The 57,671-nt window shown below is 47.3% G+C and carries 15 protein-coding genes and 1 CRISPR repeat array (1 of these 16 running past the window's edge); of the genes, 3 read left to right on the top strand and 12 right to left on the bottom strand.

Going from position 1 to position 57,671, the window contains the following annotated elements; translation table 11 throughout:
• Together IQ209_RS18215 and IQ209_RS18210 are read right to left on the bottom strand one after the other, a co-directional pair.
• A protein-coding gene (locus IQ209_RS18215; protein ID WP_228005720.1) for a non-ribosomal peptide synthetase crosses the window boundary here: on the bottom strand, positions 1-5,895 show its 5' portion. It extends 5,823 nt beyond the left edge of the window; only the first 5,895 of its 11,718 coding nucleotides appear in the window; it begins with the start codon at positions 5,893-5,895; the stop codon falls past the left edge of the window.
• A 9-nt stretch (positions 5,896-5,904) separates the two neighbouring features.
• Entirely contained in the window at positions 5,905-18,099 is a 12,195-nt protein-coding gene (locus IQ209_RS18210) for a non-ribosomal peptide synthetase (protein ID WP_228005719.1), read from the bottom strand.
• Positions 18,100-19,099: 1,000 nt separating this feature from the next.
• Between IQ209_RS18210 and IQ209_RS04315 the strand changes: the two genes are divergently transcribed.
• Both IQ209_RS04315 and IQ209_RS04310 read left to right on the top strand, forming a co-directional pair.
• The gene (locus IQ209_RS04315; protein WP_193849331.1) at positions 19,100-19,432 is read left to right on the top strand and encodes a multidrug efflux SMR transporter; all 333 of its coding nucleotides are present in this window, start codon (positions 19,100-19,102) and stop codon (positions 19,430-19,432) included.
• A gap of 36 nt (positions 19,433-19,468) precedes the next feature.
• Positions 19,469-19,747, top strand: a complete 279-nt coding sequence (locus IQ209_RS04310; protein WP_193849329.1) for a DUF333 domain-containing protein — start codon at positions 19,469-19,471, stop codon at positions 19,745-19,747.
• A gap of 58 nt (positions 19,748-19,805) precedes the next feature.
• Here IQ209_RS04310 and IQ209_RS18650 read toward each other — a convergent pair whose 3' ends face one another.
• Genes IQ209_RS18650 through IQ209_RS04265 form a run of 9 tightly spaced genes read right to left on the bottom strand, consistent with a single transcriptional unit; the run spans position 19,806 to position 49,382 of the window.
• Positions 19,806-22,733, bottom strand: coding sequence for a salicylate synthase (locus IQ209_RS18650; RefSeq protein WP_339378905.1), 2,928 nt, complete (start codon positions 22,731-22,733; stop codon positions 19,806-19,808).
• Positions 22,734-22,768: 35 nt separating this feature from the next.
• Positions 22,769-23,545 carry an alpha/beta fold hydrolase gene (locus IQ209_RS04300; RefSeq protein WP_193849455.1) on the bottom strand — a complete coding sequence of 259 codons (777 nt, stop codon included), beginning with the start codon at positions 23,543-23,545 and terminating at the stop codon, positions 22,769-22,771.
• A gap of 26 nt (positions 23,546-23,571) precedes the next feature.
• Positions 23,572-24,669, bottom strand: a complete 1,098-nt coding sequence (locus IQ209_RS04295) for a Gfo/Idh/MocA family oxidoreductase (protein ID WP_193849325.1) — start codon at positions 24,667-24,669, stop codon at positions 23,572-23,574.
• Positions 24,666-36,455: a non-ribosomal peptide synthetase/type I polyketide synthase gene (locus IQ209_RS04290; protein ID WP_193849323.1), complete on the bottom strand. Its 11,790-nt coding sequence runs from the start codon at positions 36,453-36,455 to the stop codon at positions 24,666-24,668. The genes IQ209_RS04295 and IQ209_RS04290 overlap by 4 nt, the downstream gene beginning before the upstream one ends.
• Entirely contained in the window at positions 36,452-42,562 is a 6,111-nt protein-coding gene (locus IQ209_RS04285; protein ID WP_193849321.1) for a non-ribosomal peptide synthetase, read from the bottom strand. Before IQ209_RS04285 ends, IQ209_RS04290 begins: the two co-directional genes overlap by 4 nt.
• Before the next feature lie 47 nt (positions 42,563-42,609).
• Positions 42,610-44,382, bottom strand: coding sequence for an ABC transporter ATP-binding protein (locus IQ209_RS04280; RefSeq protein ID WP_193849319.1), 1,773 nt, complete (start codon positions 44,380-44,382; stop codon positions 42,610-42,612).
• Between the two features lie 2 nt (positions 44,383-44,384).
• Complete coding sequence (locus IQ209_RS04275) at positions 44,385-46,169, bottom strand: ABC transporter ATP-binding protein (protein ID WP_193849317.1); 1,785 nt, start codon at positions 46,167-46,169, stop codon at positions 44,385-44,387.
• Positions 46,159-47,418: an MFS transporter gene (locus IQ209_RS04270; protein WP_193849315.1), complete on the bottom strand. Its 1,260-nt coding sequence runs from the start codon at positions 47,416-47,418 to the stop codon at positions 46,159-46,161. Before IQ209_RS04270 ends, IQ209_RS04275 begins: the two co-directional genes overlap by 11 nt.
• Positions 47,415-49,382, bottom strand: coding sequence for a TonB-dependent receptor (locus IQ209_RS04265; protein ID WP_193849313.1), 1,968 nt, complete (start codon positions 49,380-49,382; stop codon positions 47,415-47,417). Before IQ209_RS04265 ends, IQ209_RS04270 begins: the two co-directional genes overlap by 4 nt.
• A 320-nt stretch (positions 49,383-49,702) precedes the next feature.
• Between IQ209_RS04265 and IQ209_RS04260 the strand changes: the two genes are divergently transcribed.
• Positions 49,703-50,683, top strand: coding sequence for a helix-turn-helix domain-containing protein (locus IQ209_RS04260; protein ID WP_193849311.1), 981 nt, complete (start codon positions 49,703-49,705; stop codon positions 50,681-50,683).
• 68 nt (positions 50,684-50,751) lie between these two features.
• Positions 50,752-56,717: direct repeats of the CRISPR family, unit length 29 nt; unit sequence CGGTTTATCCCCGTGCTTACGGGGAACAC.
• 215 nt (positions 56,718-56,932) lie between these two features.
• Here IQ209_RS04260 and dsbB read toward each other — a convergent pair.
• Entirely contained in the window at positions 56,933-57,451 is a 519-nt protein-coding gene (dsbB, locus tag IQ209_RS04255; protein WP_193849309.1) for a disulfide bond formation protein DsbB, read from the bottom strand.
• Positions 57,452-57,671: the final 220 nt, after the last annotated feature.

Here is a 57,671-nt window from a genome sequence, read left to right as displayed (position 1 = left end):
CAAGCGCTGTGCTTGTTTGTCGGTCAGCCAATCTTCACCATAACCCAATTTAACCGTAAGACAGTTATTCTGCTCATAGGCCATTAACGACACCGGATAGTCCACTTTTTCGATGGCCTGGCGGAATATCAGGGTATTCTCAATACCTCCTTCATTTTCGTTTGCCACGGGGATGGGGTAGTTTTCAAAGACAAACAGGCTATGGAATAACCGTTCTCCGTCGGATTGCAAACTGGCAAGTGAGACGGCACTGTGGCTGTTGAGTGCAGCGATATCTTTCTGTATAGCTTGTAAAACACTAATAACCCTATGGGTATTATCCCACTGCACCATTAATGGCAACGTATTAATATACAGGCCGACGCTGGATTCAATACCGTCTACCGGTATATCGCGTCCGGATACGGTGGTGCCGACAATAGTCTGCTCATCTCCAGTGTAACTGTGCAGTAATTTATGCCAGGCAAATTGCAAGACTACGTTCAGGGTAATGCCTTGTTCACGACACATTTTCTTAAGTTGTTGATATACGTTTTCCTGGACGGAAATAGTTTGCCTCGCGGGTTTTTCAATCGCTCTTATCAGGTTTAAATCAACGTGATGACTTAACAGAGCAGAAAGATTGTTGGTTCCCTGAAATTGTGCTTTGCGCTTCTCCCAATAGATTTCAGATCCGGCTTTGTGTTCCAGATAATATTGCTGGGTTGCCAGATAGGCTTTATCTGCCACTATTTGGGGAACGCGTTTTTGTGCGAGTTGGTTGTAATATTCATGCACATTTTGCAATAAAATGGGGTTACTCCAACCGTCAGTAATACTGTGGTGTTGTGTGATCAGCACCGTTACCCGTTGTTCACGCTGTTTAATTAAGGTAAAGCGGATTAAACCGGGCTGACGTAAATCAAAGGGTAAGGTGCGATCATGTTGTTGGATCGCTTTAATTGCCCTGACTTTCTCTTCTGACGGTAAGTGACTGATATCTTTGGTAATAAAATTTGTCGAATCAAGGCTTGCCCCGTCAGTCACAATCTGCAAAACCTCTTCTTCCCAATTAAATGCTGTTCTGAGGATGGGAAAGCGCAGTGAGGTTAGAACCCAGGCCTGTTGGTAGGCGGCAAGGTCGAGTTGAGTGTGATAATCCAATAGCAGTTGCACGCGATAAGCATCATCCTGTGGTTGAGCCAGATGATGATAAATAAACCCCTGCTGCAAGCTGGTTGCGGGGTACAGTGCTTCAATTTGATATGTCTGTTGAAGATGACGCAAAAGTTTGATTGAGATCCCTTCAATACCGTAGTCACTGGGCGTTTTTATTCCGCCCAATTGAGCCTGTTTTTGACCCGCGGTGATAACAGAATTAAGTGCCTGCTCAAAGGCTGTGATAAATTTCTGTGTCTGAGTTTGTGATAAGGACGAACTGAGACTAAATTGCAACCTGCCCGTTTGAATTAAGCCATTAATATTCAATAACAAATGACTATGGTTATCATCTGCCACGACGGTTCCACAGTCGTCGCTGATCAGTGACCAGTTTTGTTCAGTTCCTGTGCCTAACTGCCCGAGATAATTGAAGCCAATTATCGGTAAATCTTCCGACAGATATCCGGCCTGACGTAATGCGCCATAACCGATACCTTTGTTTGGCACGGCACGCAGCATCTCTTTTGTGTGAATAATCGTCTCAGCAATATTGTCCTGCATTACCAGACGAACAGGATAGGTGGTTGTAAACCAGCCGACGGTTTCTGAAACATCCAGTGTGTTATCAATCGCTTCCCGTCCATGACCTTCAAGCATAATGTGGTTAACTGGATGTGAGAAAATAGTCTGTAATGCTAATGTGAGGGCGCTAAGCAATAAGTCGTTAATTTCGGTATGGTAACCGGCATTGGCTTCACGTAGCAGAATGTCGGTTAATTCGGCGGAAACACTCAACCTGTGTTGGCTCATTTCATGCGAAGCAGAGTAGACATGGTTTTCAGCCATGGCTTGCTGCCAATAGAGAATTTCCTGTTGATGGTGCTCTGCATAGCGATGGACTGCATTAACCCATTGCCGATAGCTACTGGTTTTCGCTGGCAGCGTTTCGCCTTGCAGCAATCTGCGCATATCTTCCGCAATAATTCGCCAGGACACGACATCAATAATCAGATGATGAAAGGCGAAGAATACGCGGGCGCTGCCATCGGAATATCCGGTCAGATGAGCGGCTTGCCACAAAGGGCCAGTGCAATAATTGAAGCCACTTTGCCATTGGGTCAGTTGTTGTTGATCCAATTCATTAAAATCACAATGCGGTAATGTGGGCAACCAGGGGGGAATTCCTGTGGGATAACACTGGCGATAACCCTGTTCGGTATTAATAAAATGAGCGCGTAGCATATCATGCCGCTCAGTCAGTGCGATTAACGTCTGTTCAATAGCAGCATGACTGATATTGCCTGGCAGACGGATCATAAATGCCTGATTCCAATGATGCGGGCTTGATAAATTCCAGTTGAAAAAATCTTGCTGGATAGGCAATAGACCAAATTCCCCATTCAATAATCCCTGTTCAGCCACTACAGATACATGGGATGAAGTTTGTGTCAGCAGTTGCGCTAACCGCTCTACCGTTGGTGCTTCAAAGATCGATTTGACTTGCAGGGAAAAGCCAGCCCGTCGCAGCCTGGAAACCAGTTTGATGCTGATTATGGAATCGCCACCAACACGGAAAAAATTGTCTTCAATGCCAATTCTCTCCAGCCCTAACACTTCCCGCCAAATGGCACACAACTGGGTTTCTAAGTCATTACGGGGCGCTATATAACTGTCGCGGTTTTCCCATTTCGGCTCTGGCAGGGCGCGGCGATCCAGCTTGCCGTTGAGGGTTAAAGGTATGGATTCAATGCGGGTAAAGTTGGCAGGCAGCATATAGTTTGGCAAGCGGGTAGAAAGATATCTAATCAGGGTGTCATCGGATAGCGTGCTATCTGTGACCAAGTACGTGATCAGTACCTTATTTCCTTTATGCTCGCGATCAATGACCACTGCCTGTTTTATCTGTGGGTGTGAGGTCAGGGCACTTTCGATTTCCCCCAGTTCAATGCGATAGCCGCGAATTTTAACCTGAAAATCATTGCGCCCCAGATATTCCAGCTCCCCATTCGGTAGCCAGCGAACTAAGTCGCCGGTTTTGTACAGGTGGGTATAGCCGTTGGCTTTGTCTTCTGGGGTGGCAAAGGGATTTGGCACGAAACGTTCGGCAGTGAGTTCTGGATGATTTAAATAACCGCGTGCTAATCCGGCACCGCCGATGTATAACTCGCCTGATGCACCGATGGGGGACAGGTTGTCCTGTTTGTCAAAAACATACAGACGAACGTTATTAACTGCTTTACCAATATTGCTGGCAATGTCTCCATGTTGATAGCGCTTTCCAGTCGCACAAACGGTGATTTCGGTCGGACCGTACGCATTCACTACATCACAGTGATGGCTGAAATAATCAAGAAAATTTAAGGACGGTGATTCACCGGCCGTCACTAATAACTGTAAGGAAGATAACTTAGTACCAACTAATAATTTCAATATAGCCGGGGGTAAGGTAACGATTTCAATACCTTCGCGTTGGATCAGTTGTGCAACGGCCGGTGCATTGCGTTCTGTTTCGCTGCACAGATAGACCGTCAGGCCATGCAGTAAACTGAGAAACAGTTCGGAAACCGAGGCATCAAAGACATAGGCCGCAAACATTAAGGCTTTTTTTCGCTTTGTGATATCAAACAGTTCTGCCTGTGCCGCCACCAGATGAGCCACATTTTTATGCTCAATCATGACGCCTTTAGGCTGTCCTGTGGTGCCTGATGTATAGATGATATAGGCCAAATCAGTAGGTTTATTGACCGGAACCAAATTTTCCACGGACTGATCCCTGATGATTGTTTGGTCATCTGCCGCTATCGATATCGGTGATCCCGCGAGTGTTGCCAGATGTCGTTTTTGGGTGAGTACGCACAGGCTTCCGGTATCTTGCAGAATAAACTGCACCCGTTCCGGGGGATATTCGGGGGATATAGGCACATAAGCGCCGCCGGCTTTCAGCACTGCTAAGATACTAATCACCATTTCCAGACTGCGGTCAAGGTAGAGGGCGATGGGGGTGTCTGCTTGCAAAGGGGCATCATTGTACTGCTGAAAACGTTCACGAATAACACGGGCTAACTGATTGGCCCGTTGATTTAATTGCCGGTAGGTTAGGATTTCCCCTTCAAATACCAGTGCCACATTATCCGGTGTCTTTTCAGCCTGTACTTCAAAGCGTTGCTGTAAGGTTTTATCTTGCGGGTAAGGCGCATCAGTCTGATTCCAGGTGTGCAGTAGGGTATGACGCTCTTCTTCACTAAGGAACAAGATAGAAGTATGAAGCTGGTGTGGATCACAGGCTACAGCGTGTAGAATACGTTCAAGCTGATAAAGTAAGCGTTGCGCTTGTTTATCTGTCAGCCAGTCTTCACCGTAGCCTAACTTGACGATCAGGCTGTTATCCTGTTCATAAGCCTTCAGCGATACCGGATAATCCACTTTTTCGAAAACCTGACGGAATGTCAGGGTGTTTTCAATGCCGTCCTCGTTTTCGTTCGCTACAGGCTCAGGGTAGTTTTCAAAAACCAGCAGGCTGTGGAATAACCGTTTCCCATCGGATTGTAAGCCGGCAAGCGATATCGCACTGTGGCTGTTGAGTGCGGCGATATCCTGTTGTATCTCTTGCAATATAGCAGCTACGCTGTCAGCCTGGTTCCATTGCACTGTTAACGGTAACGTATTGATATACAAGCCGACACTAGACTCAACACCCTTTACCGGTACATCGCGTCCGGATACAGTAGTACCGACAATGGTCTGTTCATCTCCGGTGTAACTGTGCAGTAATTTATGCCAGGCAAATTGCAGTACCACATTCAGGGTAACACCTTGCATTCGGCACATATCCTTAAGTTGCGTATAGGCGTCTCCTCGCACAATAAGCGCTTGTTCGGCTGGCTTTTCAACGGTTTTTATCAGCGTTAAATCAACATGCTGACTTAGCAGCGCAGAAAGATCGTTGGCTCCCTGAAAGTGAGTTTTGCGCTGCGCCCAATAGGCTTCTGTTTCAACTTTATGATCCAGATGATATTGCTGGGTTGCCAGATAAGCCTGTTCTACGTCAACCTGCGGTACTTGTCGCTTTATCAGTTGATTGTAATATTCATGTACAGCCTGTAATAAAATCGAGTTACTCCAGCCATCGGCAATACAGTGATGTTGGGTGATCAGCACGGTTACCCATTGTTCATTTTGCTTGATGAAAGTGAAGCGGATTAATCCGGGCTGGCTTAAATCAAAAGGCAAGGTACGGTCATGTTGTTGGATTGCTTCAATCGCCTTGTTTCGCTCTGTTTCTGGTAATTGGCTGATATCTTTACTCTTGAAATTCGCTGAATTGATACTGGCACCCGCAGTGATAATCTGCAAAATTTCCCCTTCCCAATCAAATGCGGTTCTGAGGATAGGGAAACGCAGGGAGGCCAGCGACCAGGCTTGTTGATAGGCGGTAAAGTCGATATTGGTGTGATAATCCAACAGCAATTGCATGCGATAGGCATCATCCTGTGGTTGAGTCAGATGATGATAAATAAACCCCTGTTGTAAACTGGTGGCAGGAAATATCACTTCAATGCCATTAAAGGTAAAACGTTTGAAATCCTCTTCGGAGAAAATGTTCTCTTCATGTAAGAAAGTTAATATGTTTTCCCTTTTCTTCTTAACCTTATCAATAAGCTGGACAGGGGGTGTTTCCCCTGTAAATGCCAGTTTTAATTTATTCTCATAAGCCCATATCGATACATGATTTTTTTTAAGTTCTTTAAATAGCATCAACATTTTTTACACGTCCAAGATGGTTTTCTTTTCTGGATAGAGAGGTGAATTTTCGTTATCCACATAGTCAAAACGATGAGTAAGCTGGTTGAGCTGCTCAATTGAAACGCCTTTAATTCCGTAATCGCTGGGCGTTTTTATTCCTCCCGCATGGGCCTGTTTTTGACTTTCGCTGATAACACTATTGAGTGCTTGCTCAAATGCCGTGATAAATACCGCTGTCTGAGCGTGTGGCAAGCGGGAGTCCACACTAAATTGCAGTTTTCCCGTCTGAACTGCGCCATTGATATTCAGCAATAAAGCGTTGTGATCCCCGCTGGCTATCACTGCGCCACAATTATCGCTACTCAGTGACCAGTCTTGATGGCAACTTCCGCCTAACTGACCGAGATAATTGAAGCTGATAGCTGGTAAATCTCCTGACAAATAGCCAGCCTGACGTAACGCACCATAGCCAATACCTTTGTTTGGTACGGCGCGAAGCATCTCTTTGATGTGAATAATGGTTTCTGCAATAGTGGTCTGCATTGCCAGCCTGACGGGATATTGTGTTGTAAACCAGCCGACGGTTTCAGCAATATCTAGCGTGTTATCGATGGTTTCACGCCCATGTCCTTCCAGAACGATGTAGTTTACTGATCGGGAGAAAGTCCCCTGTAATGCCAAGGTTAGGGCACTCAATAATAAGTCGTTAATTTCAGTGGAATAACCGGCGTTGGCTTCATGCAGCAGGATATCAGTCATCTCGGCAGAGATGTTTAATTGGTGATAAGTGGTTTTATCCAGTGCAGGATATAAGTCGTTGTCTGTTATGACTTGTTGCCAGTAGGACACTTCATCTTGATGCTGTTGAGCATAATGATGGACTGCGGCCACCCACTGCCGATAACTGCTGGTTTTCGGTGGTAAGGTCATGCCTTGCAATAACAAACGCATATCCTCTGTAATAATGCGCCAGGAGACAGCGTCAATGATCAGATGGTGGAATGCGAAGAATAATCGGGCGCTGCCATTGGCGTATCCGGTCAGATGAGCGGCTTGCCATAAGGGGCCGTTACTGTAATCAAATCCACTTTGCCATTGGGTGAGTTGTTGGTGTAATTCCGTTTCTGTAAGTTCACTGATATTACAGTGCTGTAATGCAGACAACCAGGGTGGCATTTCCGGCGAATAGCACTGACGGTAGCCGTTTTCAGTATATATAAAATGGACACGTAATATGTCGTGCCGCTCAGTCAGTGCGATCAGCGCCTGTTCAATAGCAGTATGACTGATATTGCCTGGCAGTCGGATCATAAATGCCTGATTCCAATGGTGTGGATTTGGCAGATTGAGGTCAAAGAAACTTTGCTGGATAGGCAATAAATCAAACTCTCCGCTTAGTAACCCTTGTTCAGCACTGGCTTTTACTGTGTGTGATATCAGTGTTGGCAGTTGAGCTAATCGAGCCACCGTTGGTGCTTCAAATATTGATTTGACCTGGAGATAAAAGCCCGCCTGACGCAGTTTGGAAACTAGCTGGATACTGACAATGGAGTCGCCGCCGATACGGAAGAAGTTATCTTCAATGCCAATTCTCTCCAGCCCCAACACCTCTTGCCAGATGGCACACAACTGAGTTTCTAAGGCATTACGGGGCGCTATATAGTTGTCACTATTGCCCCATACCGGTGTTGGCAGGGCGCGGCGATCCAGCTTGCCGTTGAGGGTTAAGGGTATGGATTCGATACGGGTAAAGTTGGCGGGCAGCATATAGTCTGGCAAGCGGGTGGAAATATACCGAACCAAGGTATCATCGGGCAGCACACCATCGGTGACCAGATACGCCACCAGTATTTGATCCCCTTTGTGCTTATGGTCGATCACCACCGCCTGTTTGACCTGTGGGTGTGAAGTCAGGGCGTTTTCGATTTCCCCTAATTCGATACGGTAGCCCCGGATCTTAACCTGAAAATCATTACGCCCCAGATATTCCAGCTCCCCGTTCGGCCGCCAGCGGACTAAGTCGCCGGTTTTGTACAAACGGGTATAGCCACAGGCTTTATCTGCTTCTGACGCAAACGGGTTCTCAACAAAACGTTCAGCGGTGAGTTCAGGCCGGTTTAAATACCCCCGTGCCAGTCCGGCACCGCCAATATATAACTCACCCGACACACCGATAGGGGACAAGTTGTTGTGACTATCAAGGACGTAAAGACGGACATTATTGATGGATTTACCAATATTGTTGGCGATTTCCCCGGATTGGTAGTGCTTGCCGCTGGCACAAACGGTCACTTCGGTGGGGCCGTACGCATTCAGTACCTCGCAGTGATGACTGAAATAGTCAAGAAAATCTAAAGACGGGGCTTCTCCCGCGGTTACCAATAACTGTAAAGAGGGTAACTCAGTGCCAATTAACACTTTTAATATGGCTGGGGGTAAGGTGGCTAATTCAATGCCTTCACGCTGGATCAGTTGTGCAATGGCCGGCGCATTGCGCTCTGTTTCGCTGCACAGGTAAACCGTCAGGCCATGCAGTAAACTGACAAACAGTTCAGAAACCGAGGCATCAAAGACATAAGCCGCAAACATTAAGGCTTTTTTTCGCCTGGTGATATCAAACAGTGCTGCCTGTGCTGACACCAGATGGGCCACATTTTTATGTTCAATCATGACGCCTTTAGGCTGCCCCGTGGTGCCTGAGGTGTAGATGATATAGGCCAAATCGTCTGGGTTATTGACAGGTGCCAGATTTTCCACGGGCTGGCTTATCGTGATGGTTTGGTCATCTGCCGCTATCCGAATTGGCGGTTCCGCCCGTGCCTGAGCATATTCCGCCAGTGCTGTCAGATAGCGTTGCTGGGTGAGGAGGCACGGGCTTTGGGTATCTTGCAGAATAAACTGTACCCGCTCTGGTGGATATGCCGGGGAAATCGGTACATACGCGCCACCGGCTTTGAGCACTGCCAGAATACTGATGACCATCTCCAGACTGCGGTCAAGATAGAGGGCGATGGGGGTGTCTGCTGGAAGGGGAACATTCTTATGTTGCTGGTAACGCTCACGAATAACACCGGCTAACTGATTGGCCCGTTGGTTTAACTGCCGGTAGGTCAGGGTTTCCCCTTCAAATACCAGCGCTATATTATCCGGCGTCTTTTCTGCCTGTACTTCAAAGAGCTGCTGCAAGGTTTTCTCTTGCGGGTAAGGGGCGTCAGTCTGGTTCCAGGTGTGCAGCAGGGTATGGCGCTCCGGGGCCGACAGGATATCAATCCCCGCCAGCGATTGTTGCGGGTCTGTCACGAAGGCGGCCAGCACCCGTTGGTAGATAGCGGCCAGCCGTGCCATGGTGGTGTCGTTAAACAGGCTGACCGCGTAATTCAGGTTGCCTGTAATAGCGGGTTGTCCCTCGGACAGAAACAGGCTCAGGTCAAACTTGGCGGGGCTGTACAGGGATTCATCTAATGTCACCGGCTGAAACGGCAGTCTGGCTTCATCTGGCCGGTGTTCCCCAACACGGTGTAAGCCAAACATAACCTGAAAAATCGGATGACGGGCGGGGTCACGTTCAATTGCCAGAGCGTCAAGCAGTTGTTCAAACGGCATGTCCTGATGCGCTTTGGCATCGGCCAGTAATTGATGGGTTTGTTTAATCAGGGTGGCTACGCTGTCTGTCAGCACAAGCTGTGCCCGCAAGACCAGAGAGTTGACAAACATCCCTACTAGCGTTTGGGTCTGGGCGTGGTGTCGGTTATCAGTTGGTGTGCCCAGTACGATATCGTTTTGGCCGGATAGTTTTGCCAGCGTGACATAAAAGCCACTGAGCAGCACGGTATACAGGGTGGTTTCCTGATTTTTTGCCAGCATTCTGAGCTGGTCAGAGAGGGGGGCATCCAGCGTAAAATTGAAGTCCCGTCCCTGATAACTGACCTGAGCGGGTCTGGGGGCGTCTGTTGGCAAGGCCAGGGTTTCGTAGTGGGCTAAGGTCTGTCGCCAGTAAGCGAGCTGGCGTTCACGCACATCGCCCTGTAAATATTCCCGCTGCCAGGCGGCATAATCGCCATAGGTGATATCCAGAACGGGCAACCGGCTGTCACGGCCGGCTAACAAGGCTGGGTAAATCTCGGCCAGTTCACGCATAAAAATGTCGATGGCCCAGCCATCAATGGCGATATGGTGCCATAACATCAGGAAGTAATGCTTATCGGCCAGGGCATAGTGACAGAGGCGCAGACCGGGTTCGGTGGTCAAATCAAATGGCGTGGCTGTCTCAGTGCGTATGGTATCCAGAAGCGTGTCAATACCATCACAGGGCGCGACTGACCGGATAACCAACGGCCTGTCCAGTACCTGCTGGTAATGCTGTCCACCATCATAATGGGGGTATACCGTTCTTATCACGGCATGGCGCTGCGCTAATCGGTTAATGGCGGTTTCTAACACGGGCAGACAGGCGGCATTATCCAGTTGCACCAGACAGGGGATATGGTAGGCATCGGTGCCCTGTTCAAACTGCTCGATAAACAGCATTCGCTCCTGAGCAAACGATAAGGGGTAGTGCGCCAATTCGCGGTGAGGAATAACCGTGTTGGCGGGTTGCCCCATCTGGTTCGTCAGGCTGGCAATGGTTTTGCGTTCAAAGAGTTGTGTCAGTGAAACCTCAAGCCCAAGGGTTTGGTGAATCGCTGCCGTCAGCTTAATCGCAGTCAGGGAATTACCACCAATGCGGAAGAAGTTATCTTCAATCCCAATTTTCTCTAGCCCCAATACCTCCTGCCAGATAGCGCATAACTGAGTTTCTAAGGCATTACGGGGCGCAATATAGTTGTCACTATTACCCCATACCGGTGTTGGCAGGGCACGGCGGTCCAGTTTACCGTTGAGGGTTAAGGGTATGAATTCAATACGGGTAAAACTGGCCGGCAGCATATAGTCTGGCAGGCGAAGAGAAAGGTGTGTCATTAGGGCATCATCCGATACCTCACCCGCCGTGACCAGATACGCTACCAGTACTTGATTGCCTTGATGCTTATAGTCAGTCACCACCGCCTGTTTAACTTGTGGATGGGTGGCAAGGGCCGTTTCAATTTCTCCCAATTCGATACGGTAGCCCCGGATCTTAACCTGAAAATCATTGCGCCCCAGATATTCCAGCTCCCCGTTCGGCAGCCAGCGGACTAAGTCACCGGTTTTGTACAAACGGGTATAGCCACGGGCTTTATCTGCTGCTGACGCAAACGGATTCTCAACAAAACGTTCAGCGGTGAGTTCAGGCCGATTTAAATACCCCCGTGCCAGTCCGGCACCGCCGATATATAACTCCCCCGTCGCACCGATAGGGGACAAGTTACCGTGACTATCAAGCACGTAAAGACGGGCGTTATTGATGGCTTGACCAATATTGCGGGCAATCTCCCCGGATTGGTAGTGCTTGCCACTGGCACAAACGGTCACTTCGGTGGGGCCGTAAGCATTCAGTACCCCGCTGTGATGGCTGAAATAGTCAAGAAAATCTAAGGACGGGGCTTCTCCCGCTGTCACCAAGAGCTGTAAGGAAGGGAATGCCGTGCCGACTAATACTTTCAGTATGGCGGGCGGTAAGGTGGCTAATTCAATGCTTTCTCGTTGAATCAGTTGTGCAACGGCCGGTGCATTGCGCTCTGTTTCGCTGCACAGATAGACCGTCAGGCCATGCAGTAAACTGACAAACAGTTCGGAAACCGAGGCATCAAAGACATAAGCTGCAAACATTAAGGCTTTTTTGTGCTTTGTGATATCAAACAGTGCTGCCTGCGCCGCCACCATATGAGCCACATTTTTATGTTCGATCATGACGCCTTTAGGCTGCCCTGTGGTGCCTGAGGTGTAGATGATATAGGCCAGGTCGGTAGGTTTATTGACTATAGCCAGATTTTCTACGGGCTGGTTTATGGTGATGGTCCGGTCATCTGACGCTATCCGTATCGGCGGCGCTGCCCGTGCCTGAGTATATTCCGCCAGTGCTGTCAGATAGTGTTGCTGGGTGAGGATACAGGGGCTTTGGGTATCTTGCAGAATAAACTGCACCCGCTCTGGCGGATATGCCGGGGAGATCGGTACATACGCACCACCGGCTTTCAGTACCGCCAGAATACTGATGACCATCTCCAGACTGCGGTCAAGATAGAGGGCGATGGGGGTGTCTGCGGGCAGAGGGGCATTTTTATGTTGCTGATAATGTTCACGAATAACCCAGGCTAACTGATTTGCCCGTTGATTTAACTGCCGGTAAGTTAGGGTTTCCCCTTCAAACACCAGTGCCACATTATCTGGCGTTTTTTCTGCCTGTACTTCAAAGCGTTGCTGTAAGGTTTTATCTTGTGGGTAAGGGGCATCGGTCTGGTTCCAGGTGTGCAGTAAGGTATAACGCTCTGCTTCACTGAGAAACAAGATGGCGGTATGAAGCTGGTGTGGATCACCGGCCACAGCGTGTAGAATGCGTTCAAACTGATGCAACAAGCGCTGTGCTTGTTTGTCGGTCAGCCAGTCTTCACCATAACTCAATTTAACCGTAAGACAGTTATTCTGTTCATAGGCCATCAGTGATAATGGATAATCGGTTTTTTCGATGGCCTGGCGGAATATCAGGGTATTTTCAACACCCGTCTCATTTTCGCTTGCCACGGGGACGGGGTAGTTTTCAAAGACAAACAGGCTATGGAATAACCGTTCTCCGTCGGATTGCAAACTGGCAAGTGAGACAGCACTGTGGCTGTTGAGTATGGCGATATCTTTCTGTATAGCTTGTAAGATACTAATAACACTTCGGTTATTATCCCACTGCACCATCAATGGCAAGGTATTAATATACAGGCCGACACTGGACTCAATGCCGTCTACTGGTACATCGCGCCCGGATACGGTGGTGCCAACAATAGTCTGTTTATCCCCGGTGTAACTGTGCAGTAATTTATGCCAGGCAAATTGCAATACCACATTCAGGGTAATACCTTGTGTCCGGCACATATCCTTAAGCTGCGCATAATCGCTCCCCTGCACAGTGAGTGCCTGTTCAGCCGGTTTTTCGATGGTTTTTATCTGCGTCAAGTTAACATGACGATTTAACAGGTTTGACAGATCATTAGTTGCCTGGAAATGTGTTTTACGTTCCGCCCAATACATCTCAGATTCGGCCAGATGTTCCAGATAGTATTGCTGGGTTGCCAGATAAGCTTTCTCCACTACGATCTGAGGCATCTGCCCTTGCACCAGCATGTCGTAATACCCGTGCACAGTCTGCAATAAAATCGGACCACTCCAGCCATCAGTAATCGTGTGGTGTTGGGAGATCAGCACCGTTACCCGTTGTTCACGCTGTTTAATTAGGGTAAAGCGGATTAAACCAGGCTGACGTAAATTAAAAGGCAGAGTACGGTCATGTTGTTGAATTGTTTCAATCGCCTTGTTTCGTTCTTCTGCGGGTAATTGGCTGATATCTTTGATCTTGAAGTTCGCCGAATTAATACTGGCACCCGTGGTTACAATCTGCAAAATTTCCCCTTCCCAATTAAATGCCGTTCTGAGGATGGGAAAGCGCAGTGAAGCCAGCGACCAGGCTTGCTGATAGGCGGCAAGGTTGAGTTGGGTGTGATAATCCAGCAACAATTGCACACGATAGGCATCATCTTGTGGTTGAGCCAGATGATGATAAATAAATCCTTGCTGCAAGCTGGTGGCGGGATACAGGGTTTCCATCTGATAGTTTTGTTGCAAGTGCTTTAAGCGTTCGATTGAAACCGCTTTAAATTCGTAATCACTGGGTGTTTTCACACTACCCAATTGGGCCTGTTTTTGGCCGGCGGCGATGACACTATTGAGTGCTTGCTCAAAGGCTGTGATAAATATGTGTGTTTGGGCTGACGGTAAACGAGACAATACACTGAATTGCAGTTTTCCTGCCTGAACTGCGCCATTGATATCTAGCAGTAAATGGCTCATGTTTTCGCGGGCGATCATTGCACCACAGTCTTCATCGGTCAGCGCCCAATCCTGATGGTTTTCACCTCCTAATTGACCAAGGTAGTTAAAACTGATGGCTGGTAAATCCTCTGACAAGTATCCAACCTGACGTAGCGCCCCATAACCGATACCTTTGTTTGGCACGGCACGCAGCATCTCTTTCGTGTGAATAATCGTCTCAGCAATATTGCCCTGCGTTATCAGACGAACAGGGTAGGTAGTTGTAAACCAGCCCACAGTTTCGGCGATATCCACAGCACTGTCGATAGCTTCCCGCCCATGCCCCTCAAGAGTAATGAAGTTTACCGCACGGGAGAACGTTGTCTGCAATGCCAGTGTGAGAGCACTAAGCAGCAAGTCGTTAATTTCCGTGTGATAACCTAGATTAGTCTCATGTAGCAGAGTGTTCGTCAGTTCAGTTGATAAGCTCAGTTGATGCGTGTTGCGTTCTCCCATCAGCGGGTAAGTTTTTTCACCCGCCATGACTCCCTGCCAGTAGGGCACTTCATCTTGATGCTGTATGGCATAGTGATAGACAGCAGCAACCCATTGTCGGTAGCTGCTGGTCTTTGGTGGTAGCGCTGTTCCCTGTAGTAGCAGGCGTATATCTTCCGCAATAATCCGCCAGGACACGACATCAATAATCAAGTGATGAAATGCGAAGAATAAGCGGGCGCTGCCATCGGCATATCCGGTCAGATGGGCGGCTTGCCACAAAGGGCCCGTACAATAATTAAAGCCACTTTGCCATTGTGTCAGCTGTTGATGATTTAATTCATTGAAATCACAATGCTGTAATGTGGGTAACCAGGGCGGTATTTCTGCGGAGTAGCACTGACGATAACCCTGTTCAGTTTTAACAAAATGGACGCGTAACATATCATGTCGCTCAGTCAGTGCGATCAGCGCCTGTTCAATAGCTGCGTGACTGATATTGCCTGGCAGCCGGATCATAAATGCCTGATTCCAATGGTGCGGGCATGGCAAGTTCAGATTGAAGAAATCCTGTTGGATAGGCAATAAACCAAATTCTCCATGCAATAATCCCTGTTCAGCCACTACAGATACATGGGATGAAATTTGCGTCAGCAATTGCGCCAACCGCGCTACCGTTGGTGCTTCAAAAATCGATTTGGCTTGCAGGGAGAAACCGATTTGCCGCAGTTTGGAGACTAACTGGATGCTGACAATCGAGTCGCCACCGATACGGAAGAAATTATCCTCAATACCGATCCGTTCTAATCCTAAGACATCTTGCCAGAGCACACACAATTGGGTTTCCAACTCAGTGCGTGGCGCTATATAACGCTCCCAATCTTCCCATACCGGCGCTGGCAAAGCATGGCGGTCGAGCTTGCCGTTGATAGTCAAGGGGATGGCATCAATGCGGGTAAAACTGGCGGGTGTCATATATTCCGGCAGGTGGGTTGAGAGATGCGCTATCAAAGTGTCATTGGCCAAGGCTTCGTCTGTGACCAGATAAGCTGCCAGTGCTTTGTGGCCTGCATGATCTCGGTCGATCACCACTGCCTGTTTTACTTGCGGATGAGAGGATAAGGTAGTTTCGATTTCACCCAATTCAATGCGGTAACCACGAATTTTGACCTGAAAATCATGGCGTCCCAGATATTCCAGGTTACCGTCCGGCAGCCAGCGCACCCGATCACCGGTTTTGTACAAACGAGTATAACCACGGGCTTTGTCTTCATCTGTGGCAAACGGATTTTCCACAAAACGCTCAGCAGTCAGATCTGGACGATTACGATATCCCCGCGCCAGCCCAGCACCGCCGATATACAACTCTCCAGGGGCGCCAATGGGAGAGAGTTTGCCGTTATGATTAAGGACATACAGGCGGGTGTTGTTATGAGCCTTGCCAATCGGAATAATGCCACCAATCTCATTGGTTACCTCAAAGTGAGTGACATCATTTGTCGTTTCTGTGGGGCCATAGAGGTTAATTAAAGTGCTTGAATGACTATTTATAAATCTAAACGCGTTGACATGGGACATCGTCAGCGTTTCCCCGCCACATAGAACGTAACGGATAGTGCGGGGTAACTGATGCCCTAAGTCCCGTACTGTCTGGCAGAAAGCGCCTAACATGGACGGGACAAATTGCACCACCGTTACGCCAGTTTTCTCTATCAGTTGATACAAGTCCTCTGGCTGTTTATGGGTATCCGGTGAGGGCAGTACGATAGTGCCACCAAAACAGTTAGCTGCAATTAACTCCCAGACTGAAGCATCAAAGGTATAAGGGATTTGTTGCAGGACCTTATCCGAGGCACTTAATGGGTATTGGGATTGCATCCAACATAAGTGATTGATGACGTTTTGATGGGTTAACTCAACGCCTTTCGGCTGTCCGGTCGTCCCGGAAGTGTAGATAATGTAGGCCAAATCAGAACTTTTGTTCACTGGCACTAAATTTTCTACCGACTGGCCTTGGGTGACTGTACGGTCATCTGCGGCTATCAGCGTCGGCTGAATTGGCAAAGCGTAAGTATACTGTTCCAGTGTTGTCAGATAGCGTTGTTGGGTGAGTACACATGGGCTTCCGGTGTCTTCCAGAATAAACTGAACTCGTTCCGGTGGATATTCAGGGGAGATCGGTACATAAGCGCCACCGGCTTTCAGTACCGCCAGGATACTGACTACCATTTCCAGACTGCGATCGAGGTAGAGAGCGATAGGGGTATCTGCTTGCATCGGTGTATTGCATTGCCGCCGGATGACAACGGCGAGCTGGTTTGCCTGTTCGTTGAGTTGACGATAGGTCAGGGTTTTCTCTTCAAACACCAGCGCCACGTTATTCGGTGTTCTTTCTGTCTGTGCCTCGAACAGTTGTTGTAAAATTTTATCCTGCGGGTAGGATGCATCAGTTTGGTTCCAACTGTGCAGCAGGGTATGACGCTCCTGTTCTAATAAAATAGGTAATTCATGGACGAATAAAGAAGGGGTATTAAGCAAAGCAGTCAATAAGTTCTGCAATCGCGTAAGTATTTGTTTTACATCTTGCTCACTAAAATATTCCCGTAAATAATCTATCGCTATTGTTAGTCCTTGATCATATCCAAAGTCTTGCAAGCGAAAAACGATAGGATCAGTGTTAAATCCCCCATCTACAATATAATGCTGCGCCTGGTTGATTTCAGATGCTGATTCTGAAAGCCTTTCATAGAATATAAATATATTAGGTAAAGCAATGCCATGGTTATTAGCCATGCGAATCAAGTGAGAACGGGGGAATTGGCTGTGGTGATAACTCTCTTTTAGCGCTAATTCCATTAGCTTAATCTGTTCAATGGCACTGATTGTGTGAGAAACATGGCAATGTACCGGATAAATATTGGTTTGCATCCCTACGACATATTTCTCTGATTTTGTCCTTCTGCCATGAGTGATGGTATTAAATGTTAATTCCTGTTGCCCTGTTAGTTCTGACATCATAATGATGACTAAGCTCGAAAAGACAGCAAGAAGGTTCGTTTTATTTTTTTCACAAAAAGCAAGCAAATCAGCTTTAATTGAAAACGGTAATGCCAACATATCGTTACGGAAACCCCTATTTTGATAACAAGGGATTAATTGATGTATATCGTTTTTTGTTAAAAAATCATACCAGTATTTTTTGTCTTTTTCGTAACAGGAGGAAGTTAGATATTTTTTTGCTTTTTCTATCGTATTTAAATATTGTGGAATTTCTGCTAACCAGGTGGTTGAAGTTCTATTTTTCAGGCATGCATATAACTTATGGGTATATTCATGGAGCCGGAATAAACCAACCCCATCAATCATAATATGATGGAACTTAGTGAAGAAGTAATATTTCTCGTTGGTAATACGAAGCAATGCGGCTTGGAATAAGGACTCATTTGGAAATTTAATGGGAATATCTATCTGTTGCTGCATCCAAATTTTTGCTTTTTTTTCAGGATCAGGCTGCATTGTAAAATCATGGAGTATGACTAATTCAGTATCACTTTGATTCTGAATATATTGGGTTGCTTCATTATCCGAATTAACGGATATGCGTAACCTCAACATATCAACATGTTGGTATAGTAATAGCCAGGCTTGTTGCAAGATGACTATATCAACTTCACCTTCCATCAAGGTATACCAGCCCAGGTTGTGTAATGGGTTGTTTTCGTGAAAGGTTTGCTCATAAAACACATCCTCTTGAGCGGGATGAAGGTTATACAAGTTCGAATTCAACGAACCTTCAAGTGTTCTCATAGTCAATTATACGAATGCATTCCGTTTACAAGTTATTTGTCATTCATGATACAAATGAATAGATTTCAGTGCTTGCCTAACCTTAATTTATTTATGTTTTGGCATTAACATAATTTATTACGTTATATCTGATTTTTTATGATTTTTAACATCAGGTTATTATTTTATTTAATAGGTATTAGCATGAACTATCATGGTATCACTACAGCTAATCTCGCAATCTTTCAGCATTCCCCCTCATTTGAAATAGTTAATATTGTTTGTCCAAGGTTTAAAATTTATTTTTTGTCTATTTAAGTGTATATCTTCGTCACTTATCCTGTTTCGCGCAGTTTGTTTTTATTCTCGAGAATAGTCATTATTTTCACCTATTATTCCATGATCATGATTTTATAGTCGTAGTTCTTCAGGTTTCAATAGTGATAGTCATTTGTATTTAAGTCTATAATATTTTTATTTGTTGTGATTATATTTTTTAATTGCCTATGGATATAATGTGATCTAGTTTGGTTTCTTTATGGTTACCTGTCGGTATTTAACTTGCTGTTATAGTGTTTTTTAGCGCAAAAAATAATTCACTGTTCTTTTCTATATTGAAGTGAATAATTTCTTCGGGTCATTTTCATGATAAATTATTTAAGGTAGTTCTTATAGGTAAAAATAATATTGATGCATATATACCCATCCAACTTCAAGATGCGTGTTATATTTCCCCGTGTGGCGGGGAAATATAAGGCCTCGCTTCGTCTTGCGGATTGCAACTTGAAGTTTATTGAGTATAGATAGATTAATGGAATAATCATTTTTATTTTATTGCATAATTTTCTGCCAAATTTATACTTGATTTTTTTCTTCATTATTATTCTTTTCATAAAGAAAAAACACTTCATTTCGTTAAGGTATTGTATTTTAAGTTATGGTAGATTAAGCAGTTTTTTTGAAATTTGATCTGTCTTATAACTTTGTCTTGGTGAGCAATATGAATGTATGGGGTTATTTGTTTATCGCGATTTTGTCTGAAGTGATAGCGACAACAATGTTAAAAATGGCCGATGGCTTCACTCGCTTAGTGCCATCTGTTGTTGTGGTGATGGGATATTGCTTATCATTTTGGGCGTTATCACAAGTTGTAAAAGTGATGCCTTTGGGGATTGCTTATGCTGTTTGGTCTTGCCTTGGTATAGTTTTAGTCTCTATTGCGGGTATATTTTTATACCAGCAAAAATTGGATTTACCGGCAATTATCGGTATTCTTCTTATTATTGTCGGTGTTTTAGTCATCAATTTGTTTTCTAAAAGTACAGGTCATTGATCTATACCCTGTTCAGATAGTTAAACTGGAGAAAATATGTTGTTAAAGCGGGGAATTATCCTTGTCAGGTTGTTGCTGGTAGGCGCTATATTAGCAGGTTGCAGCGGGCATCAATCAAGCCAGTACAAACATTATCAATCTTCTGATCTGGGTATTTATCTGAGTAAAGATGCCAGTGAAAGTTGCTCTGATGCAGGGGGAATGCCGGCATTAACCAAGCAATTGAATGGTCATCAAGTTCCTGTTTGCCAGTTGGCGAATGGTCGTCGTTGTAATGAACAGGCGTTGTTGGATGGTGGGTGTACATCCTTTTAATTTAGGGAAAACCAGATATCACTCTGGTTTTCCCCGGAAGTATTATCCCAATAAACGTTTAGTCTTCTTTGGCGGAATAAGGACGAACATATTTCATAATGCACTCAAGTTTTTCACAGGTTTCCTGCCATTCTCTTTCTGGTCTTGAATCTCTGACCAAACCAGCACCAGCCTGAAGCCAACAGCGTTCTTTATGCTGGTAGAGGGAGCGTAATACCAATGCGGCATCCAGTTTACCTGCACTATCCAAGAGCATGACACAACCACTATAAAGCTGGCGAGGTTCACCTTCATAACGAGAAATGGCTTGTAAAGCCGGTTTTTTCGGTATCCCTGAAGCAGTGACTGCCGGGAATAAGGCAATAAAGGCATCCCAGCGGTTTTTGTCTGTGTGTAGCAACCCTTTTACTCGTGATGCCAAATGTTGTACCGAACCACGTTCACGAATAGCCATAAATTCTGATACACAAAGCGTTTCTGGCTGACAAATCGAGGCTAATTCTTCTAAGGCAAGTTTGACCGAAACAGCGTGTTCGGAAATTTCTTTCGGATCAGAAAGTAAATCGGCTCGCAGTTTTTGATCTTGCTCCTTGTCATGTGTTAATGCTCTGGTGCCAGCCAACGGTTGGGTATTAACCCAACCCGAACTATCTGCCTCAACGACGGTTTCTGGACTGAAACCGTAAGCAGTGAAATCTCCATCACGTAAGAAGAAAGAGCGGGCGGGGGTGTTAGCCCGACGGCCCAGCCAGTAACTGTGTGTAACATCAATATTTGTACCAAGATCAACCCGGCGTGACAGGATCACTTTTTGGTAGTGATCTGCGGCAATATCCTTAACTGCATTGGCAACGTTGTCTTGATAATGTTTTGTCGCGTCTGCTGTGTTGATAATGTCCATCTCTTTTGTCTGTGGGAAAGCCGGAGTGCCTAATTGATCAGCGCGTTTGACTTTCTCACTCAATAGGGATATTTGCGCTTCTTCCAGTGTTCGTATCAGCACCTGTCCTTGAGTTATGCGTAATTCATGTTGTGGAATGGTAATTTTTATTAATGCTTCATTTTGTTGTTCTAATGATGGTTCTAATGGTAAGCCATACGTCATATGGGAAAACTCAAATAATGTTCTGCCATAAGCACGCCAGTCTTTAATCGGAAGCGCGTTGAGCGCTTGCTCAAGTTTTTGGCTGAGTGTGTTGATATCGTATGGATGACAATTACCTTGTGAATCAATCAATTGTCCCGATGCATCTGCACTTATGGTTGCAGCACAGCCTATTCCCAATGACCATTCACCTTTCATTTCATAGAGCGTATAAGGTTGGGCATCATTATCGGTAAGCAAGTGGGTAACCAGATCTAACGGTGTGCTGGTAATAGCAATAGTGTGTTCATGATATTGTTGCATCAGGCGGTTATTTTCTGCTTTTTCTGTATTTTCTGCTTGCGCCATTTGTACTAACTGGCGTTTGTTGATTTTTCCTACCGCGGTTAATGGCCAGTACGCCACAAATAACCATTGGTCAGGGATTTTATGACGCTGAACGCCTTTCTGATGCAAGAATGCTTGCATTTGTGCGGGATCGGGTTGGTTGACACTCTTTGGCAGGCAAGCACAAATGCGTTCACCCAATAGTTCATCTGGGACAGCGATAACAACGACGTCATCAATATCTGGGTGTTGCAGCAGCAATGTTTCAACTTCTAGCGTTGAAATTTTTTCACCGCTGCGGTTGATCTGTTCTTTAATCCGTCCCTCAACGATCAGGTTGCCATCTGGTCTGATGCGGACCAAATCGCCTGTGCGGTAGAAGCCATCCGTGGTAAAAGCGACGGTATTGTGCTGTTCAGCACGGTAATACCCTGTAATGGTGTAAGGACCGCGTGTAATCAGTTCACCGACTTCCCCAGATGCAACGGGTTGCAGATTGTTATCAACAAGTTTGATCTCATCTTCTTCTGACAATGGGCGCCCTTGGGTGTTAATGATAACCTCATAAGGATCGTCTAATCGGGTATAGCAAAGTAACCCTTCCGCTGTACCAAAGACTTGTTGTAAAGGGCCAAGGCGTGCCATAACTTGTGCTGCCAGTTCCGGTGTGAGTCTGCCACCACCCACTTGTAAGCAGCGCAGGGATGAAAGGTCGCTTTGTTCCCAGTCTCGCGCTTGTTCCCAGAGCCGCGCAAGAGCCGGAACTAATGCTAAGTGTGTTACCTTATGCTCTTCGATCAATGGCATAGCTTCATCACAACTCGCTGTATCACTGAGGAGTACACATCCTCCCTGAGAAAGCGTGCCCAGAATACCGGGGCTGCCTAACGTGAAGTTATGTGCAACAGGCAATACCGCTAAATAAACGCTTTCAGTATTGATTGCGCACAGACGGGCGGAGAGCACAAAATCATAGGTATAGGCATCGTGAGTACGTGGGATTAGCTTTGGTGTACCTGTTGTTCCGCCAGAAAGCAGAAGTACGGCGATATCACCATAACTTGGGCCAATAATATTGAGCGGTTCATTTTCAATGGCGGTGAATGGGATAAATTCTTCTGCCTCTCCATCAACGATAATATGTTGCAGTTCGGGGCAAGATGCGGCAACTTCCCGTGCCATTTCCCGATAATCAAAGCCGTGGATACAATCAGGGATAATATAAGCCACCGGACGTGCAATCTGGCAAAGCGCATGAACATCATGTGCCCGTTGGGTAGGCATTAATAATACTGGATGAGCACCTAGCCTAAACAGAGCAAAACAGGTGACAACAAAGGAGATACGGTTAGGCAGTTGTACCATAACGTTATCACCACGGCGTATTCCACGATGATACAAACCGCTCGCCAGCCTTTCCGCAGATTGATGGAGTTCATGGTAAGTGAGCCGCTGTTCTTGGTAGATTAGCGCTGTTTTATTCCCCCAGATACTGGACCATCCGGCAAGCTGTTGATCCAGGGTCTTGCCATTCCAAAGATAATTTGGCGTCATCGTCAGTGTGTTCTCTGGGATAGAAAAAGGTGCCATTATGCGAACTCCTTTGAATAAACATATTGCATAAATTGGGTAACGTGAAGAATAAAATTCTGTGGTTTTTGCGTAATGTAAAAATGATCGCCGGCAATCTCTTGGCAGCAATCCGTAAGATTTTGTTTGTCACTGGCAAGCCAATGGTGCCACTGCTGAACTTCCAGAGCAGAAGCTTCTTTGTCCTCAGTGCCATAAAGCAACAATGTGGGGGTTTGTAGTTTTACTGAATCCAGCTGAATAGCGTGGTAATAGTGTTCTGTAGCAAAAAAATCAGCCCGTAACATGGGTAAGAACAGGGCAAGTAGTTCAGGATCTTCCCGTAAAATCGGGCTGCAACCGCCAATATCAATCAGTTGTTCAATGAATTCATGATCAGGCAATCCACTCAGTTGGCGGCGGGATTGAAGATGAGGCGCATGACATCCCGAAAGTACCAATGCCTTGGGGGCACAGTGATGTTGTTCAAGGTATCGGCAGGTTTCAAATGCGACTTGCGCTCCCATGCTATGGCCGACCAGTATCAGGTTTTCTCTCTGTGCGGGAGTCAATGCTCTGATCACATCAGAAAGCGACTGAGCCAATGGCGTAATGCGGGTAACAGCATGTTCATTCATACGGCTGTCACGTCCGGGATAAATCACCAGTGAAACCGCAATATCGGAATCTTCCAATGTGGACCAATTCCGAAATGCACTGGTACTGCCCCCGGCAAAGGGGCAGATGAGCAGCGTATATTTAGGTTTGCTATGCGTCGTCAGGCATGGACGGATCATCGGATGGACAGGAAGTTTCCACGTCATCAGTTTTCTTCCTTAATTAGCATCAATTGGGTTGGATCAATCCAGACGGGTGGCTGTAGCTCCTGAGTAACCGGTTCTCCCATCATGCGTAAAATTTGTTGCCACAAGCCTGCCAGCCGCAATTGGTAGTCGTAGCGAAAAGCAGGGGGGCAGAGTGCCCCATTCAATACTGAATTCAAGGTATTGAGGAGGCGTGCCACACCTTCGGCACCATCACATTCAAATGCAGTCATCCAATTTTGCGTTGCCGGACAAAGAATTTGTGATGTTGTCTGGTGCAGATAAGCGCCTTCCGGCTGGCCGGCATGCAGGTAAAGACTCTGTCCATTATTCAGATGGTTTGGTGCATGAAGAACCGGTGTCCAGATAACCGGCCCATAGCTGGCTTCCTGCGTCAGATAACCGGCCGACCAAATTAGCGTCATTTTATGCATGACCAGGTTGTGCATATCGGGATCTCTGGGGTCCAGATAGGATTGAACATCTAACGTTATTGTGGTTCCCGCTATGCTAAGTTCAAAGCGATGAAATACGTTACTCCGTTGACCTACATAAGCTATCTCAATCTGTTCCGGGCAATGACAGCCCTGTAACAACAGATCAAGGGCGGAAAAGAGTAACTGGCGGCTGGTTGTCAGATAGCCACTGACCGGACGTTGCTGTGATAATTGATCGATTTGATGAGCCGCATGTAACCAACTTCTGCCAGCCTGGCATTGGCTGTAAAAGCTGTTTACCCAAAACATAGCATTATACTGGTTAGCTGTTGATTGGTGTCTTTTGATCGCTTCTGCATCAAGAGGATGTTCCTGAATGACCGAAATGCCCCGTGCCAATAACGCCTGAGTTAATTGGTCGCCTTTGCCACCAATAACTTCTGCGCGAATGACCACACAGGCAATATCGATATCATCCGGTAATTCATCCAATGAGCGGAATACGGTCACATTGAAATCGCGGGCAAGTTGCTGTGAACGAGGGCTTCCTTGCGCCAAGATCCCGGCCAGTTCCAGACCTGGCTGGGGCTGTAGAAACGCATTAAGATACAGTTCACCAAATTTTGAACCGACAATCAGAACCCGCCGTGGCTTTATCATATGTTCTCCTTAACAGGCTCAACAGTTGGGACTGAACTCAGGATGTTTTTCAGACACGCAACCAGAGAGCCGACATGTTTGTGGAATAGGCTGTAATGATCACCATCAAGCAGTGTCACATTGACTGGCCCGAAAGCCTGCCAACCAAGATCAGTTGAGGTGATGGTTGTTGAATCGAGGTAATCCATAAAATCAGGCAATGCCTGCTTTGCCCGGATAAGGCTGAAAGGTTGTGAAGTTTGTGGTGGACAATAGTCAAGCAATGCCCGCAGATTATGCTGCCAGATGGCGTAAAGCTCAGCCAGTGAGTTATCCATCTGTGCAGATTGCGGTAAGGCTTGGTGCAATGCTTGCAGGAAGGTTTCCGTGTTTGCTGTGATAGCGCTGTTATCCAGCTCCAGCCCAGGGAATTGTCCCTGCAAATCGAGCAGGAAATGACGATGGCAGAGCACATTATCTAGCGTTAAATCCGTGCGCACATTCGGCGCGAAACTATCAATCAGGATGCAATGGGAAACACTTTCACCGGCAGCACGTAATTGATGGGCTATTTCATAAGCCACTAATCCACCGAAAGACCAACCCGCCAGTGCATAAGGTCCTTTAGGCTGGAATTTACGGATTTGACTGATGTAATCCGTGGCCAGCGCAACGACAGAAGGTTTATCGGTATTCATGCTTTCTGGCGCAAATGCCAGGCCAATCATGCGTTGGACGTCAAAATTGGCAGCCAAATGACGGTATCCTAACAGGTGCCCACCAATTGGATGGACGATAAACAAGGTAGCGTCTTCTAAGGTGGAGTGTTCTAAGGTGGATCGTTCTAAGGTAGATCGTGCAATGTTCCCCTTGTTCAATATCACGCCCTGACACGTATTTTTTGGTTGATGCTCAATAAATTCCGCCAGTGAATGTACGGTATCGTAAGTTTGCAACAGGCTGAGGGGGTATTGGCGATTAAATGTCTGATTGATTCGCACCATTAACCGTACTGCTGCCAGAGAATCCCCACCAAGAGTAAAGAAACTTTCATGTACGTTAATATCTTGTTGCTCTAACACGGTCCCCCAAAGGTTTAATACCGTTTGTCCTGTCGCGCTGAGAGTCACTGATGGTGCTGAGTCACTTTCTTGCACTTTTTCAACCAGAGTCATTAATGTACGTCTGTCGATTTTACCGTTGTCGGATACGGGTATCGTATCGAGAATGATAAAGCGCTGTGGACACATCCAAACTGGCAAGGTTTGCTGCAACCAGTGCGGCAGTATCGGTAACAGTTCGGCAGATACTGGCGCAGTATCGGTTAAACGTAAGCCGGCGACGAGCTGCAATGCACCGTTTGATGTCGTATGCGCAAAGACTATCGCTTGTTGTATGTCAGGGTGTTCACATAAGCGATACTCGATTTCGCCCAGTTCAATCCGGTAACCCCGAATTTTAATCTGGTGATCATTGCGTCCCAGAAATTCGATATTACCGTCTGGCCGCCAGCGACCTAAATCACCGGTACGGTAGAGCCGCTCACCTGTTTGGGGATGAATGATAAAAGCTTGTTGCGTTTTTTCTGTATCATTCCAATAACCCAAGGCAAGTCCACGTCCACCAATATAAAGCTCGCCGGTTACCCAGACCGGACAAGGTGATAATGCTGAATTAAGCACATAGAAAGTCTGATTAGCCAAAGGCTTGCCATAGGGAATGCTGCTCCAATGAGGCTCGACGTGTGCGATAGGATAAGCAATAGACCATATTGATGCTTCGGTTGCGCCGCCCAAACTGAGCAGGTTAAGCGCAGGGTGAAGGGCAGACAATTTTGCCGGCAAATGGGTGGGTATCCAGTCACCACTCATCAATATCCAACGCAGGCTATTTAGAGAATGAGAATAGCTTCGGGCATATTCCTCAAGCAGTTGCACAAATGCCGGCACGGAATTCCAAACAGTGACCGATTCTTGTTGTAACCATGTCAGCAGTTTGTCAGGTTGTTTAGTGTCTCCAGGAGCAGGAATAACCAGTTTTGCCCCACGGCTTAATGTGCCAAAGAGGTCATAAACGGAAAGATCGAAGGTTAACTCTGATATTGCCAATACGCTATCGTGCTCATTGAGTGCAATGCGTTGATTAATATCCAGGATCGTGTTGACAGCACCCTGATGATCTATCATTACGCCCTTTGGTTTTCCGGTCGAGCCGGAAGTGAAGATGACATAAGCCAAATCTTCGGGGTGTACAGCTAAACGTTGTGCTTCGGTGGCAGGTAAGTGATTGAGCCATGTTTCATCCAGAGAGATGACGTGGGTATGCTCAGGCCAATTCAGCTGTTGAGCAAACTTAGGTTGCGTCAGTACAGTATCAACTTTCCCTGATGCCAATAGCTGATGGATCCGCTGTTGCGGATAACTGGCATCAATAGGCAGATAAGCCCGTCCTGCGAATAAAATTGCAAGAACGGCGACAACCTGTTCCCAGCCTTTTTTCATGACCACACCAATCAGGGATGAAGCCTGATTTTCCTGCGCTTGCAGATGGGCTGCCAGTGTCAGGCTTTGTGACCACAAAGTGCGATAGTCAATCTGACGAGAGGTATCGACCACAGCAGTACGTTGTGGGTAACGATTGACTGCCTGTTCAATGAGCGAGCAGAGCGTGTGTGATGGAAACACGTTTTTTGTCGCATTACTGTTCTGGCACAAAGCGCGATCACTTGCTGGCAGCCAGTCAGGAAGCGGGCTATTCCATGAGTAATCCGGTTCGAGCAAGGCAGTGATACACGCTTGATAATGGGCAAACATGTTTTCCGCAACTTGAGGCTGGAACAGTTGTGGCAAGATCGCCCATTGTATGGTGACACCACCTTCTGTGCCGGAAATTAACATACAGTCGAGATAAACATGCGGCGTTTGCGCACCAAAGAGATTGAGTGTTCCCAACCCTGCTGGTCCTTTACCCGCTGTGCCGGTTGTATCGTTGAATACAATTGGCATACCTGCGTTGAGGTTGTGGCGGTGTTGGTTTTTCTCCCTGAGTACCCGTTGCCCGTCAAACAGCGCGTGTTGAAGATCGGCCAGCCATTGCCGCTGTATCCGGCTTACAGCCTCACTGAACCCTGTGATATTACGCAGATCCACTTCCAGCAATGATGTGGTAGACAGATTGCCGACTAACATATCGCAATGCTGAGGCATTAACAGGCGGTTACCATGCAGGACATTGATTGTAAAATGCTCGTTGCTGCTCCATACGGATAAAACATGGGTAAATAGCGTCAGCATCACTTGTGACGGTGATACGCGGTATTCTGCTGCACGCTGTTGCAAACACTGCCATTGTTGTGGGCTGATATGTCCGGTCAGGCACTGTTGATTGAGTTGCTGTGACTGGTGATCTTGTAGTGGTAACACTGGAGCATCCGGCAACGAAGGTAAGCGATCAAGCCAGTATTGCCGGCTTTGTTGCCAGGTTTCTCCGGTTTCTTCATTCTCCAGTGCCTGAATATAGTCGCCAATTGTTGCTGCTGGTGGCGCTGGCTGCCAGTCAGGTTCCTGATACCAATGGTGTAAATCGCGCAGGATTAACGCCAGGCTTTTACCATCCGCAACCAACAGGTCAATGGTCAAATGCAATAAATATGCCTGATCATCGGTATGGTACAGGGTTAAATCAAACAGCGGCCAGTTGTCGCTGGGAACACCTTGAGTACGTAGCGTGTCGCGGGCATGATGCAGTTGCGCTTCGCGTTCATTTGGCATCATGGCACGGCAATCAATAACGGTTGGTGTATAGCGGGGCACTTGCGGCAAAATACGATATTGCCCATCCTTCACATAGCCGCGTAATTGCGCATGATGGTTTATCACACGGTTCCAGGCGGCGGTGAAACGAGGCAGGTCAAGCCCGTTGATAGCCAGTTCAGCATAGAAATGCGCGATACCGTTACCAAATTGGAACAGTTGGCTCTCTCCCAGCCAATAAGCGTATTGCAGTGCGGTCAGTGGCAAAATTTGCTCAGATACAGGTTCAGTTTGCTGCGATATCGCAAGTGTCTCTGAACGGGGTTCAGTTACCCGCAGAGTACGGCAAAATTCACTCAACTTAGGGTGTTCGAATAGCTGTTGCAGATTGGCTTGTTCGTAACCCTGACGACGTAGTTGCACGACCATTCGGGTGGCAATCAGGCTGTCACCGCCACTTTGGAAAAAGTCACTGTGGCGCTGTATTGACTGAGGCAGTAGTGAACGCCAGAGCGTAATGACGTGTTGTTCAATCTCATGAAGCTGATCATCTTCTGTGTCTGGTTGTCCGGTTTCCGCGATTAACGGTTGTACCATGCTCTCTTTCGCTGTCACTATCAACGGCAATTGCTCTTGCTGTTGAATATGCAATGAGTAAGGCAAGGTAGAAAATTGGGTGGTTATTTCACTGATATTAAGCCGTGCTTGTTGTTCAGCTCGTGCCAGGATCAGTTGTTGGTGCAGTTCTGGCCCGTTTTGACCCGGCCATTCCAATGAAACCCGATAACCGGACTGCGTCAGGCAGTTACGCCAACCCGCAAGTTCCATCAATGCACTATTACCATGATCATCACCGCGATCATCAACCCAGGCGTTAATCCCTTCAATAAATCCGACACTGGTGAGTTGCATGGCGCTTTCGCGTTTGGTTGATTCAATAATTAGCAACCATCCACCGGCCTTCAATAATCGGGAGAGGCGTCGCAGGGTATTTCTCAGATGGAGCGCGTCATGTAATACGTTAACCGCCATAATCAGATCATAACCGGATGCTGGGTGCTGGCTAAAATCAATACGCTGATTAATATCAAACAGGGCAAATTTTACCGTTTCGCCGTAGTGATTGAGTAACTGGCGGGCATCATCCAGGAATAGGGGTGAAACATCAGTGAAGTGGTAGTTTTGAATGGCGTGTGCATTGTGTGCCAGTACCTTCTCTGAGGTTGCCCCGGTTCCTGCTCCGACTTCCAGTACAGTGAAATGTTCGGATGTCTGGCTCAATTGCCGGACAATTTCAGCGGCAGCCTGGTTCAGGCAACGTAATGCGGGGTTCTCACTGTAGAGGCTGGCGGTGATTTGTTTATCGGCGAACAGCAGTTCCAATGCATTGCCACGTCCGGCAAGCAGGCTGTCATGTTGTTCGATGCAGGTTGCTATATATCGGCTGATGGTTTGACACCACACTGCGTCATCCAGTTTTGCTGTAGGGGCCGGAACATGGCTAAGTGGTTGCAGACAACGGTATCCGTCAGCGATTTTTTCAATAAATCCCTGGCTATTGAACAATGCCAGCCATTGAGTCAGCAGGCGTTGATACTGTGGTGCCAGTTGTAAGCGTTGTTCAATCTCTTCACGAGAGTGATATTGTTGTACCGCAGTGAATAAGTTATGGCGCAGTAAAGTTTGGCTCAGGCCAAATAATGCTTGTTGTTCAATATGTTGCCAGGAGCGTTCAAACGCGTGTTGTTCTGCCAACGTCGGTAGCGGTAAGGTATCGGTGTTGATAACCCGTGGTTCTGGCAGTGGTAATGGCAAATGATCTTCTGCAACCAACCACAGGTTGTAACCTTGAGTATCGTCCTGACGTGGCTGAATTTCTGCCAACCGTATTTCAGGCTGAGCACGCAGATAGTGTTCGGCTTGGCGCAATTCAGGATGTTGCGGCCAGAAGTCATAACGCGTATGACCAGACGGTGGCGTATGCAGGTCATCATACGCCATGTGTTCAGGCTGGCGGCAAATTTGCGCTAACAGTGCATGATAAGCGGCAAACAGCGACTCAATAACACCCGCCTCTAGCACATCATCCATGCAATACCAGTTAAACAGCAGATCACCATCGACTTCCATGACCTGATGATCTAACCAGACTTGTGGCGTCTGGCTCAGAACAAAGACCGGGTCACCCAGTAATTGAGTGATGGATTGTTTGATAGCGACACCTTCTTGTGCCATCCCTAACATACTGGTGAAAACGACCGGTGTCAGCGGCTGCCTATTTTGGGTTTCACCATTTTGTTGGCGGCCAAGTTCCCGTAATACTTCAACACCATTGACATGATTATGGCTCAACCGTTGCCAGAGCAAAGCTTGGGTTTTTTCCATGCTGGCTCGTAGGGACATTGTCTTGCGTAAATCAAAATCCATCAACATCACCGAGGTAAAATCACCAATCAGCTCTTGCACCTCTGGATGGAAAGGTTGCCGGTTAAAGAATGTCAGGTTGAGCGTAAACAGCGGATGACGGCTGTACCATTCAAGGGTATGGGCAAACAGCGTCAGCAGACCCGCAGAAGGGGTGACTCCCCATTTTTTCCAGCTTTGTTTAAGACGTTGCCAGTCAGATTGTGCCAATCGACCTTCATAAGTTGTGAATTGTGGTTGGCTACGTTGAGGCAATTGTGGCGCTAACGGTAATCGTGGCGCCGGTGGCAATGAAAGCAGTTGTTCCTGCCAGTATGCCCATGATGCCCGCCACGCTTTACTTTCACGTTGCGCTTGTTCTGCCATCACATAATCGCGGAAAGTAAATGCTTGTGGAGCCAGAGATTGTTGATGATAAGCGAGTTGTAGATCATCCATCATGATCCTGAAACTCTGTACATCAAACTGCAACAGATCCAGGTTCATATGTAAGCGACAACGTTCATTCGGTAGCAGTGATACAGAGACATCAAACAGTGGCCACTGTTCTGCCGGTGGTACTTGGTAGGAGAGAATATGGCGACGCTGGGCTAACACCTGTTCGCAGGCGGTATCATCCAGTGTACGCAAATCAGCCTGAGACAGAACATACCACGGCGTTTCTGGCAAGATCCTTTGTTGCCCGTCTTCATCGACTATCATGCGCAACATGCCATGACGCTGAATCAACGCATTCCATGCCTGTTCAAAACGCAAAATATCAAAGCTATCCAGTGCCAGATCCCATTCAAATAAGACGTGACAAGCAACACCCCCAAAATCAATGGCCTGTGTACGACCAATCCAGTAGGCGTGCTGAATGGGGGTCAGAGGAAAGGGGGCGTGGCGCTGGGCGCTGTCAACAATAACCGCTGGCTGGGAAGAGATGACCGGCTGTTCAGGCAGGGCATCGCCAATGAGCGTATTAAGCCCCGCCAGTGTCATATTTTGGTAAGCCAAACCAGCGGTCAACCTAAAGCCAAATTGCTGGTGGATCGCCGCGTTTAACTCCAGGAATAGCAGGGAATCCAAACCGAATTGCAATAAATCTTGTTGTGGCTCTAAATGTTCAATCTGTTCCAGACGTAATAATGTTGCAACACGCTGACGCAGCCAGTTAAGCCGTTGTTCATTGTCCTGATACAACGTGTTATCGGCAGAAAGTGACGAGGTCGTATCGGAAACGTCAGCCTGTAAGCGCCGCAAAATATCAGGGTGATGTTCATCTAACCGCATTGCCAGATAGCAAGCTGATGAAGTATGCAAAGATTGGTTGAGATGCCAGATACCTTCATTTGTGCTGAACGGTAACATGCCATCTTGCGCCAGTTTTTCTACCAACCGTCGGTCGCTGGCCATACCAATGCCACCCCAAACGCCCCAAACCAACGTTTTAACCATCAATTGATTTGGTGCTGTCAGCGCTAAAGATTCCAGACAAGCGTTGGCGATTGCATAAGCACCTTGTCCTTGGGCACCTAGCATTGATGCAGCAGATGCGTGCAACAGCAGGTACTGTGCATGATGTTGTTGGAGTGCAGTTTGCAGTGCCGATGCGCTGTGAGCTTTGACGGATAATATTTGTGACAGGTGTTGACGCTCAAGTTTTGCCAGCGGGGTGTGGTCAGCAATGCCTGCGGCATGGATCGCGCCAGCAATACGATCTTCTTGTGCCAGAGTTTGCACCGCATTTAGCAAGGCTGACGTATCAGTGACATCAAGGTTAACCCAACGTATTTCACATTCGTTATTCAATGACAATTCTTGCACAAAATCATCCCAATCCGCCTGTTTGCGGCGGGCAAACACGGCAATCTTGCGTGCGCCCTGGGCCAGCAACCAACGGATGGAAATGCGACCGATACCGCCCATTCCACCCGTAATAATGTGCCAACCCTGATGAGGAATGGATATCGGCTGCGGTGATAACGGTAGTGACTGGCGTTGTAAAACAGGCACAGCGATTTGGTTTCCACGTACTCGCAGCCAGCGATTGTGCACTTGATGGCCTTCATCCAGATAGCCAAGTGCGAATGACAAAGCGTCAGCGTCGTTGGCATCAGCGATATCAATCGCCTGAATGCGACGATGGGGGTATTCTTCAACGGCAACACGCAGCAAGGCCCAAATAGCATATTGGGCGGGATTGATATCCTCTTTTAACAAGGTGGATTCTGGTTGAGCGCAGCAGGTTATAACGGTTAACGATGCTGTTTCGTCGCGTTTTAGTTCATTAATAACCTGATCACATAATTCTGCAACATCGTTGCCTGCGAGCAGTAATAACGTATTGCCACTTTCAGGTTGTAACTGAATACCCGCCTGACGCCAATGATTTATCGTCTCGCTATTTGCTGTTGAAGAGCGAAGCGTATAGGGCGTTGAAGATTTCTGTCTATCCGCGGTGTTTATTGGGTGCCAATGCAAGACATAGTGAGTATCAGGGCATGGTTGGGGGGCAGGAAGCCAGGCTTTTGCCATCGTTTGGGATGCCACTGATTGACGAGGCAGATCAGCACGATCACTTAACAGAGCGAATAGACGCTCACCAGCATAAATCAGTGCCGGGAAAGACGCGAATAAACGCGCCTCCAATAACCGGCGTCTGGCATAAGGCAAAGCACGGTAAGGACGATATATTTTACTTGCCGCTGGAACGGAAATTTCCTGGTAATAGCCTTGCTGTACACAGTGGGTTAATAGCTGCTCCAGCAACGGACGCCAGCAGGGTTGTAGCCGTCCAGCCCGAATGGTGTCGATGGCACTGAAACCTTGTTCAGCGTCACGCCCATGGCACTGATATATCAATGCATCGGTATACAACGCCCGCAATATTGCTGCATCAGGGCTTTGCTCAATGGCAGGATCAAGCAGGGAATTGACATCAAGCTCAATAGGGCTATTGGCTAAAGATGGTCTGGTTTTATTGGCAGGTAATTCGGTTGCAGAGAAGCTGTAATGCTGCTCATCAAATGGATAGAGTGGCGCATGGCATTTTACTCCGGTAAATGGGAAAAGATGCGACCAGTCAAGATGCGCACCGGCACAGTAAAGCTGCATAAGTGCCGTTTGTTGAGTTGCCTCTGAGGAGCGTTGACGATATGCACTCGCAATCCAGGTTTCCTGCGGCAGGCTGACACGTCGTCCGATCCCTGTTAGTTGTGCATCAGCCCCAAATTCCATGAACAGTGCAACACCTTGCTGGCGGGCGAACTCGATGGCCTGGTGATAACGTACCGTGTGGCGCATATGGTTACACCAGTAATCTGGTGAGCCTAATTGCTCATCACTTGCCAGATTAGCTGTCAAGGTAGAAATGAGCGGAATTTCTCCCGATGCAGGTTGTAACCGACTGCAATACAGGGAAAAGTCTGCCAGAACAGGATCAAGCATGGCTGAATGTGCGGCACAGGCAACATTAAGCCGTTGGCAGCGGATCTGCTGCTGTTCCAGACGTTGTGCCAGAAGCTCAATTTCTGTCTCAGTACCGGCCCAAACCCAGTGTTGTGGGCCATTGCAAACCGCCAGATCCAAAGATAATGAATCAGTAACAGGACAAATATCTTCTTCGTTGGCAAAGACTGCCAGCATTGCTCCTCCTTGGGAGCAGTTTTGCATCAGTTTGCCGCGAGCGGCGACCAGCGGCATGATTTGTTCAGGCGTAAAAATGCCGGCAACAACGGCAGCTGCGAATTCACCAACGGAATGCCCCAGTACATAATCCGGTTTGAGCCCAAGTGCATGCCAATGGGCTGCCAACGCAATTTGATGTGCCACAATAGCCGGTTGTGCATATTCGGTAGTCGCTAATGCAGCATCATGCTCGCCGAACATAACGGCTTTTAATGGCAGCGCTAACTCGCAAGCACAGGCCGCACAGCAACGATCTAACATGGCGGAGAAAACCGGAGAGCTGGCATACATGGCTTTTCCCATGCCAGGCCATTGGCATCCCTGACCGCTGAATTGCCACAGTTGCTTGTTTTCACTCTTAGCTTGCCCGCTAAAAATGTTCGGTGTTGGCATATTGCCTGCGAAAGCGGATAAGTTGGCCGCATTTTTCTCTATATCGTGTGGCGATATTGTCAGCGCTAAACGCCAGGGCAGTGAAATATCGCGCCCTTGTAATGCAGTCCAGGCCAGATCGGCATAACGTTCCGGGGTACTATTGAGCGCGGTCGCGTAGCGTTGTGCCAATTGACGCAATGAAGATTCAGAAGCCGCGGAGAGCAGCAACGGCGCTGTTGGTGAATGATTGATACGGCGACGGTGTAATTCTGTTGGTAATGATTGCACCACAATATGACAGTTGGTGCCGCCAATACCGAATGAAGAAACGCCGGCGGTACGCAATTCTTGTGTCCAATGTTGCCCTTGTGTTGCTAGCTTGAATGGGCTTTCTTGCAACCGTAATGCCGGATTGGGTTGCTGTACATTGAGCGTTGGAGGAATGTAACCATGCCAGACGGACAGAACCGCTTTGATCAAACTGGCAATACCTGCGGCAGTATCGAGATGGCCGATGTTGCTTTTCACGGAGCCAAGGTAACAAGGCGGTACTGATCCACTGCGGTCAGAGAATACCGTGCGTAATGCATCAACTTCTATGGGATCACCAAGGGGTGTTCCTGTGCCATGCGCTTCAATCATGCCGATGTCATCAATGCCGACATCAGCCAGTTGTAATGCTTCGCTAATCACACGGCGTTGGCCATTCACTGAAGGTGCAGTAAAGCCTACTTTTTCGTTGCCATCGTTATTAATAGCACTGCCACGCAACACGGCCATGATGGGATCGCCGTCGCGTAAGGCATCACTCAGACGTTTCAATGCAACAACACCAACACCATTGCCGCCGTAGGTGCCATTTGCCTGGCTATCAAAAGGGCGACAATGCCCGTCAGGTGAGAAGATCATCCCTGGTTGATACAAGTAACCACTTTCTTGTGGGAAAGAAACCGCCACACCCCCGGCCAGAGCCATGTCACACTCACCGGAACGCAGGTTCTCGCAAGCCATATGTACGGCAACCAGTGAACTTGAGCAGGCTGTTTGTACGGTGAGAGCAGGACCTTTCAGATTTAATTTATAGGCAGTACGAGTCGCAAGATAATCTTTATCATTACTCATTAATGCCTGTAACCCTTTCACTTTGCCAACATCGGTCATTGCAAACTGTGACCATGAAGGCCAGGTACTGATCCGGCTGCTACCAAAGACACCGGTTTTCAGGGCGATATTCCGTGGCGCATAACCGGCATGTTCAAGCGCATGCCAGGCTGTTTGCAGAAATAAACGCTGTTGAGGATCGAGCATTTCTGCTTCCTGACGCGAATAGCCAAACAGTGTGGCATCAAATTGTTCCGCGTTCTCCAGTATTGCCGCCTGATTGACAAAGTTTTCACTATCAATGACGTCAGGAGGAATACCTGCATCCAATAATGTTTGACGGGAAAGTGTCGTCGTACACTCAACCCCCTGTTGCAGGTTATGCCAAAAAGTCTCGCTATCTGGTGCCTGCGGAAAACGGCAGGCAAGGCCAATCACTGCGATGGGATCGCAATTATCGTAGTGAGGCGTTAAGTTAGTCATTGTACAGCTCCTTTATGACGTTTTTCCCGTTGTTGCAGACGCTTTTGTTGTTGACGTTGACGAAGGGTGATCGACGGGTGGTTTCCGTCTGGTGTCTCTTTACGGCAACGTAAACTGAGCGTTTCTGGTGTCGGATAAGCAAATAAATCAGTAACAGCAAGATGCTGGAAGCCCGCATGTTGTAATTTGTTATGCAGTTGAATGAGCTGTAACGAGCTGGCTCCTGCCTCAAAAAAGTTCTGTTGTGCATTTATCGGACAATGGGTTACAGATAAAAACAGGCGTTGAATTTCACTGCATATTTGTGGTTCGGCGCCTTCTAAGCGTGATGGTGCCATCGCCACAACAGGATTATCTGTAACGACCGTGTCTTGCTGGCGTGGCAGCAATTGCTCCAAAGCTGAATGCCAACTTGCCGGTTGTGCTGCGAGGGTGCGCAATAGCGTCATATAGCTGTTAAACATGTTTTGTAACTGGTGTGTCTCAAATAATTCTTCGACTGCGTCCCAGTTCAGGCAAAGTTCATTGTCAGATTCGTAAACCTGGTGATCCAGCCAGATTTGTGGCGTTTGCGAGATCCCCCAAACCGGTTTCATCCATGATGAACGTGACAGGAACTGCCCTTCGTGAGTTCCCAACGCACTGGTGAAAACGACGGGCATAACGGCAGCGTCGGGACCACGGCGCTGTGCCAGTTCGCGCATCACTTTGATCGCTGAAATATGGCGGTGATCCAGATCTTGCCATAGCTGTTGTTGCAGCCGACGCGCACTTGATAACCAGTTTTTCTCTGGATGCCAGGCCAGTAGTGACAATGAGGTGAAATCACCCAGAATATGTTTGATATCCTCATGCCAGTGTGGGCGATCAAACAGCGTCAGATTAAGAGTTAGCTCCGGTCTGGCACTGAATGCGGACAGAACGGCTGCATAAGCGGCAAGCAGGAGCGCAGAAGGTGTTATTTGGTGGGAGGCCGCCTGTTGTTTTAACTGCTCCCATTCCTGTGCAGATAACCGATCGCTATAGCGCACAAAATGCGGGGATTGGACATCTTCTGGTGCAATACGCAATGGTAATTGCGGGGCCAATGGCAATGTTTTCACTTGCTCTCGCCAGTATTGCAGTGAACGCTGATGTACTGGCATTTGTTGCTGGCGTAATACACAATCACGGAATGTCACTTTCAGTGGCGGTAATGTGTGCTGTTCGTTGAGATATAGCTGCTCTAATTCAGCCAGTAATATCTGCATACTTAACCCGTCTAATAGCAGGTTATCCAGACTAACAAAGAGTCGGGAGGCTGGACTGTTGTCTTGTGCAAGTTGGAAATCGAACACCGGCCAGCGACTGACATCTAATACTTGATGTGACAGGTGGTCGCGTAAGGTGTCTGCCTCAGTCATATCAGCAAATCGGTGTTGTTTAACGGAGAAAAGCGGGACATTTTGCAATATCTGTTGTTGTCCATTAATCACAACTGTCCTGAGCATCGGATGACGTTGGATCAGGCGATTTAACACGCGATTTAGGCGCTGAACATCTAACTGTTCTATCCGGTATTCGATAAAGAAATGTGCACCAATGCCGCTCAGAGCAAAACCAGGGTAGCGCCCGACCAGATAAGCTTGCTGAACTTCGGTCAATGGGAAAGGCTGGTATTCATCTTGCTCTTCGGGTATTGCATAGGCTTCTGATGCAGTTTCAGATAAATAAGTCAGTGTTGAGGCAAACGCCGCCAATTGCGGGTGACGGAACAGGTGACTGAGTTCGCCTTTGAAGCCAAGTTGTGCCAGGTCACCAATCAAACGGGTAGCTAAAAGGCTGTCACCGCCAAGTTGGAAAAAGTCGCTGTTACGGCCCAATTGCTCTGTATTTAGCAGGCGTTGCCAACTATCGGCAACGGTTTGCTCCACCGCATTTAGTAAGGTTATTTCAGGCTGAGGCGTCGCTGTATCTGTTTTTGTGGCGGATGTTGTGGCGCATTGAAGAGATTGTGCCAGCGCCTTGCGGTCGATTTTGCCGTTAGGAGTCAGGGGCAGGTGCGGGATAACATGCAAGCGCTGTGGGATCATATACCCTGGCAAATGTTGTGCCAAAGCGGATTTAATTTTTTCCCGATCAGGTATGGTGACGTTGTCACTTGTTTGCATCAACAACACACTCAAATTGCCGATAGTAATCGGTGTTTCCGCATGCAATGGAAGAAGAGATAACCACTCTGACGCAGAACGTAACCGAATACCTTGGGGTGAAAGTAACTCAGCGGTAATCAGGGAAATAGGGGAGGCTTGTTGCAACTCCATTGCCAATACCAGCGCTCCCGGCTGTGCCAGTGGAAGCAACGCTTTGATGCAACGTGTTGGGTCTTCCTCACGGTGTAATACATTGTTTAGCAGGATGATATCTGCCTGATGTTGTTGCGATTCGGGCCGGTTTTTCTCAGACCAATATTGTGCTGATGCGTGAGTATAGCCACTTAATCTTGTCTGCATCTGGTTAATCAGAGCCTGAGAACGTTCAAAGCCGATATAAGACAGATGTTGGTCAGTGATATGTTCTGCCAGCCACTGAGCACAGAGGCCGCTGCGGGCATCGAACTCCATCAAAGTAACGGGGCGTTGTAACCGCTGGGACAGATCAATGATGACGTGTTTCAACCCTGCCAGCCATTGCTGGGTTTCTGGTTGGACAAAGAGCAGTTGCTCCGGTGCAAATTGCGGATCATCAAGTAATGTGACGGCTGCCTGTTGTCCGGTAAGAATATTACGCAGCGTAGAATGCCAGCGTGCAGGAATGCATTTTGCTTCATGACTGAATGAGGTGGCTGGTAATCCAGCTTGATAGATATGATGTGCAGGTTCAGTCAATAAATTGCATCGGCAAAGGTACGTCAGCATACGGGCAAACCAGTGATGGTATTCCGGCTGAGGTTGATAGTGTTTCAGACAATCGGTGAGCGATTGCGGTGAAGTCAATGTAATGCCGTGACGAGACAGGTGTTCAAGCAGGAATGGTGCAACTTCGTCGTGATTATCATCATCGGTTATTGCCTGCATTGCAGGGAACAGATCACGATAGTGTGTTGGTAATTGTGAGGCACGATTTATGCGTTGGCATAAAGTATCACCTTCCAATTCCAGGAATGCCACCAGAGACTTTTCTTTTTCACCACGGGCTAAGGCAACACCTTTACTGATACCGGTTACTTGACTGAGGGCGGCATCAATTTCTCCCAGTTCAATCCGGTAACCTCCAATTTTCACCTGGCTATCACGGCGCCCCATAAATTCAAGCCAGCCTTCGGGGTGATAACAACCCAGATCGCCAGTACGATACCAGCGTTCTCCCTGATCAATAACAAATTGGGTAGTCGTGCGTTCTTTATCATTAAAATAGCCTAGTGCTACACCGGCACCCCCAATCCACAGTTCACCGACAACCCAGTCAGGGCAATCACGGCCATCTTCACCTACTACGCGGTAACGCTGGTTAGTGAGAGGATACCCATAAGGGATAGAACGCCACTGTGGGTCAATTTCCTTGACGATATATTCATTTGACCAGATAGCCGCTTCCGTTGCGCCGCCCATTGCACTTAATACACCATCAGGATTGAACGCACGGTAACGCTCAGGCAGTGACAAACCGATCCAATCCCCGGACAACATCACAGTACGAAGTGTTTTCGGGGCATCAACCTCCATCCCTTCACAATAGGTCAGCAACATATCAAACAGTGCTGGCACACTGTTCCACAATGTAATGTGATGGCGCTCGATCAGCATTTCCCAGGTTGATGGATCGCGGCGTTGTGCTTCATCAATTAAGACCAACGCGCCTCCTGCACTGAGAATGCCAAAAATGTCATACACAGAGAGGTCGAAATGCAGGGCAGAGAGTGCCAGCAAACGGTCATGGCTTTGCACTTGATGACGACGATTGATATCCAGACAGGTATTCAGTGCGCTTTGATGGCTAATCACCACACCTTTTGGCATCCCAGTTGAACCAGAGGTATAAATGATATAAGCCGGATCAGTCACCGCGCACTTAGCCATGTGAGTTAAGGGCAGTAACGGCTCATTTTGATGCCAGGAAATGCAATGTATATCCTGTGACCAGGCATTATTCTGCTGCTTAGGATCAATAATAACGACATGGATTCCGGCACTTTCACAGATAGTGCGACGTCGGCTTAGTGGCTGATCCACGGGAACCGGAACATAAACACCGCCGGCATAAAGTACAGCGAGCACAGCGACAATTTGTCCGATGCCTTTTTCCATGCTAATGGCAATGCGATCTCCCGGTATAACCGACATTTTTTGCAGTACGGCGGCTAATCGGCGGGCGGCCAGGCTGAGGTCGCCATAACTTATTTGTTCATGATGGGCTATTAAAGCGACAGCATTTGGTGTGCGTTCTGCTTGGGTAAACACCGCCTCATGCAACAAGGCATTGGGTAACGGTTCAGCCGTGTTATTAATTTGGTGTCGCAGACGGTATTGCGACTCAGGCATCAGATCCGGTAACTTTTCGTTCCATTGTGTCGCGTTTTCCGTCAGATTCTTAATCAACCCTTGATAGGTTGTGAATAGCGTATCCATCAGGCCGTCAGGGAAAAGTTCATCGTTGCTATCCCACTGGATGTTTAGGGCGTTTTCATGTTCAAAGGCAACAAAATCCAGCCATACCTGGGGGGTTTGTGATATTCCCCAATTCGGTTTTCCCAGGACATCATGGGTATTCTCACCATATAAAGGGCGACCTAAATTGCTGGTAAACACAACCGGTGCACCATGTGGGTGGTTACCTCGCTTCTTGAGTTCACGCAGAACTTCGACACCAGACCAATGGCGATGTTCGTAAGCTTCGGTAAATGTTGCTTGTGCATCCTGAGCCAGTTGGCAGAACGGTAAATTATCGCCGGGGATGTCCAACAGCAAAATATTGGTAAAATCGGCCAGAATGTTGTCAACCGCGTTATGCAGCGGAGCTCTGTCAAATAGCGTCAGGTTGAACAACAAGCGTGTTGCATTGCTCCAACGGCACAATAAAGCGGCAAATGCCGTCGCTAATGCCATCGTTGGCGTCACGCCATTTTGTTGCGCGAGTTGTTTAAAACGTTCCCAATGTTCAGGCGATAAACGAAAACATCTGCGCTGGATACGAACATTTTTTATCAGGGAAGGCTCTCTGGCCAGAGGAAGTTGGGGGGCAAGTGGCAAGGTGTCTAATCGGTGACGCCAGAATACCTCTGCTTCCTGTCGGGCTTGCTTAAATTGAGTCTGATATTGTGTCAGGTAACTGCAAAAATCATAGTCAGAAGAAATAGCAGGCAGGTTGCGTTTGGCAATTAATGCCGCCAGTTCGGTAAAGAACAGGCTAAAACTGGCGGCATCCATGATCAGCAGATCGATATTGGCATGCAGCCGATGTTGTTTATCACCAAACAGGCTAAGCTGAATATCAAACGTTTCCCCTTCTTCAACCCGTAATACACGATGGCTTAATTGGTTGCGTATGTTATCCAGCGCTTGTTGCTGTTCATCAATTGACTGATGGCGGAGATCGTGAACCGTTAATTTTTTCCAGTAAGCGCGGGGCATACCTTGCTGGCGACCATCCGGCAAAAAACGCACACGTAACATCGGATGGCGCTGGATCAGTAGGTGAATAGCCGCTTCCAGTCGTTCAGGCTCCAGCCCGATACCATCAAACTCATGATACAAATGACAACCCACGCCTCCCAACGTTTGCTCCGGTGAACGCCCAACAAAATAAGCATGTTGTACTGCCGTCAATGGGAATGGGTTAGCATCAACAATCCGTGGCTGTGGCGCAGTATCTTGGGGGACTGTGTGGATGACAGGGGCATAGCGTTGCAGGAGCTGGCTCCAGGCATACAGCGTTGGCTTTTGGTAAAGTTCGCGCAGAGTGACACGATGGCCCTGGCGTCTAAACTGGTTTAGCAATGCCATGATTTGCATTGAATCCAGTCCATTGCGAATTAAATCGTCATGATCGCCCACCAAAATATTTTTTTGATTAAACAGGCCAGCGATAAGCTGGCGCAGTGAATCAGGAGAGAGAAGGTCCGTGTGCATGAGTAAATCCTATAAAATGACAGTACCTGATAAATCAAATGGGTGGGTTACACCTTATTTAAGTGCGTACCGGGATGTAAGTGCCAATGCTCTTCCGAGCCAAGATGATTTTTCCAAAGTGATTGGTAAAGCGGGCAACGCTCCAGTAATTCATCATGTGTACCGCTATCACAGAGGGTTCCATGATCCATTACCAATATTTGGTCAGCACGGGTTATCGTGCTCAGACGATGAGCGATAACAAAAACGGTTTTATCCTGAGTGAGAGAATCAAAGGCTTCTTGTATTAACTGCTCATTTTCGGGATCCAGCGACGCCGTTGCTTCGTCCAGGAACAGCACCGGGGATTGTTTTAGGATCGCGCGAGCAATGGCAAGCCGTTGGCGTTCCCCGCCAGACAACGTACCGCCATCCACACCTAAAGGTGTATCGTACCCTTGCGGTAATGCCATAATCGTATCGTGAATATTGGCGAGACGGGCAGCCTGTTCCAACTCTGACTGCGTCGCATTCGGATCTCCCAGACGGAGATTGTTGGCGACAGTATCCTGAAATAGTGCGGTTTCCTGGAACATCATTGTGACGGTGTCATACAGTGCTTGAGTCTGGTAATGATGAATAGGGTTCCCACCTAAACGGATTTCACCTTTATCCAGTTGATAGAAAGCGAGTAATAAGTAGGCCAGCGTGGATTTACCACTGCCACTTGGTCCCACAATAGCGGTCATACTGCCTTGTGGGGCATAAAATGACACGTCCCGGATAGCGGGCTGGTGAGTCCCTGGGTAGCTAAATGAAATATTATTAACTTCAACATCATATTTGTTTGGTGCAGCTAATGGCCCGGAAGTTTGCGTTGCAATCGCTTCTATCTCTGCAATATGTGTTTCACCGACTTGTGTCAATGCGGTCACGTTGAGCAGGGGAATGATCCCGCGTAAAGGGGTAATAGTGGCAAATAACAATAGAATAGTGATCAGCATCTCAGGGAGAGTGAGTGCTTCATGAAAGCGTAAGGCACCGGCCAGAATGCCAACAACCACGCTGGTATCAATAATGATGTAGAACAGACTCAGCAACGGTATGCTTTTGAATATTCCGCGGCGGAATGCGGCACGTAGTTGTTCAATTTCCTGGTCAAAACGTTGTTCTACCGTTGTGGTCGCAGCCGCCGCGCGAATAAACGCCATGCCCTGGGCATATTCTACGATTGCTTCGGATACATCAGCCATCATCGCTGCCCGACGGCGCAGTATTTCATTGAGTTTTTGCCGGATCCCACCTAGGATCAGTAATCCAACCAGCAATACTAATAGGGCACAGCCAGCAACAACCCAGTCGAACCAGAATAAAGCCAGATAGATAAGCGTCAGCATCATAATCTGGCAGGTGATTTGTGGAGTGGTATAGGCTGATTGGTTTTCCTGCCATTGCACATCTTCGGATAACGTCAGGGCTATTTTTCCGGCACTTAATCCGCGAATTGTCGCTATGGACATACTGACAAGCCGTTGTAGCAAAGAGCGACGGATTTCTATCCCCAACCCATAAGCGGCAATGGTGAGTTTACGTAATGCGCGAGACATAAAAGTGAATCGCAGCAACAGTAAAATAACCAATAATGTCAGTGTGATAAGTGGCAGCATAGCGCTGTCACTTTCTTTCGGATGAGTTCCCTCCAGATGAGTGATGGCCCAGGCAGCGATAGCCAGTTGCGCCATAATTGCAATGGTATCAAGCTGCTTATATAACAATCCACCCAACCAAACCCGTTGTAGTTTTGCGGACAGATGTTGTTGGAGACGATTAAATAATCCCATGATCAATTTACTCCTGTTCCGGTATTTTCTCCCCGCCAGGCTGCCCACTGTTTGGCATACGCGCCTTGCTGTGCGAGTAGTTCATCATGGGTGCCTTGCTCAATGATTTGTCCTTTATCCAGGACCAGTATTTGATCAAGGTGACGGACAGTTGGCAGGCGATGGGCGATAACAATCACTGTCTTATTGCGGCATAACGCATTGAGTGCTTGTTGCATCTCTTTTTCACATTCTGGATCGGCATAGGCGGTGGCTTCATCCAATACAAGAATGGGCGCGTTTTTCAGGATAGCGGCGGCAACGGCGATACGCTGTTTTTCTCCTACAGACAAGCTAATACCGTTATTGATTACGGTGTTGTAACCTTGTGGTAACTGTTGGATAAATTGATGTGCTTGTGCTGCGATGGCCGCTGCTTCAACTTCTGCTGGTGAAGCGTCAGGACGAGCCAGGCGGATATTATTGGCTATCGTATCGTTGAACAGAAACACCCGCTGGAACACGAAAGAGATGTTATTCCGCAGTGTGGTTTCATCCATGTTGCGGATATCAACACCACCAACAGTAATTTTGCCCTGTTGAGGATCCCAAAGACGGGCAATCAGGCTGGCTATCGTGGATTTACCAGAGCCGCTGGCGCCGACCAGTGCGAGTGAACTGCCGGCAGGGACGGAAAACGAGATGTTATTTAACACATTGTCCTGCTCATCTTGATAGGAAAAGCTGACACTATGTAAAGTCACAGTATGATCGGCAGGAACCTGGCTTTGGGTACATGGTGCTAATTCAGGTTGATTCATGAGCCAACGATAACGTGTGACTAACGCCTCTTGCTGCTGCAAACGTGTCATCACAGAGAACATGGATGAAGCAATATTGCCGAATGCCATAGCAGACAGAATAAAGAAGGTGAATTCAAATAAAGTGATCTCTTGTCGGTTAAATAACCAGACTGCTAAAGGGAGGACAAACAGCAAATTAGCACTGGATAGCACAAAAAATCGACTGGATTTAACCTGCACTTTCTCAACCCAAACATCAATAATACGTGTCAGGGCGGTAAAGGCTTCTTCCGCTCGCTGTAGTGCAATATTGCCGCCTGAATAGGTTTTTACTACAGGAATTGCATTGATAACTTCACCCATTGTCGAAGCAATACGATTTTGGGCGGCGTAAAAACGCTGAGTAGTGGTTTGAACTTTCATCTGAATATAGATGAATAATAAACAAGCACCCAAAGTTGGAACAAAAGCCGCTAATGCTAATCGCCAGTCAATGGCTAACATCACACCCAATGCGATTAATGGGCCGAACACGGTTGCTGACATCTCTGGAATAATGTGGGCGATACCATCCTCAAGCTGTTCGACATCATCTAACATCATCTTCTTGATTTCGGTGCTGTCAGTCTGCATAAAGAAGCCCAAGGGAACAGACTTCAACTTATTGCTGATATTACGACGAACATCAGCCTGAACATCGGCAGCGATCAAATGAGCAACAAACGTTGAACCACTGAAAGTCAGCATCGCGGCAAAGGTGAAACTTAATAACATGACGCCGTAATTCAGCAAGGTGTCATATTGCCCGTCATAGAGTGATTGGGTAATAAGGCCCGCAACCGCTGCCGGCAGTATTTGCAGGCCAGCAGAAACAATGGCAAGTGCGATAGCAACGTAACTCAGTGGACGGTATGGGCGCATCATATCCCACAATGTCTTAAGGACACCGGCGTCAGCGGCACGTTGCTCTGGAGCATTCTGAACAGAAGGATCATTACTGAGCATAGGTGTTTTCCTTTTGGAAATCATGGCGCTTATATAATGTCCAGAACAAGCCAGCAAGGGTGAAGAGTGATGCAAGCGCGAAAAGGGAGGCGTAGCTTGCTTTGGTCACAATCAATCCACCCAGCATTGAACAGATGATCGCAATGCTCATATCTGCGGATTGCATCAACGCAAAATCCACACCAGATTGTATGCCTGCCGCCAGAGACATCATTTGGGTATACAAGGCAACAAATTTGGTCGCGGTGATTAACGTGATAAAAACGTATGCTGCTGAAAGCAGGGATAGGGGAGTTTCTGGTTGTTGGGCAAGCCAAAAAATACTCACTAATACCAGACACTCAAGCAGCATTACCGCCAATAATGTCTGGACGGCACCTAACTTACGGACCACGATGCCACCAAGCAGGACGCCAGATAATCCGGCTAATGCACCACCACTGGCAGCAATGATGCCTAATTGGGTTAAGTCTACGCCGCGATCGACTAAAAATGGGGAGAGCATACCGAGTGACAGGCGTGTCCCAATCATACATAGCAGTATTAAAATCAGTGCCTGTTTAACCGGAGTACGACGTAATGCGCTCTTTAGGGAGGGTCTTGGAGAAGGTGTGATCGATGTTTTTGACGCATTCGATTCTCCCTGTCCCTGCGTTTTTCGGATGAACAAAATAGGCAGTGACATTAATAGCATCACTATCACCAACATGCCTGCACCAATGTGCCAACCATAGAGTGAAATAAGATATAAAAACAGACCGCTGCCAATAATGGCGCCCAGATAACTACCCCCTACCTGCATAACATTGCTCCAGGGGCGATGCTGTGGTGGTAATCGATCGATAGCATGGCCGTCTGTGGTGGTATCTACCACGGTCAGACAAAGCGTAATCAAAAACAGGGCCGCTATGATAAGCGGCATATGTTCGGCAGGGTTCGCTAAGGAGATTAAACTAAAAAGCAGTGCAATTAACAGGTTGCCGCAGAGCATGATGCGGCGGGGGTTATTATCCCCCGAACCTGATTTGCGATAGCGTTCTACAACGGGAGCCCAGAGGAATTTTAATGCCCAAGGTAACATTAATAGATAGAGTAACCCTATCTTATCTGGGGTAACGCCGTGGTTGCGCAGAAATGCCGGCATGCTTTGTAACGTTAACATACCAATGGTACTTTGGATGGTGTAAACACCAGCCAAAGTCAAAAGTAGTAACGAGATGTGACGGCGATGTGAGGTGCTGTGCATCATAGTGCAACGCTCACATCCAGCCCAACATTCAAGCCTTTATTTATCATGCTATACGTATTTCCCATTTGGAAACTGGATACGCGGTACTGTTTGTTACCTAAATTTTCCCCATAAAGTTTGACATTGATACCATGATCCATTTCTAAACTAAGTGATGCGTCATAGAGAGTATATCCCCCTTGTTCAAGGGTATTCGCTTCATCAAAGTAGCTTTTTGAATAGTAGCGAGTGCCAGCATTGAAATAGAGGTTACCTGGTAACAATGTTTGATCAATCAGATAATCGAAACTTGCATTAAGCATGACATCTGGTGCATAAGGCAGGCGTTTGCCTTTATAATTTACGCCACTTGTTGTCTCAGTGAAATTTGACTTACCTACGCTACCACCCAGAGAAAGTCTAAGCCCTTGTATGGGCTTAATCTGGCTGCTCAGCTCAATACCTTTACTTTCTGCTTTTCCGGCGTTACGAATAAATTGTCCACCCATAGGTCCGACGTAGATCTGTTTATCTTTGGAACGAATGTAATAAACTGCGCTGTTTAATGTCATTGCGTCATTAAAGAATGAGGTATGCCAACCAAACTCATAATTGTCTGAAGTTTCGGTATCGTAAGGCTTTTTATCATTGATAGAAGAAACAATGTTATTGAATCCGCCCGGCTTGTATCCTTTGGTGGCAGAGAGATAGAAACGGGTATCCGGTGTCAGTTGCCAGCCCAGAGCTGCCTTAGGTATAAATTCATTGTTGGAAACCTGGTTATCAAAAGCACTTTCAGGTCCTGAATAATTGATCTGAGATTTTTCATGTGACAGACGGCCGCCAAGGGTAAGATCCCATTGAGACGCAATAGGTAATTTAACCTCGCCGAACAGGGCTAGCGATTTTCCTTTGATTTTATTATGTGCATCATTATAGCTAGTATAATGCCTGCTAGTTTCATCTGAGAACCAGCCGCCGAGAACACTGGTAATCCCATTTGAGTAGTTGGAATTTAAACGCAGCTCTTGGGTGGTGGCGTGGTGTTTTTCTTTCCATTTACCCCCGATAAAATCACGGAAAATATCGCGATCCTGATAGGCGGTGATACTGGTTAATACGTTGTTACCAAAATCATAGCCCGCTTTGAGTGCATAACTGTTGACGCGCCGTGTTAAATCTGGGATCGGGCCATCATATTCTTTCCGACGGAACTGTTCGTCGGTTAAATACAGCTCTTCATGTGAATTGAGATCTTCATGAGCAAAGCTAAGTTCAGCGCTGAAAGGGGAGTTTTCTGGCGCAAATGTCAGTTTTCCTTTACCAAGCCAGGTTTTGCTGGAGTCAATATTTTTATCACCGCGATTTGGCGCATCAATTTGTCCTGGCTCTTTTACCCAGCGTAGACTCATGCTGCCATAAAGCATGTCTTCAATAAGCGGCATTGATCCGCTGAAGGAACCGCCTTGTTTTAACTTGGAATAATGACCGGAAAGGTTAAGCCAGGGGCCTTCTTTTGGCGAACGGGTGATAATATTGATAACACCCGCCTGAGCGTTCCCGCCATATAAAGTGCCTTGGGGACCACGTAATAATTCTACACGTTCTACATTGATTAACTCTTGTGTCAGAAACTGGTGATCCTGAGGAACACCATCAACATAAATGCGAATGGAGGGTGAATAGTAATCGGGTGAACTGATACCCCGAATGGTGGTTGCCGAATAGGTTCGGTTACCGCGAGAGCGGATTTGTAAGCCAGGGAAAGCACGCTCAAGATCCTGTACCTGAGTGATACCCGCTTGCTCAAGTTCCTCGCCAGTTTTTACCAAAATGCTGCCATTAACTTTATTTAATGCTTCTGCCCGTTTGTTAGCTGTCACAATCAAAACATCTTCTGTGGCTTCGGGTGAATGCTCCGCCCAGGTCACAACAGGTGTCATCAGACAACATAAGACAGACGCTTTAGCATATTTTTTTTTCATAAGTACTCTTTATGCCTTTCCAAATCATGTTTTAAAAAGATCAAATGTGGTAAACCAAACAAATGTGGTAAACCCGGAAACATATTTGGTGAAATTAACTGGAATAGAAAAGAAGAGCTAACGGGATAGGGACAAAAATAGCGCGATACGTACTATTGATAATGATTCTCATTAATGATAAATTGCGTGATATTCACGTTGGTATATAAATATATAAAATAAAAGTATAATGTCTTTAATACGCACAACATGCTGTTTTTATTGTGGAAAGCGTTTTTTTGAAATGATTGGTGTCTGATGCTAATTATACAGGGGATTTCATGAAGACGATCTATAGCGAGACATTGGGGATTTTCGCTGCGGGCCATGGCAATAATAGGCATTCACCAGTAGAGGAAAATAACACAACGCCTTCTTTGCTAACAGAGGAGCTATCTGATGGAATTCACATCAACCGTATCCATCTTGAGTTAAGTCAAGATTTTACAGAATATTGTGAAGGGCCGCCAACAGTGTCAATAGCCTTTGTTCTCAGTGGAAAGGGGAAAATGGCAATTGAGAATGGTGAGGCTTTAGATATTAATCCGGGAACGATGGTATTTTTCTATTCGCCTACGATGACACGGGGTATGAATTTCTTTGGCTGCGGAACCTGGCGTATTCTCGATATCCGTTTTTCTCTGAACGAAATTGAAGCTCAGGAGTTGCCATCGTTTACCAAGTTAACGGCTGGTTTTGAGAAAAACGCGAGTTATAGTGATGCCTTGATGATGGCTTGCCCTATCTATCCACCCTTTATGCAGATAGTGAATCAAATAGAAGAATGTCAATTAAATGGTAGTGTCAGAAAGGTCTATTTAAAGGCAAAGGCGTTAGAAATACTCGCTTGTGTGACAGCTCAAATTTATGATTGCCAATATAATGTGATTAGCGGATTACAGCGCCGTGCTGTTTACAATGCGATAAAGATAATTAATAACGATTATCATTACCCTTGGACAATAAAATCGTTATCAAGAGCAGTGGGTTTGAATGAGAGGAAATTAAAAGAAGGATTCCGTGCGGTTGTTTTCCGTACTTTCCATCAATATCTGGAAAACGTCCGTATGACCACAGCGGAGGATTTATTGAAGAAAGGGATGAATGTCATTGAGGTCGCTGCCGCAGTGGGTTATTCCAGCCCAAGTCATTTTTCTAAACGTTTCCGGCAACATTATTTAATCAACCCTAAAGCATGGCAGGCAAAATATGCCGTGAATCACACATTACTGAAAGAAAATATTACAGCGGAAAGTCAGTAGAGATTTCGTATGTGCATGACGTTGTTAATTGGTATTTAGCCAGTTAAATAGAACCTTTCCTGACATTCTGGTTTATCCCCGTGCTTACGGGGAACACTTTTAGCTGCATTATTGAGTGGATAGGAATTGCGGTTTATCCCCGTGCCTACGGGGAACACTCACGCCAGCTATCAACCAACACCTTGAGGACCGGTTTATCCCCGTGCTTACGGGGAACACATAAAGGGATCGGCGGTGCCATCGGCGGCGTTCGGTTTATCCCCGTGCTTACGGGGAACACGATTAAGCGTCCCAGATTTATTTTGGAAATCGCGGTTTATCCCCGTGCTTACGGGGAACACCCAGTACGGCATTACCGTCCTCTTGTGAGGTGGTTTATCCCCGTGCTTACGGGGAACACTTCAGGTCAGTTTCGTTGCCGCCTTTGCTGTACGGTTTATCCCCGTGCTTACGGGGAACACCGGAGGGGTTTATTGCTGGCTGCCTAGATATGCGGTTTATCCCCGTGCTTACGGGGAACACCCATTTGCGACAAATAACCTTTATTACCCGATCGGTTTATCCCCGTGCTTACGGGGAACACCACAGTTGAGTATTAAGCGTGGTAGCTAAGCTCGGTTTATCCCCGTGCTTACGGGGAACACAAAACAGACCAATACGCCCGCTGCGCCCACACCGGTTTATCCCCGTGCTTACGGGGAACACTGCTCTAGCAAAACACAGAAAAAAATAATCGCCGGTTTATCCCCGTGCTTACGGGGAACACGACAAAATAGATTGTGAAATAGTTACGTTGTGCGGTTTATCCCCGTGCTTACGGGGAACACCGTATCAAACACAATGTGCTCTTCAGCCACCACGGTTTATCCCCGTGCTTACGGGGAACACCTGAACCGCCAACATCCCCGCCCTGTTTAGCGCGGTTTATCCCCGTGCTTACGGGGAACACGAATCAAAATAGTGTTTAGGGGCACTACGCCCCGGTTACTACAAACCGCCGGTTTATCCCCGTGCTTACGGGGAACACGCGCTGATATTCATTGTTGCGCTGCCTCACTCCGGTTTATCCCCGTGCTTACGGGGAACACTTTACTACTGTTGTGGTTTTACCTACTCCACCCGGTTTATCCCCGTGCTTACGGGGAACACTGCTTTCACTGGAAACACTGTTATCCTGTCTGCGGTTTATCCCCGTGCTTACGGGGAACACTAATATTGATAATATTTTCACAACACCAGAATCGGTTTATCCCCGTGCTTACGGGGAACACGCTTAATATTACAAAGGGTGCTCGCAAGCACCCGGTTTATCCCCGTGCTTACGGGGAACACTAAGTCGCAGTTGGATGATATTGCAAAGAGTCCGGTTTATCCCCGTGCTTACGGGGAACACTAAAAACGGCGGGCCAGTCAGCCCGAATGGTGGTTTATCCCCGTGCTTACGGGGAACACTGACATTGCAAAATGATCGTTATGTGCATGTGCGGTTTATCCCCGTGCTTACGGGGAACACCGAAGCCCCCAACTACTGGTAATAGTCAGGGGCGGTTTATCCCCGTGCTTACGGGGAACACAGTTTTTCCACGTCGGCACGGTGCAGTCCATTCGGTTTATCCCCGTGCTTACGGGGAACACGCGGGACTGGGCACGTCTTTATTTGAAGTCATTCGGTTTATCCCCGTGCTTACGGGGAACACTCGTCCAGTTTGGGGGTAACAGTGGGAACTATCGGTTTATCCCCGTGCTTACGGGGAACACGTGTTGGGTCATCTGCAAATAAATATTCAGGTCGGTTTATCCCCGTGCTTACGGGGAACACGTCACAAGCGACCCTACTGGCCAAAGAGAAAGGCGGTTTATCCCCGTGCTTACGGGGAACACCCGCTAAGGCAATCCTGTTGCTGGGGCGTGATCGGTTTATCCCCGTGCTTACGGGGAACACAGCACGCCGTATGGACACATCAATCCGCCGGGCGGTTTATCCCCGTGCTTACGGGGAACACCACTATTTAGCCATTATCTTTTTCAACTATTACGGTTTATCCCCGTGCTTACGGGGAACACTACAGGGATGCTCATATAGAGCCTGATTGGATTCGGTTTATCCCCGTGCTTACGGGGAACACTCATTCCAGGACAAACAAAGGAAAAGAAATGTCGGTTTATCCCCGTGCTTACGGGGAACACGTGTTGGTAAGCTTTGAATTCAGGCTCCATCGCGGTTTATCCCCGTGCTTACGGGGAACACTTCTTATAGAAGAAAAAACCTCAGCGCGTTTTCGGTTTATCCCCGTGCTTACGGGGAACACTAAATAAATCAATATGCCTGTTCATTAAATGACGGTTTATCCCCGTGCTTACGGGGAACACTGTTTTATCCTGTTTGGCGTCGGTGGTTTACTGCGGTTTATCCCCGTGCTTACGGGGAACACTTTCTGCCAGCTTTAATTATCGGTATCGTTACCGGTTTATCCCCGTGCTTACGGGGAACACTCAACTGAATGAATATGAATATTTTTCTGATACGGTTTATCCCCGTGCTTACGGGGAACACCAGAAAACATTACCCATGTTATCACCAGTGACCGGTTTATCCCCGTGCTTACGGGGAACACTCCGTTACCGTATCGCTCGGTAACGGTATTTCCGGTTTATCCCCGTGCTTACGGGGAACACCGGTTTTTGCGCATGATGAATTTACGGATTTACGGTTTATCCCCGTGCTTACGGGGAACACTTAATTTTTCGTTAATCTCTTTACTCGGATGTCGGTTTATCCCCGTGCTTACGGGGAACACCAGATGATTACGCTATCAGCTTAAAATATGGCCGGTTTATCCCCGTGCTTACGGGGAACACAGATTTATATGGAAAAGCCGATGTACAAAGAACGGTTTATCCCCGTGCTTACGGGGAACACGATCCATCGAAAACTTACCTTGTACCTGACAACGGTTTATCCCCGTGCTTACGGGGAACACCTAAATGGCGTATCTTAAAAAGCCCCGAATGTCGGTTTATCCCCGTGCTTACGGGGAACACTTTTGCCACTTTGTACTCCCTCAATATAATGACGGTTTATCCCCGTGCTTACGGGGAACACTTCGCATTCCGGCCTCTTTCCAACCCGAAAATCGGTTTATCCCCGTGCTTACGGGGAACACTAACGCATCGGCCAGCTTTTTGACGCCAAATACGGTTTATCCCCGTGCTTACGGGGAACACAGTCTTAATTAAGGTTGTTTGCGTAATGGGATCGGTTTATCCCCGTGCTTACGGGGAACACGGCGCGAGCTCGGCATTGCGGATCACGTCACACGGTTTATCCCCGTGCTTACGGGGAACACTGACGGCGTTTCTCAGACTGTACGGCGCGTTTCGGTTTATCCCCGTGCTTACGGGGAACACCAGCACCGCTATATTTGGCTAAATATCCACCACGGTTTATCCCCGTGCTTACGGGGAACACCGATGGAATTGTCTTATTTCGGTGCGAAAGTCCGGTTTATCCCCGTGCTTACGGGGAACACTGCCACAACATCCGTATTCCTCGCCATAAGGTCGGTTTATCCCCGTGCTTACGGGGAACACTAAATAAATAAAATTTTGATTTTGTTATGATGCGGTTTATCCCCGTGCTTACGGGGAACACTGCGGGATGTTGACCTAACGCCAATGGCATAACGGTTTATCCCCGTGCTTACGGGGAACACATGATGGATAGGCACCAGAGCCAGTATCAGAGCGGTTTATCCCCGTGCTTACGGGGAACACTCTTTGGCGATTGGGTTTATTCTGGCTCATAACGGTTTATCCCCGTGCTTACGGGGAACACGCTACACACGTATATTGATTATTCATATGAACCGGTTTATCCCCGTGCTTACGGGGAACACTGAGAAAACTGATATTGCGTAAAGTCTTTGACCGGTTTATCCCCGTGCTTACGGGGAACACGATACCTATCATTGAGGCATCAATGCCTTCACCGGTTTATCCCCGTGCTTACGGGGAACACTGATGCACACGGCTATCTGGCAGAGTGCGATGCGGTTTATCCCCGTGCTTACGGGGAACACTACTTCTACCATCACTTTCGCGTTCTTAGCAACGGTTTATCCCCGTGCTTACGGGGAACACGCTCGCATTGCCACTTGTTGCAATGACTCTTCCCCGGTTTATCCCCGTGCTTACGGGGAACACTCATTGATGCCCTGCAACAGTTCAGAAAGAGACGGTTTATCCCCGTGCTTACGGGGAACACGCTATTACGTGATTTTGGTAATGAAATAAATCGGTTTATCCCCGTGCTTACGGGGAACACGGACGTTTTTGACCCAAAATAATGCTGGAAATCGGTTTATCCCCGTGCTTACGGGGAACACTGACCCAAGGTGTTAGATCCCTTGTCACCAAACGGTTTATCCCCGTGCTTACGGGGAACACTCTTCACAAATCAACAAACCAAGGTTATAACCCGGTTTATCCCCGTGCTTACGGGGAACACTTTTAGGCGCTTTATCATTTGAGGATCACAGTCGGTTTATCCCCGTGCTTACGGGGAACACTGAAAAATAAGCTCCCCCAAATACTCACCTGCTGGTTTATCCCCGTGCTTACGGGGAACACTGGCTGGCCGAACTGTTCTCGTAATGCACAGGCGGTTTATCCCCGTGCTTACGGGGAACACCGCCAATGCTGTTCCACCCAGCGCATTTTGCCCGGTTTATCCCCGTGCTTACGGGGAACACCTGTTCAAGGTGCTGATAAAAACGCTCCATATCGGTTTATCCCCGTGCTTACGGGGAACACCATTTATGGTTTAGATTGGGCAAAAAACCCAACGGTTTATCCCCGTGCTTACGGGGAACACCTTCAAACCAAGCTCTTTCATTAATGCAATATCGGTTTATCCCCGTGCTTACGGGGAACACGTTCCACGCCGCAGAACATGGCGGCTATCATGCGGTTTATCCCCGTGCTTACGGGGAACACGGCATTGCGACAATTACACGTGGTTCTAATAGCGGTTTATCCCCGTGCTTACGGGGAACACTGAAAGGGCTAGTAGAACGTGAGCTCGCCAGCCGGTTTATCCCCGTGCTTACGGGGAACACATTTAATAAATCAGAGATGTATACTCAATAAACGGTTTATCCCCGTGCTTACGGGGAACACAAATTAATAGCAGAATCGGTAATATGTCAAGCCGGTTTATCCCCGTGCTTACGGGGAACACGATATCCTGGCCGCATTATTTAATGAAGAACTGGGTTTATCCCCGTGCTTACGGGGAACACGACCAAAGAGATCCGCATTCCAACTCTGGAATCGGTTTATCCCCGTGCTTACGGGGAACACTCAGCGTGAAGCACTTTTCAATGCCCTTTGCGCGGTTTATCCCCGTGCTTACGGGGAACACCAACTAATTCTATTGCGTTAGGTGATAGTTCACGGTTTATCCCCGTGCTTACGGGGAACACATCAGGTAATGAGTTGCCATTGAGCCAAATTTCGGTTTATCCCCGTGCTTACGGGGAACACGCCATTACCAAAGTCATAGGTGCTGGAAAGGCAGGTTTATCCCCGTGCTTACGGGGAACACTGCCAATCAGCAAGCGGTAGATAATAAGGTCGCGGTTTATCCCCGTGCTTACGGGGAACACGGCTTAGCATGATAGGCGATCCCCAATCCTGCCGGTTTATCCCCGTGCTTACGGGGAACACCAATGACGATGATCGGTTCGCCGCTCTCATCGCGGTTTATCCCCGTGCTTACGGGGAACACGCTGGAGTATCGAAATAACTTCCATAATGGGCCCGGTTTATCCCCGTGCTTACGGGGAACACTGAACCATATTCCCCGCCAGCTCTTTAAATACCGGTTTATCCCCGTGCTTACGGGGAACACCATTAACCAATTGACGAACATTGCCCGGCCAACGGTTTATCCCCGTGCTTACGGGGAACACCTGTAATAAGGCTGATTTTTCTTTCTTCAAGTTCGGTTTATCCCCGTGCTTACGGGGAACACCCCCAATTTTATCTGGTTGTTTTATAAAATATTTTTTAAGAGAAAAAATTCTACCATTTTTTCAGCCTATAAATCAGTAAAATTCACTTTTCCATTTTTTCTGATTTATTATCTGCAATACAGATCGCATTTTTTATTATTGTGATAGGGAGCTGAATGTAGGGAAGGTATTAAAGGAGCCTTTATCGACTCCTTTTGGGGGTAATTTTTTACTTTTAAGATCTACCCTGAGTGCGAAAAAATTGGCTCACTAACACTAATATACTCACCAGCAGATAAGCGGCAAAAATACCAATCAGCCATTGCGGCATATCCAGGGTTAAAAATTCCCACTGTTTCATCGAACAATCCCCAAGCGCCTGAAACACTGAGGGTAACCAATCATTCAACGGTAACCAAGATGGGAATTGGACAAAAAAGTCACACGTATTAAACGGAGAAGGATATAACTGTATCATGGTGTGATCCCATGCCAGTTGTAATCCTTTCCATGCGCTATAAATCCACAGCAAGATAGCCAACCAGCGCAAAGGCGTTTTAGGTGCGATTACACCAAGCAGCGCAGCGCCTATAATACCAAACAACGCAACACGCTCATAAATGCACATTACGCAAGGCTGTAACTGCATCACATGTTGAAAATAGAGTGCTGTCGCTTCCAGGATAAGAGCTGTCAACGCCATCAATAACCATGCGCCTCGCCCTTGGGAACTCTGATTTAAAAATTGAAACATTTTCTTTTCTTCCCATCTTCTCAATATAAATAACAGGTTTATTGTGCCGTTTCATCAGCCATAAAAAAATAAAATTAAAATCAACTGAGTTATTTTTTCAGACAAGTGATGTCTAGTCCTGATATACGTTGACACTATTTTTACTTAACGCCTGATGATGTACTTCATCGGGCGTTTGATATTTTAGCGCTAAGTGTGGCCTAGACCGATTATAAATATC

The organism is Xenorhabdus sp. BG5 (genome assembly GCF_015163665.1).
Lineage (GTDB): Bacteria > Pseudomonadota > Gammaproteobacteria > Enterobacterales > Enterobacteriaceae > Xenorhabdus.
Note: the sequence above shows the minus strand (reverse complement) of the source record. Positions and strands in the feature narration are given on the sequence as shown.

What these genes read in the sequence shown, in the direction of transcription:
- IQ209_RS04315 (WP_193849331.1), top strand. Translation starts at nt 19,100, where the DNA reads ATGAATGTATGGGGTTATTTGTTTATCGCGATTTTGTCTGAAGTGATA.
- IQ209_RS04310 (WP_193849329.1), top strand. Translation starts at nt 19,469, where the DNA reads ATGTTGTTAAAGCGGGGAATTATCCTTGTCAGGTTGTTGCTGGTAGGC.
- IQ209_RS18650 (WP_339378905.1), bottom strand. Translation starts at nt 22,733, where the DNA reads ATGACGCCAAATTATCTTTGGAATGGCAAGACCCTGGATCAACAGCTT.
- IQ209_RS04300 (WP_193849455.1), bottom strand. Translation starts at nt 23,545, where the DNA reads ATGATCCGTCCATGCCTGACGACGCATAGCAAACCTAAATATACGCTG.
- IQ209_RS04295 (WP_193849325.1), bottom strand. Translation starts at nt 24,669, where the DNA reads ATGATAAAGCCACGGCGGGTTCTGATTGTCGGTTCAAAATTTGGTGAA.
- IQ209_RS04290 (WP_193849323.1), bottom strand. Translation starts at nt 36,455, where the DNA reads ATGACTAACTTAACGCCTCACTACGATAATTGCGATCCCATCGCAGTG.
- IQ209_RS04285 (WP_193849321.1), bottom strand. Translation starts at nt 42,562, where the DNA reads ATGCACACGGACCTTCTCTCTCCTGATTCACTGCGCCAGCTTATCGCT.
- IQ209_RS04280 (WP_193849319.1), bottom strand. Translation starts at nt 44,382, where the DNA reads ATGGGATTATTTAATCGTCTCCAACAACATCTGTCCGCAAAACTACAA.
- IQ209_RS04275 (WP_193849317.1), bottom strand. Translation starts at nt 46,169, where the DNA reads ATGCTCAGTAATGATCCTTCTGTTCAGAATGCTCCAGAGCAACGTGCC.
- IQ209_RS04270 (WP_193849315.1), bottom strand. Translation starts at nt 47,418, where the DNA reads ATGATGCACAGCACCTCACATCGCCGTCACATCTCGTTACTACTTTTG.
- IQ209_RS04265 (WP_193849313.1), bottom strand. Translation starts at nt 49,382, where the DNA reads ATGAAAAAAAAATATGCTAAAGCGTCTGTCTTATGTTGTCTGATGACA.
- IQ209_RS04260 (WP_193849311.1), top strand. Translation starts at nt 49,703, where the DNA reads ATGAAGACGATCTATAGCGAGACATTGGGGATTTTCGCTGCGGGCCAT.
- dsbB (WP_193849309.1), bottom strand. Translation starts at nt 57,451, where the DNA reads ATGTTTCAATTTTTAAATCAGAGTTCCCAAGGGCGAGGCGCATGGTTA.